Below are 56460 nucleotides of genomic sequence, written 5' to 3'. Positions count from 1 at the left end.
AATCCACGAAAGCCGCTGCCCGATTACATCGTGGAGAAACGCTTTGCTGAGCCGATCGCGACCGACACCATGATCGCGATGACGCTGTCGCGCCTGGCGGACACGTTGATCGCGTCGATGGAGAAGCAGGGCAAGGGCGCGCGCCGGCTTGAGGCCACCTTCTTCCGTACCGACGGCGCAGTGCGTGCGATCATGGTCGAGACCGGACGTCCCGTGACGCGGAGCGCGGTCGTCGACCGGCTGTTCCGCGAGCGTCTCGATGCACTCGCCGATCCGCTCGATCCCGGCTTCGGCTTCGACATGGTGCGGCTGTCGGCAAGCCGCACCGAGATCGTGGTGCAGGAGCAGCGCGATCTCGATGCCCATGTCCACGACAATGACGAGCTTGCTGCGCTGATCGACCGCATCGCCGCGCGCATCGGCGGAAAGCGCGTCGTCGTGCACCTGCCTGAGGATACCCATATCCCCGAATGTGCGGTGCTGGCGGCGCCTGCCCAGCATCATCTCGCCGTGGCCATGCAGGCCGAATGGCCCGCGCGCACTGAAAGTGAGCCGCCGCTGCGTCCGTTGCGGCTGTTCGACAAGCCTGAGCCGATCAATGTGCCGTTCGCGACCGTGCCCGACGGCCCGCCGCATCAATTCACCTGGCGCCGCGCGCAGCATGCGGTGGTGCGGGTGGAAGGCCCCGAGCGCATCGCCATGGAATGGTGGCGGCAGGACGGCAAGCAACTGACGCGGGATTATTTCCGTATCGAGGATGCCGAAGGCCTGCGCTTCTGGATCTTTCGCGATGGTCTTTACGAGGGGGAGTGCTTCGACGGCGACGGCAAGCCCGTTCCTCCCGGTTGGTATGTGCACGGTCTCTTCGCATGACTACGCCAGCTTATGCCGAGATCGGCATCACCACGAATTTTTCCTTCCTGCGCGGCGGCTCGGATCCGCGCGCCTATGTGCATCAGGCCAGCAAACTCGGCATTCCCGTGATCGGCATCGCCGACCACAACACGCTCGCCGGCGTGGTGCGCGCCTACAAGGAGCTCGACAATGACGAGGTGCTGCACAAGCCAAAACTTCTGATCGGCGCGCGCATCGTCTTCATCGATGGTACGCCCGATATCCTGGTCTATCCGCGCGACCGCGCCGCCTACGGCCGGCTGTGCCAGCTCCTCACCAGGGGCAAGCGCGGCGACGACATCACTCGGATCGCGAAGGGCGAATGCCATCTCACCTTCGCTGATCTCCTTGCGTTTTCCGAAGGCCAGCTCCTGATCCTGACGCTGCCGCATCGCTTCGATGCAGCGCAAGCGCAGGACATCCTCGCCAAGCTGAAGGCAAGTCGGGCCGAGGGCGTGTGGCTGGCGGCGAGCCTGGTCTATCGCGGCGACGACCGCCGTCGCCTCGCGCAGCTCGATGATCTCGCCTCAAAAGCAAAAGTGCCGCTGCTTGCGACCAACGAGGTGCTCTATCACCACCCCGCGCGCCGTCCCCTCCAGGACGTGCTGACCTGCATCCGGGAAAAAACCACGATCGAGGCGGTCGGCCGCAAGCTGGAAGGCAATGCCGAGCGGTTTCTGAAGACGCCCAGGGAGATGGCGCGGCTATTCCGCGATTTCCCTGAGGCTGTCGCGGAGACCATTCGCTTTGCGGACAAGATCACCTTCTCGCTCGACCAGCTCAAATATCAGTATCCGGACGAGCCGGTGCCGCGGGGCAAGACCGCGCAAGGGCATCTGGAGGATCTGACCTGGGCCGGTGTCGACAAATATTTTGGCGGCAAGATCGACGACAAGCTGCGCGCCACCCTGAAGAAAGAACTCGCGCTGATCGCCGAACTGAAATACGCACATTACTTTCTCACCGTGCACGACATCGTGCATTACGCGCGCAGCCAGAACATTTTGTGCCAGGGGCGGGGATCGGCGGCGAATTCGGCGGTCTGCTACGTGCTCGGCATCACCTCGGTCGACCCGACCAAGGTCGATCTGCTGTTCGAGCGATTCATCTCCAAGGAACGGCTGGAGCCGCCCGACATCGACGTCGATTTCGAGCATTCGCGGCGCGAGGAGGTGATGCAATATGTCTATCGGCGTTACGGCCGCCATCGCGCCGCGATCATCGCCACCGTCATTCATTATCGCCCGCGCAGCGCCATCCGCGACGTCGGCAAGGCGCTGGGCCTAACCGAGGACGTCACCGCGGCCCTCGCCGATACGGTGTGGGGAAGCTGGGGCAAGGGCCTCAACGACATGCAGGTCAGGCAGGCCGGCCTCGATCCGCAAAATTCCATGATCAACCTCGCGGTCGAGCTCGCGACCGAGTTGATCGAATTCCCGCGTCATCTGTCCCAACATGTCGGCGGCTATGTGCTCACGCAAGACCGGCTCGACACCTATGTGCCGATCGGCAATGCGGCGATGGATGATCGCACCTTCATCGAATGGGACAAGGACGATGTCGACGCGCTCAGCATGATGAAGGTCGACGTGCTCGCGCTGGGCATGCTGACTTGCATCCGCAAGTGCTTTGATCTGATCGAGCAGCACAAGGGCGAACGCTGGATGCTGGCGAGCGTCCCGCAGGATGATTCCAAAGTCTACGACATGCTGTGCGATGGGGAGTCGCTCGGCGTGTTCCAGGTCGAGAGCCGCGCCCAGATGAACATGCTGCCGCGCCTGAAGCCGCGGACCTTCTACGATCTCGTCATTGAGGTCGCGATCGTGCGGCCGGGACCGATCCAGGGCGACATGGTGCATCCGTATTTGCGGCGGCGGAACGGCCTGGAAAAAGTGAGTTATCCGTCGCCGTCACCGGATCATGGCGACAAGGACGAACTTTACAATGTGCTGCACAAAACATTGGGCGTGCCGCTGTTCCAGGAGCAAGCGATGCGCATCGCGATCGAGGCGGCAAAATTCACCTCCGAGGAAGCCAACGGCCTGCGCCGCTCCATGGCGACCTTCCGCAATGTCGGCACCATCGGCCAATACGAGGAGAAGCTGATCGGCAACATGGTCGCGCGCGGCTACGATCCGAACTTCGCCAGGAGCTGCTTCGACCAGATCAAGGGCTTTGGCTCCTACGGTTTTCCGGAGAGCCATGCCGCAAGCTTCGCGCAACTCGTCTACATATCTTCATGGTTGAAATATCATCATCCCGATGCCTTCTGCTGTGGTCTGCTGAACTCGCAGCCGATGGGCTTCTACGCGCCGGCGCAGATCGTCGGCGATGCCCGCAAGAACGGCGTCGAGGTGCGCGAGATCGATGTGTCCTACAGTTTTGCGCAGAGCACGCTGGAGCAGGGAAATGGCGGGTATTGCGCGGTACGTCTCGGCTTCCGCCAGATCGACGGTTTCCACTGGCTGGACGAGGATGAGGAAAGGCTGAAAAGAGCCGCGTCCCGGAATGACCATGTGGAGAGAGCGCCCGACTGGGCCGACCGCATCGTCGTCGCCCGCAACCGCCGGCCCTTCACCTCGCTGGAAGACTTCGCCCGCGACACCGGACTGCCCAAGCGCGCGCTGATCCTGCTCGCCGATGCCGACGCCTTCCGCTCGCTCCGGCTCGACCGCCGCGAGGCGCTGTGGCAGGTGCGGCGCCTGCCCGACGATGTGCCGCTGCCGCTGTTCGAGGTGGCTACCGCGCGCGAGCAGCCGGACGAGCACGCCAGGCCGTTGCCGGTGATGCCGCGCGCCGAACAGGTGGTCGCGGACTACCAAACCATTCGCCTTTCGCTCAAAGGCCATCCGATGGAATTTTTGCGCGAGATGTTTACGCGCGAGCGCATCATCGCCTGCAAGGACATCAATCATGACAACGAGCGGCGCCGCGTTCGCTGTGCCGGCGTCGTTCTGGTACGACAGCGGCCGGGCAGCGCCAGCGGCGTCGTGTTCATGACACTGGAGGACGAAACCGGCATCGCCAATGTCGTGGTGTGGCCGAAGATCATGGAGCAGTACCGGAAAGAGGTGATGGGCGCACGTCTCATCCTGGTCGAAGGCTACATCCAGAGCAGCCCAGAAAAGGTGACGCATCTGATCGCACAGCGCATGATCGATCGCTCGCACGATCTGGTCGGCCTTGCCAACGATGCCTTGACCCGCAAGCATCCGGTGCCGGCAGGCGCCACCGTGGTCGAACCGCTCAATGACGATCCCCGCGCCCACACGGATGCGCCCGCGCAAAAACTTCGCCACCCCCGCAACGTCCGCATCCTGCCGCCGTCGCGGGATTTTCATTAAGAATGTAGCGCTCTCTGCTGCCACGAGATTGTTGCGACGAGTGCGCGTCACACTCTCGGTGTCATACCCCGCGGAGGCGGGGTCCAGTACGCCGCGGCTTCACGATTCAACTTCTGTCGCATCGGAATACTGGATCGCCCGGTCAAGCCGGGCGATCCAGCGTGGCCTCAAAAATTCACCCGGTTCGAGATCGCGCCGTCCACCACCAGATTGGAGCCCGTGGTGAACCCCGACACCGGGCTCGCCAGAAATACCGCCGCGCTCGCGATCTCCTGTGGCGTGGCCATGCGGCCGGTGGGGTTACGCTTCATCGCATCATTGTAACGCTCGGGCATGTTCTGCTCGATGGTATTCCAGACGCCGCCCTTGAAATAGACCGTGCCAGGCGAGACCACGTTGACGCGGATCTTCTTCTTCGCATATTGCCGCGCCAGTCCCTTGGCCATGTGGATCAATGCCGCCTTGATCGGGCCGTAGGAGCTCGCCGTGTCCGCTTGCGCCGCGGAGATCGATGAGATGATCACGAAGGCGGCGTCACCGCTGCTCGCACCGCTGGCCTCGAGGAACGGCCGCGCGGCGTCGAACGCATGCACGGCGCCGAGCAGGTCGAGCCGAAAATTCTGTTCCCACGACGCGGCATCATGGCCTTGCGCCATCGCGCCCGCGTTGGAGAACAGCATGTCGATGCCGCCAAGCTCTTTTGCCGCGCTCTCGATCCAGGATTTCAGCGCCGCGCCGTCGGTGACATCGACCGGGCCGCCGGTCGCGCGGATCCCGCTGGCCTTCAACTCCGTCACGGTGGCGGCAACCTGATCGGCGTTGCGCGCGCACACCGCGACATTGCTGCCTTCGCCGGCCAGCGTCGCCGCAATCGCCCGCCCGATGCCGCGCGTGCCGCCGAGTACGACGGCGTTCTTGCCTTTGAGACCGAGATCCATTGTTTGGTTTTCCTTGTTGTTGGTCGCGCGCTGTCGTTGCGAACAAAGCGGGGTGCCTCTCCAATGTCGTCCTGGCGAAAGCCAGGACCCATTACCACAAACCCTCGTTGCTGTGCGATGTTGTGGCCAACGCGCATTTCAACAACATTCGACCGGGGTAATGGGTCCTGGCTTTCGCCAGGACGACATCCTGCGTGCGTTTGATTGCGTCGTTCAAATCGATCACCCTCACTCCGGTGCCGCGCCCACCGGTGGGCCGCCGGGCGGGCGGTGCAGGAATGTCAGTGAGACGTAGGCGCCGGCCCAGGAGCCGATCGCCGCGAAAGCCACATAGAACGCATTTTCGGTGTAGCTGATCACGGCGTAGGAGGAGAGCATGTACCAGACCGCGCTCCAGTTCGCCGCGGGCACGCGCTTGCGCGCGATCACCGCCGAGGTGAACATGACATAGACCGCGTCGGTGGCTGCCGTTGCGATGAACACGGCGCCTGCGGTGAGGGGATCGATGGCGGCCATTGCATGTCCTTGTGTGCTAATGCGATGATCGCAAACTAAGGGGAGAGAAGGGTCATGCAAAGCCCCACAGAGATTCTCAGTGGCATCTGGACCTCCGCCGGCGGTGACGCCGCCGCGCTCGCGCGCGTGCGGCTGACGGGCGAGGAGCCGCAAATCCCGTCCTCGTTTCGCGTCGCAATTGCCGGCCAAACGACGATCGCAGCCGCCGGCCTTGCTGCCGCCGAAATCTGGAGATTGCGCAGCGGCGAGGCGCAGGACGTTAGCGTCGACCTGCGCCATGCCGTCGCCGAATGCCGCTCCGAGCGCTATTTGCGCGTCGACGACAGGCCGCCGCCGCCGGCCTGGGACGCCATCGCCGGCGTCTACAGAACCGGCGACAACCGCTTCGTCCGCTGCCACACCAATTTTCCGCATCATCGCGACGCCGTCTGCAAGGTCCTCGGCTCCGAGCCCGAGCGCGAGAAGGTGCAGGCCGCATTGATGCAATGGAAAGGCGAAGATTTCGAGACCGCGGCCTACGCTGCGGGCGGCGTCGTTGCCCTGATGCGCTCCTACGACGAATGGTCGGCGCTGCCGCAGGCCCGCGCGCTCGCCGAATTGCCGCTGGTCTCGATCGAGAAGATCGGCGAGGCCCCGCCGAAGCCGTGGCCGCAACGACTGTCAAAAGGCGATCGCCCGCTCTCCGGCCTGCGCGTGCTCGATCTTTCGCGCGTCATCGCGGGCCCCGTTGCCGGCCGCACGCTCGCCGCGCACGGCGCGGATGTGCTGCTCGTGTCAGGCCCCGAACTGCCGGCCATTCCGTGGCTGACCATCGACACCAGCCGCGGCAAGCTCACCACCTTCATCGAGCTGAAGAGCGAGGCCGGACGTGCGCGGTTGCGCGAGCTCTTGAGAGACGCCGACATCTTCTCACAAGGCTATCGCCCGCGCGCGCTTGCTGCTCTCGGCTTTACGCCGGAGGACGCGGCGACAATCAACCCCGGCATCGTCTACGTGACGCTGTCGGCCTATGGCCATGCCGGCCCCTGGGCGGAACGGCGCGGCTTCGATTCGCTGGTGCAGACCACGACCGGCTTCAACCATGCCGAGGGACAGGCTGCCGGCATCGATGGACCGAAGGAATTGCCGGCGCAGATGCTCGACCACGCCACCGGCTACCTGATGGCGTTCGGCGCGATGATGGCCAAGGCCCGCCAGGTCCGCGAAGGCGGCAGCTGGCACGTGCGCGTGTCGCTCGCGCAGACCGGGCGCTGGCTGTGGAATCTCGGACGGCTCGAAAATGGCCTGAACACCCCGGATATTACGGGCGAGGCCGTACATGCTGCATTCATCGAGAGCATGCCATCTGGCTTCGGCACATTGAAGGCGGTGCGCCATTCAGCGCTGCTTTCGAAGACGCCGGCGCAATGGAGCCGTCCGGCGATGCCGCTCGGCAGTCATCCGGCAGAGTGGCCGGTGACAAGCTGACGTGAAGCTGACGTGTCGCAAATTTTTAACGCAAACCGAAAGGCGCCCGGCGTTTTTTAGGTTGTTTGAAATCACAATTCGGCACTATTAGCGCGACCGATGAGGCGGGCATCCGCCGGTATCATCGCAGACATGACCGGGCCCCATGGTAGTTGAAAATACCAAGCGATTGCAGGTGCTTACAAAACAACGGGTGATTACATCCGTAGTTTTACTAGCTCTTGCCGGTGCCGGGGCCTACGGCTTCCTCTATGCGGGAGCCAAGGAGAAGAGCCACTCCGAGATCTCCAGCCAGTCGCGCAGGAGTGCGCAGAACTTCACGCCGACGCCGTCGGAATGGGCGACGCTGACGATCGAGCCGGTCAAGGCCAAGACCTTCCGCGCCGAGTATGTCACCGAGGGCAAGGTCGCAGTCGACGAGGACCGTTCGACGCCGGTGTTCTCGCCTTATGCGGGCCGGGTGACCAAGCTGCTCGCCAAGCCCGGCGAGGTGCTGAAGCAAGGTCAGCCGCTGTTCACAATCGAGGCCGCCGACACCGTGCAGGCCCAGAACGATTTCATTGCGGCGATGAGCTCGCAGAACAAGGCGAAGTCGGCGATCGATCTTGCCGACATCCAGTTCAAGCGCGCCAAGGACCTCTACGAGGGCCATGCCATCCCCCTGAAGGATTATCAGCAGGCGGAAGCGACCCAGGTTCAGGCGCAGAACGACATGCGCTCCTCGGCGACCGCGCTGGAAGCCGCGCGCAACAAGCTGCGGATCCTCGGCTTCACCGATGAGACCATCAAGGCGTTCCAGGACAAGGGCGTCATCAATCCGGAGGTCACGATCTATTCGCCGATCGCGGGCACGGTCGTGCAGCGTAAGATCGGCCCCGGCCAGTACGTTAATTCGGGCGCCAGCGATCCGGTCTTCGTGGTCGGCGACCTCTCCTCGGTCTGGCTCACCGCCTTCGTGCGCGAGAGCGATGCGGCTGCCGTGTGCGTCGGGCAGGACATCAGCGTCAACGTGATGGCGCTGCCGGGCCGCCCCTTGACCGCCAAGGTCAACTACGTCGCCGCCGCGATCGATCCGAGTACCCGCCGCCTGCTGGTCCGCGCCACCATCGACAACAAGGACGGTCTGCTGAAGCCGGAGATGTTCGCCAACGTCACGATCTATTCGTCCGGCGACCGCGCCGCGCCGGCGGTACCGAAGCAGGCCTTGATCTACGAAGCCGACAAGGTCCGCCTTTGGGTCGCACGCGAGGACAAGTCGGTGGAGTTGCGCGAGATCAAGATCGGTCTCATCAATGGCAACCTCGTCGAGGTCACCAGCAATCTCAAGCCCGGCGAGCAGGTGGTCACCAAAGGCAGCCTGTTCATCGACCGCGCCGCGTCCGGCAGCTGATTGACGGGCCGGAAAAAGACAAGCTGAAGACCTGAATGGATCGCCTCGTCGCCCTTGCCGTCAACCGGCGCTTCCTGATGGTCGGGATGTTCGTCGCCGTGCTCATCGGCGGCCTGATCGCGTTCAACCAGCTCAACATCGAGGCTTACCCCGATCCGACCCCGCCGATGGTCGACATCGTGACGCAGAGCCCGGGCCTGTCGGCGGAGGAGATCGAGCGCTACATCACGATTCCGATCGAGACCCAGGTCGCGGGTCTGAAGAACCTGACGACCATTCGCACCATCTCGCTCTACGGCCTCTCCGACGTCAAACTGCAGTTCTCCTTCGCCTACACTTATGACGAGGCGTTGCAGCAGGTCTTGAACCGCCTGGCGCAGCTCGCTCCACTGCCCGGCAACGTGCAGCCGCAGATCTCGCCGCTCAGCCCGATTGGCGAGATCTTCCGCTACCGTCTCGTCGGTCCGCCGAACTACAGCGTGCTCGACCTCAAGACCATCCAGGACTGGATCCTCCAGCGGCGCTTCCGTGCCGTGCCCGGCGTGATCGACGTCACCGGGTGGGGCGGCAAGAGCAAGACCTACGAGCTCCAGGTCGACTTCAACAAGCTGGTCGCTAACGGCCTGACGCTGCCGCAATTGCTCCAGGCGGTCGGTAATTCCAACGTCAATGTCGGCGGCAACACCGTCAATATCGGTCAGCAATCGGCAGTGGTGCGCGGCGTCGGCCTGATCCGCTCGATCGACGACCTCGCCAACACCATGGTCTCGCAGACCAACGGCAATCCGGTGCTGGTCAAGGACGTCGCCACCGTTACCGTCGGCCAGAAGCCACGTCTCGGCATTGCCGGCCTCGACGAGGCCGACGACATCGTGCAGGGCATCGTCCTGATGCGCCGTGGCGAGCAGAGCTCGCCAACCATCAAGCGCGTCCACCAGCTCGTTCAAACCATCAACGAGTCCAGCATCCTGCCGCCCGGCGTGCGCATCGAGCGCATCTACGACCGCGGTGACCTGATTGAGCTCACCACCCACACCGTGCTGCACAACATGGTGGTCGGCATCTTGCTGATCGTGCTGTTGCAGTGGATCTTCCTCGGCGATCTCCGCAGTGCGCTGATCGTCGGCGCCACTATCCCGTTCGCGCTGTTCTTCGCGGTGATCATCCTGGTGCTGCGCGGGGAATCGGCGAACCTGCTGTCGGTCGGCGCGATCGATTTCGGCCTGATCGTCGATGCCACCGTCATCATGGTGGAAGCGATCTTCCGGCGCCTGACGCAGACGACGCCGATGTCGGAATCCGAGCAGATGTCGTCCGAGACGCTGTTCGGCATGAAAAGCCACGCCATCCTCAGCGCAGCGGCCGATGTTTCCCGTTCGATCTTCTTCGCCGCGGCGATCATCATCGCGGCCTTCCTGCCGCTGTTCACGCTCTCCGGCGTCGAGGGCAACATCTTCGGGCCGATGGCGCGCACCTATGCTTATGCGCTGGCCGGCGGCCTGCTTGCGACCTTCACCGTCACTCCGGCGCTGTCCGCGATCATCCTGCCCGCGCATGTCCATGAGACCGAGACCAGGGTGATGCTGATCCTGCATCGGATCTACATGCCGGTGCTGCATTGGGCGGTCGCCAACCGCAGCATCATGCTCGGTGGCGCGTTCGGCCTCGTGCTGATGACGGTTGCGCTCAGCCGGTTGCTTGGCCTCGAATTCCTGCCGAAGCTGGAGGAGGGCAATCTCTGGATCCGCGCCACGCTGCCGCCGACCATCTCGCTCCAGGAAGGCAACTCCTACGTCAACGAGATGCGCAAGGTGATCCGCGCGCGGCCTGAAGTGGAATCCGTGGTGTCGCAGCACGGCCGCCCCGATGACGGCACTGACGCCGCCGGCTTCTTCAACGCCGAGTTCTTCGCGCCGCTCAAGCCCGCGAGCCAATGGCCCGGCACCCGCGACAAGGAAGAGCTGACTGCGCAGCTGCTCAAGCAGCTCGACGATCGCTTCCCCGGCGTCGAGTTCAACTTCTCGCAATATCTCCAGGACAACGTCTCCGAAGCCGTCTCCGGCGTGAAGGGCGAGAACTCGATCAAGCTGTTCGGCAGCGATCTCCAGGCGCTGACCGACACCGCCAACAAGATCAAGTCGGTGCTGGCAACCGTGCAGGGCGTCACCGATCTTGCGGTGTTCACCTCACTCGGGCAGCCGACCATCCAGATCGACATCAACCGTGCCAAGGCCGCGCGCTACGGCCTCGCGCCGGGCGACATCAATGCCACCATCAAGGTCGCGATCGGCGGCGACACCGCCGGCGACATCTACGAGGCGGGAAGCGACCGCCACTTCCCGATCATCGTTCGTCTCGCGCCGGAATTCCGCAGGAGCGCCGAGGCGATCCAGAATTTGCGGATCGGCGCGCCCGGACCGAACGGCACCGTCACGCAGATCCCCCTGAGCGAGGTCGCCACCATCAGCCTCGTCTCGGGTGCGGCCTACATTTATCGCGAGCAGCAGGAACGCTATCTGCCGATCAAGTTCTCGGTGCGTGAACGCGACCTCGGCAGCGCCATCCGCGAGGCGCAGCAGAAGATCGCCGATCAGGTGCAGCTGCCGCCCGGCGCGCACATGGACTGGGTCGGCGAATTCGGCAATCTCCAGGACGCGATCCGGCGATTGTCGATCGTGGTGCCGATCTCGCTGGCGCTGATCGGCGTCCTGCTCTGGTTCAATTTCGGCTCGATGACCGACACGCTGCTCGCCATGAGCGTGATCCCAATGGCGATCTTCGGCGGCGTGCTCGGTCTCTTGATCACCGGCACCGCCTTCAGTGTCTCGGCGGCGATCGGCTTCATCGCGCTGTTCGGCATCGCCGTGATGGACGGCATCATCATCCTGTCGCAGTTCAACCAGCTCATCGAAGAGGGCATGGACCGCATGAGCGCGGTGATACGCACCGGCGAATTGCAGCTTCGGCCGGTGCTGATGACTTGCGTCGTCGCCGGCATCGGCCTGTTGCCCGCTGCGCTGTCGGAAGGCATCGGCTCGCAGGTGCAGAAGCCGCTTGCGGTGGTCGTGGTGACAGGTATGATGCTCGCCCCCATCGTGATCCTGGTGACGCTGCCGGTGTTGATCTCCTTCTTCTCCCGCCGCGCACGCTGACGCCGCCGATCACAGCATTCGCTGCGCGATCCGCACCAGCATCATGGTGCCGAGGCCGAGCAGCATCAGGCTGGCCAACCGGCTGCTCATCGACAGCATGCGCGGCGTCAGCCGTGATCGCGCCGTTGCCACGATCGTGCTGAGCACGGTCCACCAGATCGCGGAACCGACGAAGACACCGGCGATCAACGGGGCTGCCGCGGCTTGCATGGAGAAGGCGTGCAGCGCAGCCAGAAACAGGATGACGGTCAGCGGATTGGTGAACCCAAGCGCGATGGCGCTGAGATAGGCGCGCGCCAGACGTACGTTGTCGACGTCGTCGGTCGTCTGGAGCGCGACCGAGCCGCGGTGGGTCCGGATCGCGAACCACAGCAGCGTGAGCGCCGAGACGATGCCGAAGCCGGCGGCATTGGCCTCGACCCAGGGCTGTGCCAGTGAGCCCAGTCCCAAAACCGCGAGGGCGCTGTAGGTGAGATGCACGGTCGCGGCGCCGAAGCCGGTTGCGAGGCCCGTGGCCATGCCTGATGCCAATGTGCGCTGAATGCACAGCATGCCCATCGGTCCGATCGGGGCGGCGACGGTGAAACCAATTCCAATGCCGGAAAAAAGCGCGGCAAGATAATGCGATAAAGGCATGCACCCGCACGAACAAATGAAATCTGTGCGTGTGCGTAGCCCCGAAAAAGTATCGCCGCCTCAACCAGAAGGGTGAGAAACGAACGAGAGCACAAACACGTTCGTGTGAGTCCAACGGGTTTGTGCCTTCGCGACAACAGTTCCACGCCTCACTGTGGAATCGTGTCGCGATCGTTGAACCGAATTGCGCCTGTCGCGACTCAGAATCCGTAGAGTTGCGCCGGGTTATCGACCAGGATCTTCTTGCGCACATCCGCATCCGGCGCCCACACCGGAAGCTGGTTGAGCAGGCGGCCGTCGTCGATCTGGTAAAGCGGTGCGATGTCGGTGGCTTTGCGTCCCTCGACACGGCTCGAATCCGGATGCGGCCAGTCCGTGCCCCAGACGATGCGGTCCGCATTCGCCGCAATCAGCGCACGCGCATAGGGCGCCATGTCCTGATAGTCGGGCGCGAGCTTCGAGGAGCGATAGGCGCCGGAAATCTTGACATGGGCCTTGCCGGATTTCACCAGCGCGACCAGGTCGGCAAATCCCGGTTGCTCCAGCCCAAGCGAAGCCTCGAGGCCGCCGAAATGGTCGAATACAACGGGTACCGGTGCCGTCTCGACGAGGTCCTTGATCGCCGAGATCATGGGCAGCGTGGTGTAGAGCTGCACGTGCCAGCCGCGCGCCTTCATGCGCTCGACGGCGGCGGTGAAGCGCGGCCGGCCGACATTGGGATCATTGACGCCGCCGGTCGCGAGATTGAGGCGGACACCGCGAAAGCCGTCTGCATGCATCGTGTCAAGCTGGGCCTCGGTCGTTTTGTCGTCGATCACGGCCACCCCGCGCGCGGCCGCGCCACGCGCCTTCATGCCGAACAGCGTCGAGGAATTATCGGTGCCGTAGACACTCGGCGTCACGATCACAACGCGCTCGATATGCAGCGCCTTGTGCAGCGCGGCCATTTCTTCGGGGCTCGCCGGCTCCGGCGTGTAGACGCGGCCCGCGAAGAACGGAAATTTTTCGACATCGCCATGGATGTGGGTGTGGCAGTCGCAGGCATGCGCCGGGACGTCGAAATTAACCGGCGTCGCGGGCTGCGCCGCACGGGCGTGGGCTTTGCTGGTCATGGCTACTCCGGCGGCAAGAGAGGCAAGCAGAACGCTGCGTCGATTGAGCATGGTTTCTCCCCCTATTTTATTATTTGGCAGTGGCCTCGCGACAATATCACATCAACTTGGCAGCCGCTGCGCTTCGCTGCATAGCTGCTTGACGAGGTCTGCAAGCGGGCGTGAGCCGTCGACGCGCACGACCGGGCAGGGCAGCCTCGCGAGCCACGCCTCATCTTTTGCGAGACTGCGGCCCCCGCGATCGCCGGCTTCGTAGTGCGAGGCCCAATCGACGAACGACTCCGCCTCCTCATGACGCCAGCCGCCCGGTGCGACGGCATCCGCTCCGAAATGCATAGCCTCGCGGCCACGCAGGCGCTGCAAGCGGAGCTCGCGCGGCGTCGTCACAAAGACGACGAGATCGAAGAATGGGACGAGCTCGTCGCCCCAACCGGTGACGGTTCCGCTCAGCACCCAATCGAGCCGCGGCAAGAACATCTCGCGCATTAGTCGCAAACGTTCGGCGGCAGGGCGTGTCGTCTGGTAGGGCGGCGCGGTCGGGAGCCAGAAATAATCATCGCTGTCGTGATGTGGCAGTGCAAGCCGGCCGGCGAGCGCGCGGCCGATCGTCGTCACGCCGGAACCTGAAGCTCCCATCAGATGGATGCGGCGGCTTTTCATGTTCACATCCTGAGACTGCCCGAACCGATTGCGCGGGTGCGGCGCGCTCCCTCACGCCGCTCGACGGCGCTTCGACATTCGCCCGCTTGTCGCGGGTTGGGCGGACAATGTCAGGCCTAACGCTCCGACAATGCGCATGACCGTGCCAAACTCAGGATTTCCGGTCTCTCCGAGCGCCTTGTACAGACTCTCGCGGTTCAACCCGGCTTTCTTCGCGATCGCGCTCATCCCGCGCGCGCGAGCGACAAGGCCGAGTGCGTCGCGCACGAAATCAGGATCGCCGGTCTCTAATGCGGCCGCAATATAGGCGGCCTGACGTTCTTCAGTGTTGAGATAGTCGGCAGCGTCGAAACGCGTCGTCCTGGATGCCGCCTTGACCGTCGTTTTCGCTGCTTTTGGCATCACATTGTCTCCGCCAGTTGCTGGGCTAGCTTGATGTCGCGTCGCTGCGTGCGCTTGTCCCCGCCACACAGCAGGATCACAATCTGCGTTCCGCGCTGCACATAGTAGATCCGATAGCCCGGTCCGTAGTCGATGCGCATTTCCCGGACGTTGCGACCGACGCTCTTGCTGTCGGCGAACGCGGGCAGTGATCCGGGCAACCGCGCTGGCGTCCTTGAGGCGGGTCAGCCACTCCGAAAAATGCTCGGTTTGCCTCACCTCGATCATGAGGTGCAAATGTAGCCCATGGGCTACAAAATGTCAAAGGAGGGTGGCGTGCCTGGGCGGTGGAGAGCCCAAAGGCGTTGCGGAAACTACTGCCCGGATGGCGTGCGCAGGCCGTGCCAGGCGTCACGGACCTGCTGGTAGTGCACCTCGGGCAGATAGTCCGGCGTGTTCAGGCTCAAGGTCTTGACGTCGAGATGGCCGACGGCGCTGAGCAGCGTATAGGACGCGATCACGCGGTCGCGGTTGGCGCCGATCAGGCGGGCCTTGGCCTGGATCAGATCGGCCTGCGAGTTCAGCACATCCACCGTCGTGCGCTGTCCGCCGGCGGCCTCGCGCTGCACGCCCTGGAGCGCGACGGTCGCCGCCTTCACTTCGGACTCCGATGCCGAGACCGCGATCTTGGCGCCTTCATGGACAACCCACGCGCTGACCGCCGCCGTGCGCGCCTGGTTGCGCACCTGGTCGAGCACGAGCCGGCTCTGCGCCGTGATCTCCTTGGCCTGCCGGGTGTGTGCGGCGGCCTGGCCACCGTCGTAGATCGGCACGGTGACATTGGCGACGATCGAGGCCTGATCTTCGGCGAAGGTGCCGAGCGTCGGGTCGTTGTTACGGCTCTTGCTGGCGCTGCCCTGGACGCTGGCGCTCGGCAGCAGCGCGCCTTCGGCGACGCGGATGTTGGTGGAGGCGACATCGACGTCGAAGCCGGCGGCCATCACTGCCGGGTGCTGGCGGATCGCCATCGTCAACGCGTCTTCACGGCTCTTCGGCAGATAGCGGTCGACGACTTCGGCAGCGCGAAGCTGCGACGGTGCATTGCCGATCACCTGTGCGTATATCGCCTGGCTCACCGCGAGCGCGACTTCGGCGGCGTTGAGATCGGAGAGCCCGCGGTTGAGCCGCGCCTCGGCCTGGGCGCTGTCGGTCGGCGTGACGTCGCCGGCGTTGAGGCGCCGTTGAGTGACCGAGAGCGTTTCGCGCAGGAAGGCGACGTTGGAGCGCTGCGCCTCGACCAGCGATTGGTTGGCGAGCACGTTGGTGTAGGCGGTGACCGCGTCGAGCAGCACGCCCTGGCCGACGTTGCGCAGCGCCTCGCGGCCCGACTGCACCTGGAGTTCGGCGGCGCGCACGTTGTTGGCGGTGCGGAAGCCGTTGAACAGGGTCTGCGTCACGGTGACGCCGATGATCCACGGCTTCAGATTGGCGGTCTGGATGGTGTTGTCGGGCAGCAGGTTGCGCACGGATTGCAGCCCGGCGCTGAGGCTTGCCACGATCTGTGGCCGGTAGCCCGCGAGCGCCTGCGGCACGTTCTCGTCAGTGGCGCGTTGCCGCGCGCGCTCGGCATTGAGCTGCGGATTGGTCTGGTAGGCCTTGGCGAGCGCCTCCGGCAGCGCTTCCGCCCGTGCGGCGGAGGGCAGGGCGCAACAGAGTGCCAGCGTGGTCCATGTCGCGAGCACAGGAGCCACGCCCGATCGATGCCGCGTCATCACGCGACCAGCTCTGGCGGCACGCCCAATCATGTAATCCGCAAATCCCGGCTGTCCGCCCCCGCCGACGGCGGCTCTCTTAACTGTTTAACCAGCCGAGGTCCCGCAGGCAAACTGCCGCGGGGGAAACCCCCATCTATTCCGTGCTTGTTGCAGGTACATCACAGGGATTCTGCGGGAACGGCATTGCCTTACACCAGCCTGACCGCGCGCCTCCTTACCGGTTCTTGTTCACCGGCTTCCGCTTCTCGATGAACGCCGCCATGCCCTCGGAGCGGTCCTCCAGCGCGAAGGTCGAGTGGAACAGGTTGCGCTCGACGCTCATGCCCTCGGCGAGCGTGGTCTCGAAGGCGCGGTTGACCGCTTCCTTGGCCATCGCGACCGCGGGCCGCGACATCGCGGCAATCTTCTCGGCCGCGCCCATCACCTCGTCCATCAGCTTGTCGGCCGGAACGATGCGGCTGACGAGGCCGCTGCGCTCGGCTTCGGCTGCATCCATCATGCGGCCGGTGAGGCAAAGGTCCATCGCCTTGGACTTGCCGATCGCACGGGTCAGGCGCTGGGTACCGCCGATGCCGGGGATGGTGCCGAGCGTGATTTCGGGTTGACCAAATTTGGCGGTGTCGGCGGCGATGATGAAGTCGCACATCATCGCGAGCTCGCAGCCGCCGCCGAGGGCATAGCCCGCGACCGCGGCGATCGTCGGCTTGCGGCAGCGCGCGACCCGATCGCCGCCGATCGCGGCAAAATCCTCCGAGAACATGTCGATGAAGCCTTTCGGCTGCATCTCCTTGATGTCGGCGCCGGCGGCAAATGCCTTCTCGCTGCCGGTCACGACGATGCAGCCGATGGCGTCATCGGCTTCGAGATCGTCGACGGCCGCGGCGATCTCGCGGAAGACGCCGAAGGAGAGTGCGTTGAGCAGCTTCGGCCGATTCAGCTTGATGATGCCGACCGCACCTTTGTTTTCGACGATGATGTGTTCGAACGTGCTCATGCTCCACCCACGCTTTTGGTTGAGCGGGCAATGTGCCCGCTGACGCGGTGGGCTTCAAGAGGCGCCAAAGCCACCGGAGCAGGAACGGCCGGAACACGCGGCGAGATGCGCGTTCCGGACGAGGTCCCGCGGGTCGGCGATCAGGCCAAAATCAAGCCAAAGTCACGCCATGAACATGCGCGCGGCGGAGGCCAGCGTCAGCAGCGTGCCGACGCCGATGAAGATTTTTCCGATCAGGGAGCTCTGGTCCCAGGCCGAACTCTGTTGGCTGCTTGCCATCACCGGCGCCGGACGCGGCTGCGCGTCGGTTGCGGCGATCACCGCCTTCTGTGCCGGCGCGCTGTCCTGTTGCAGGGCGCGGTCGATGTCGTTGAGCTGATCGGGTGGGACGACCTGGCTCTCGGCGTTCGGGGCGGCGGTATTATCGGCCGCGGCCTGGACGTTGTCGTTGGCCCGGCCCGTCATTGCGGAGGCGGCCGCCGCGGTCGGCGTATCGGCGGCGGCGAGCTGCGCATTGGCGTTGGCGACTTCCGGCGGCATCTGGCTCGAGGCCGGCGCGTCACGGTTGTCGGCCTTCGCCTCGTCGGCCGTTGCCGTAGCGTCCTTCTTGTCGGCCTTGTCGTCGGATTTTTGCGCCGTCTTGGCGCTGTCGCGGTGGCGCGACGTGTGACGCCGCTGCTTGCTCGGCTTGACCTCGTCCGCCTGTTTGCCTGCGCTGTCCGACTTGCTGCTAGCGGCTGAACTCGGCGCCGCCTGTGCAACGCCCCCAAACAGCACGAAAAGCCCGGCCAGGAGAATCAGGGCCGCGCGCCCGCTGGCTTTCATCATGTTGACATCTCCCCAAGTCCGCCCGTCCCGGGAGCGAACAGAGACCCTGGGGCGTGACCACAGCGGGGCAGAAAATGGGAATCTTCGGGCCACACTGGGCAAAAGCGCGGCAAACGATTGCCTTCCCGATCGGCCACGGGGTGCGGACGCGACCGATCGGTGTTATGAGCCGTCCCGGAACTTGATGGCCGTATAGGTCGCGTGGCCGAGTATAGATCACGAATTCGTGATCGTGCAGCTGCCGGCGTAACAAACTGAAAGAGCGGCCGAATTGCTTGGTGAGGGCGCGCGTGCGCGGACGTGAGGACGAGTGGACCGGCCTGATGCGGTCGGCCATGGCAGGCGATGACGCGGCGTATCATCGCCTGTTGAAGGCGGTCACGCCTGTGCTGCGCGCTGCCGCGAGGCGCGGCCTGGCGCGGGCCGGGCAGCCTCCCGACCAGGCCGAGGATATCGTGCAGGAGATTCTGTTGGCGGTGCATCTGAAGCGGCACACTTGGGACAGCGAAGCCCCCTTCGCCCCGTGGCTGTTTGCGATCGGCCGCAACAAGCTGATCGACATGCTGCGGCGACGCGGGAGGCGGATCTTCGTCAACATCGACGATTTCGCTGAGACCCTGCCGGGCGAGGTGCCGCAGGAGACGGCTTCGGCCGGCGAAGTTGCCAGCCAGCTCAATACGCTGCCGCAACGCCAGCGCGACGTGTTGCAGTCGATCGCGGTCGACAGCAGCTCGATCAAGGACACGGCGGCGAAATATTCGATGAGCGAGGGCGCGGTGCGGGTGGCGCTGCATCGCGGACTTGCGGCGCTGACTGCCAAACTGCGGGACCACTAGTCATGGACACCGATCAACTCATTCGCTCGCTCGCGGCCGACAACGCCCATCGTCCGCCGCGCGTCGGCGCGGTGCTGACCATGGCGCTGCTGGTCGCCGCGCCGCTGTCGATCCTGATCTTCGCCACCTTCCTCGGTGTGCGCCACGACGTGATGAGCGCGATGCACAACCCGTTCTTCGACATGAAGTTCGCGGTCACGCTGTCGCTCGCGATACCCGCGATCATCGTCAGCCTGCATCTGTCGCGTCCCGAAGCCTTGCTGCGTGGCTGGGGCTGGCTGCTGCTGCTGCCCGTCGGGTTGCTCGCGGTGGCGATCGGCAGCGAGGCGATGATGGCGCCGGCCATGCCGATGACGATGCGATTGATGGGCAAGAATTCCAGGGTGTGCCTGTTGGCAATCCCTGCGATGTCGCTGCCGCTGCTTGCGGGGGCCCTGTTCGGCCTGCGCCACGGCGCGCCGTCCCACCCCGCGCTCGCCGGCGCGCTCGCCGGCCTGGTGTCGGCGGGCCTCGCCGCGACGCTGTACGCCTCGCACTGCACCGATGACTCGCCGCTGTTCGTCGCGACCTGGTACACGCTCGCGACCGCGTTGGTGACGGCAATTGGCGCGCTGGTGGGGGCGAAGGTCCTGCGCTACTAGCTCGCCGGCTTCACGCCGCCGGCGTCGCGCCCTGCTGCATGCGGTGGAAGCGCAGCACCTGCTGCGCGGTCGAACTGCGCAGCGCCTCGTAAGCGTCGCGCAGCGTCACCATGTCGGTCTGCGAGCCGCCTGCGAGCTTCTCGCGCAGGGCGATGATGGCGCGGACGCTCGACCATTGCATGGCCGCGACCTTGGCGAGGATCATCACGCCCTCGACCCGGCTTTCGATCATCATGGTCTCGGCGGTCTCGACTGCGACGCCCGCAAGCGCGGCAAGCCCTGCGTTGGTTTCGTCGAACTTGCCCTGCTCCGCGAAGGTGGCGACCTGGAGCTCGGTGAGGCGGCCGTCCTCGTGCAGCGACTTCACCAGCGCGCGCGCCCTCTCGGTCTGCCTGGTCATGCTGGCGGCGCGGATCCGCTGCGCCGCTTCCTGGACCACGCTGGACACGTCGTCCGCGAGCTCCGGATGCGCGGCCTCCAGCTTCCTGCGCACGGCCAAGGAGGCCTTCGCGACCAGCTTCAAATAATGATGGCGGGGCAGGTCGGCCCGCAGGCCGATGGAGCTGGCGAGGTCGTCGTCACGTTCGGCGCGGGTCACGAGGTCGGCGAGACTTCCCTCCGACAGTTGCGCGCCCGGATTGTTGACGGTCGATTGCACCACGTCCTCGTCGCCGCGGGTCACCAGCACGTCGCTCAGCGCTTCCGACAGCACCCGCCGCAGCGAGATCGCCTTGAGATGGGCTTGGCCCCTGGTGCGCGCGATCTCGATCAGGGTCGCCTCGTCCAGCCGTTCGGATTTCGACAGCACCGGGCCGGAAACCTCGATCACCTCGTCGAGCGCGAGCGTGCGGATGATCTTCGGCGGCGCAGCCGCGATCGATGCGAGGCGTTCGGCGAGCAGCGCCCTGGCGGACGTCTCGATCTGCTCGATCAGGCATTGGAACACGTCGTCGAACACGCGGACGTGGTCGTCGGAATAGTCCAAGGCGTTGCCCACGAAGAGATCGGTGACGCGGCGCAGCGTCTCGACCCGGTGCGCGACGGTGCCGTGCGAGAGCGCAGTTTGCAATTCCTCGAGCAGACTTTCGGATGATTTTACGGCTTTGGATCTCATTGCCCTGTCCTGGAGCGTTCGGCCCGGCCGCGGCTTCTGTCGCGCCGGGAGAAAATGGATTGGTCAGCTGGTTGCAATGCGGTTGCGCCCCTGTGCCTTGGCGGAATAGAGCGCGCTATCGGCGCGCACGAGAAACGTGTCGGCAGTATCGTTGTCGCGTAGTGTCACGACGCCCGCGGAAATGGTCACGCGCATGCCCGGGGAGAATGCGCTCCAGTCCAGATCGGCGACGATCCCGCGCAGGCGATCGAGCATGCGCGACGCCGCATCGCCGTCCATCCCAGGCAGCAGCAGCAAGAATTCCTCGCCGCCGTAGCGGCCGAAGCAGTCGGCCGGGCGGATATTGGCGAACATTGTGATCGCGAAGGTGCGCAGCACCTCGTCGCCGACGGGATGGCCGTGGGCGTCGTTGATGCGCTTGAACCAGTCGAGGTCGATCAGCGCGATCGCGCAAGGCCTCGATGTCTGCCGCGATTTTTCGATCTCGGCGTCGAGAAGCCGCATGATGCAGCGGCGGTTGTAGGAGCCGGTGAGTTCGTCGAGCTCCGCCAACTCCTCGATGCGCTGATAGGCGGCCTTCAGCTCGATGCTGCGCCGGTACAGGATCTTGCGCAGCGTGGCGCCGAACAGGCCGAGGAAGGCGCACTGGCCAATCACCAGCACGAAGCACAGCATCGAGGCGGCCCGTTGCAGCTGGGTCGTCACCGGCAGTCCGATTGGCAAGTCCGAGGCGAGGAAAACCAAGGCGAGCCCGCACGTCGCAAGGCCCCAGGTGAGCATCGCCTGACTAGAGGTCATACGAAGCGTGCCGAAGGCGAAGATCAGGAACAGCACGGCAAGGAACGCAACTCCGACTGTCGGCACCGCGAGCAGGAACAGCAGCTGCAGCGTCATATGCGCCGAGATCTGGAAGACGGTGAGGTAATGATCCTCGAACCGGTCGCCGAAGCCCGCTTCCGACAGCACGGTGAAGGTCCCGATGATCAGAAGGCCGCCGAGCCAGAACAGTGACGGAACGCCCATGGAGATCACGCCGTCAAAAGCGTAGAGCAGCAGGACGGAGGCGCCGAGCGAGTAGCTCGCCACCTGGCCGACATACATCTGGCGCCGCTGCCGGATCCGGCGCGCGAGGACTTCGGGTGCCGCCGCTTCGGTGGTCAGGGCGAGATCCGCGGCCTCAGCGGCATTCCTCTCGGGAAAGGACGTCGCAGCCGTGCTCATGGTCCCGCCAATCGTGGATGTCAGCCCAAAAATCTACGTGGCAAGCCTTTAGGTTTGGTATCCTTCGAAACCGAATCCACGCTGTACAGCGCGGCAGCGCGGGACGTCGACCGTCCCAGGAATTTGCCGGCGATTAGGCATCGTGTGCGACGCGGTCGAGCCGAAGCAGGGCTTCGGAAGACATATGTCGTGCTAAGCTGCTAAGGTTCCATGCACGTCGGGCCGTCTAAGCTGGGACGGCATTGCTCAGGAAAGTGCTTCATTACTATGTTACCGTTCTTGAGCGAAGCGCCCAGCCGCGGGTGGCAACAGGAAATTTCGCGTCTGTGGGGTAGATCACACAGCTTCCCGTACGACTGCGGTAGGTTGAACAATTTTACCCCTCCCGTCGAACCGTCTGCCGCATCCACCCGACCAACCTTGCGAGACGGTCTTTGAGCGTGACACAAGCGGCTTCGGACGAGATCCTGATCGCCAGGATCGCTCAAGGCGACCGGCTCGCCATGCAGGTGCTGTACGGGCGGCACCATGTCAGGGTGTATCGGTTCGGCCTCCGGCTCGTGCGGGACGAGCAGGCGGCGGAAGACCTCATCAGTGAGGTATTTCTCGATGTCTGGCGTCAAGCCGGCAAGTTCGAGGGCCGATCCGCCGTTTCGACCTGGCTGCTGGCCATTACCCGATTCAAGGCCCTGTCTGCGCTCCGGCGCAGGAAGGATTTTGAGTTGGACGACGACGCCGCGAACGCGATCGAGGATACGTCCGACAATCCGGAAACGGCAGTGCAGAAGAAGGATACCAGTGAAGCGTTGCGGGAGTGTCTGACTGGTCTCTCGCCGGATCATCGGGAAATCGTCGATCTCGTCTACTACCACGAGAAATCCGTGGAAGAGGTGGCCGAAATCGTAGGCATCCCGGAGAACACTGTGAAGACGCGCTTGTTCTATGCGCGCAAGAAATTGGCCGAACTGCTGAAAGCAGCCGGCATTGAGCGAGGCTGGCCATGATGGCTTTGAGCAAGAAGATGCTGGAGCAAGAGCCCGGTGAAATTGAACTGCTGCTGCCGTGGCACGCCGCCGGCACGCTGAACCCGCGCGATGCGCGCCGCGTCGACGAGGCGCTGGCGCGCGATCCCGAGCTCGCGAAGCAATATGCCGCGATCCGCGGCGAGTATGAAGAGACCATCCATCTGAACGAGAGCCTGGGTGCTCCGTCGGCGCGCGCGATGCAGAAGCTGTTCGCCGCGATCGACGCCGAACCTGCGCGGGCGGCCGGTTCGCTGCCGCTGTCGGCGCGCATCGCCACCTTCTTTGCGAGCCTGTCGCCGCGCACGCTGGCCTGGTCGGCGAGCCTTGGCGCCATGGCGCTCGTGCTGCAAGCCGGAATCATCGGCGCGGTGTTGACGAAGACCCAGACTGCGACCTTCCAGACTGCTTCGCTCTCGACCAGCGCTCCGCTTACACGCGACCTCGGCACGACCGTCCCGCCGGCGCGCGCGCTGGTGCGCTTCACGCCCGAGGCGCGCGTCGCCGACATCACCGCATTGCTCGACGGCTACCAGGCTTCGATCATCGGTGATGCCAAGGGCGGCATGTTCCGCCTCCAGTTCGACAAGGCGATGAGCCAGGACGAACTCGCCTCGCTGCTCGGCAAGATGCAGCGCGAGAAGTTCGTCAACCTCGCCGTCGCGGCGCCGTAAGGCGCTTCCAAGCCGATGATGCGCAAGTCCGAAAGTGGAGTGAGAGCCGGGGCCTGCGCTTCGTCGGTCGGAGCCGCGCTTTTGCTCGCCGCCTGTCTCGGAGTCGAGGTTGCGCAGGCGCAGGCGATCATGCGCACGCCGACGATTAGCGTCCCCTCCCGAATGCCCACGATTTCTCCCGGCGTCGCCGCACGCGTCAGTCCCGGTGTTGCCGCCAGAGCGGTGGCCGTCGGCCGCGGTCCGGGTCCGACCGTGACGACCAGGATTTCGGCGCGGATGGGACCGACGCCGGTGCTGCCTTATGCGCGCTACTCCCCGAACCTCTATCCCGCCTGTACCGCGCCCGATCGCGACGCCGCCGGCGAATGCCTGGCGCAGCAGAACGCAGGCGGCAATGGCTCGGGCAAATCGGGCAACAAGACCGCCGGAAAGGGGCGCGGCAACAACACGCCGGTCGCTGCGGATCTGCGCATCTTCGCCGGCGAATTCGTCGCCGAGATCGACGGCGGGCTGTCGTTGACCCAGGCCGACGAGCTTGCGCGCCGCCATGGGCTGACCCGCGTGTCTTCCGAGAACTTTCCGCTGATCGGGTCGACGTTCGGACTGTTCCGCATCACCGACGGCCGGCCCTCCGCGACGGTGCGGCGTGAATTCGCGGCGGACGGTAGCGTGCGCTCGGTCCAGCCGAACTTCCGCTATCTGCTCCAGGATCAGAAATCGTCGGTGCCGACCGAGGGAGATCCCGCGCAATATGCGCTGGCCAAGCTCTGCCTGCCGCAGGCACATACGCTGGCGCATGGTGCCAATGTGACGGTAGCCGTGATCGACTCCGGCATCGACGCCCAGCATCCGGAACTTGCCAATTCCATTGCCGACAATTTCGATGCGCTCGGCAGCGCCGAAGGCCCGCACATTCATGGCACCGGCATTGCCGGCGCTATCGTGGCGCATGGCAAGCTGATGGGCAGCGCGCCCGAGGCGCGCCTCATCGCCATCCGCGCCTTCGGCGGCACCACCGGCGGGGCCGAGAGCTCATCCTACATCATCCTGCGCTCGCTGAACTATGCCGCCGAGCATGGGGCGCAGATCGTCAACATGAGCTTTGCCGGTCCGAAGGATGCGGTGATCGAGCGGGCCATCGCCGCGACCGCCGCGCGCGGCCTGGTGCTGATCGCGGCCGCCGGCAACGCCGGCGCGAAGTCGCCGCCGCTCTATCCGGCCGCCAATCCCAACGTGATCGCGGTCAGCGCGACCGACCAGCAGGACAGGCTGTTCACCGCCTCCAATCGTGGCAACTACATCGCGGTCGCGGCCCCCGGCGTCGATATCTTCCTGCCGGCGCCTGACGGCAAATATCAGATGACGTCGGGCACCTCGTTCTCTGCCGCCTATGTCTCCGGCGTCGCGGCGCTGCTGCTCGAGCGCAACTACGCCTTGAAGCCGGAAGCACTGCGCACGACGCTGGCGAAGACGGCGCGCGACCTCGGTTCACCGGGCCGTGATGATCTGTTCGGCGACGGCGAGGCCGACGCGTTTGCCGCGGTCATGGCCGTTCCCGCCGCCGGCGCGACGCCGGTCGCGGCCGCGTCCGGTACAACAAAACGTGAAGATATCGAGAAGCGTCGCGACGAGCCTGGCATCCGCGCATTAGAGCAACCTTCGTTGTCGAGCACTGAGGATAAAGCCACGGTTTCTCAGGCGGATAAGCCGACGACGCGATAGCGGCTGCGACAACTTTGCGCGCAGCGCGAAGGTCGAAAAATCAAACGCTGCATTGAACGTTCGGCCCGCTGCCACGACCAAATTATGTGGGAGCGGTTATCCCTCCCCATAAGTCATATTAGGCGCGAGCGCCCATCCACCCCAAGCGCCCATATGGCTCGACCCGTCCGGTTGTCCCCCCGGACGGGTCTTTTCTTTTTGGACGTCCCATTCCTCGAAGCCCTGCGCGAGATCAGCTTCCGGTTGGAGATCGTGGTTCACCCATCGCCACCGCTCCGCCGGCACGCCGCAAGCGCGCTATGCTTGTGCGAAGCTTGACTCCAAAACGCCTTGAATCTCCGCACGACTACGGAGTTTCGCGACGAAAACATCGTCGTTGCTGGACAAGTCAAAACTTTTCCACAAAATATTCACGTCGCGTCTAAATTGATTCGTGTGCGTTGCGTCGCGTCCGTATTTTCTCCTGACGGGCTGATTTATGACACATCGCCAAGAGGCTATTCGCGACGTGGCTATTGGCCGCGACGTTGCGGCACGCTGGTGCGCTCTCGCCGAGCAGCGGCTGGTGCATCTCTCCGAGATGTTCGAGACCGGACGCTGGCGCCGCTATCACTCCGAGATCGCATTTCTCGAAAACATCCAGGAAGCCAAGCTCGCCGTCCAGACCTGGCGCGCGCTTGCCACCGGCGCCGACGTCGCCACGGCGGCCGCGAGCGTGTCGCCCGCATTCGGCTGGTCGCCGGCGACAATGCCCCGCATGTTTCCGCGCGAGGCGCAGACCGTGCAACCGAAGGCCGTGCACATCGTCCCGGAGACCGCCGTGCCGGTCAGGCTCGATCCGAAGCCGGGCGTTCTCGCCGAAATCTCCGAAGCCCCGACCGCGCTGGTCGCCGCGCCTGCCCCGATGGCACCGCTCAAGGTGCCGGCTGCCATGGCGCCACCCACCGCGCCCGTGGCAATGACAGGACCCAAGGTGCCGGCCGCGACCGCAGCGCCCAAGGCGCTGGCTGCGATGGCAGCGCTTCTGCCGCAGTTCTCTCCGCCGGCAGCCGAAATTGTCGCAGCCCCCGAGCGCTTGGTTGAGTTCACCTTTAACCTCGACGGCCTCGAAGCCAAGTACCCGCTGCTGCGGAACGCGTTCTAGCTTTCGGAAGCCAGAGGCGAGGAACGGCAGCTACCGCCGCACCGCATTCCCGCCGACCATCAATTGCGCAAAGCGCTGGGCGCCGTCCACCGACAGATCGGACGTCACGGCGCGCGCGTGATCGAGCCCGACCACGGCGCCACGCGGGGTTTCCGAGATCATGTTGTTGTTGACGAGCGCGGTGCCTGCGCCGGGCACGACGGACACCCCGACGCCGGCCAGTGCCTTGCGGATCACGTTGCCCGTGATCGCGACGTCGCGGAGATATTTGCCCCAGCCGGCGACGATGCCGTAGGACGGCGCATTCTCGATGACGTTGCCGATGACCGATGAATCCGCCTCGATGTAGATGCCGATGCCGGCATCGTCATCCGGTGCGGTGCCGATCGGCCGCTTCGGGATCAGATTGCGGATGATGTTGCCCTGGACCACGGCGATGCGGCCGCCTTCGTTGAAATTGCAGACGGAGACGCCGACGGCGGCGCCGTCCACAATATTATTGGCGATCACCGCGGCCTCGAACGCGAACTCCGAATACAGCGCGACCTCGCGCACGTCGCTGACGCTGTTGCCGGTGATGTGGATGTTCGAGGCCGAGTTGCCGCGCACGGCGGAGTAATCGCAGTTCTTGATGCGATTGCCGCGCACGATGACGTTGCCGGCGCGGAACGCGTTGATGGCGTTGCCGTACTGGCCGGAGCCGGCGGGGCCGGCCTTGATGTCCTCGATGCGGTTATCAGTGACCAGCGTGCCGTCATCGCCGATAGCCGTGCGCAGGATCTCGATGCCGTTGTCGTTGGTGCCGGTGATGGTGTTGTGGGAGACGCTGAGTCCCCTGGCGTCGAACGACACCACCGCCGTCACCGCGATGTTGGTAAAGATGTTGCCCGAGATGTCGCCGGAGACCTGCTCGAGCCAGATACCGCTGCCGCCGGACCCCGTGATCTCGCAACCGGTGATGCGGACGTCGCGTCCGCCGAGGATCTGGATCAGCCCGCGCCGCGTCGGCAGCGGAATGCCGCCGCCGTCGAAGGTGATGCCGGAAAGGCCGATTGCATCGGAGCCGTCGCTCTGGATCGCCGAGGCTCCGCCGGTGAAGACGAATTTTGTCGCGCCGCGCACGCCGATCAGTTGCGCGCCATTTGGCAACCGCAACAGTCCGCTGCGATAGATGCCGGGTGGCAGCGCCAGCGGCATCTGCGCGCGCGCGGCCTCGTCGATCGCACGCTGGAGCGCGCGGGTCTGATCCTCGCTGCTACCGGGTCGCACGCCATATTGCGTGGCGTCGCGGCCGAGCAGCGACGTCAGCGGCGCCGCACGCGCGGCGTCGGCCGATATCGCGAGCGCGCCGGCGATGCCTGCGGTCGAAGCTCCGATGAGATTGCGGCGATTGAGGTCCATGGATGCGTCCTCCGGCGGACGCGGGGGTCCGCAGCGGTTAGGTAGCGCAGGGCCGCTGGTTGCGTGAGGATTGTTCGCGGTAGGGTTAAATGTTTACCGGAGAGACGGTCCGTAGGGTGGGCAAAGCGGAAGCGTGCCCACCATTCAGCGGCAGATCGGAACAAGTTGGTGGGCACGGCGCAAGCGCGCCTTTGCCCACCCTACGAAGTCGGTGTGTTGCGCCCCTTCCGTGCCAACTGCACCATCTCCATCAGCATCGCTTCCCCGGCGTCCACCAGTTCCTCGAGCGTGATCCGCGGCGCGCCCTTGCGGCGCACGGCGCCACTGCGCGCGAGCAGGGGAATATGGATGAACGCGGCGAGCTTTGGCCCGCCGGCCCTGACGTTTTCGATCGCGCGCCAGCTCAGGTAATTGCAGAGATAGGCGCCGGCGTCGCGCGAGGGGCGCGCGTCGATGCCGGTGAGGCGGGCGGCGCGCAGCAGCCTTGCGGTGTGCGGGCCGAAAATCATCGCGTCCGCATTGCCGGCGATGCCGCGCTTGCTCGAGCGGGTCTTGGCGGCATCAGGCCAGAGCATGGTGACGGCGTTGCGCGCGCGGCTCTCGATGCGCAGATAGGGCGTGCGTGCGGCGAGGCCGAACATCAGCAGCGCATCGGGCTTCTCTTTCGCAAGCACCTCCGGCAATTGCCGGTCCACCGCGGCATAGGTGACCGGGAAGATGTGGCTGGAGATCGCGGCATCGTCGAGTGCGGGACGGCGCAATTGCGCCAGCCGGGCGACCAGCGGCTGGGTCGGATTGTAGGGCGCGCCGGGAAACGGGCCGAAGCCGGTGAGGAGAATGCGGAGCTTGTCGCTCATTGCAGCAACTCCAGGATCTTTTCGGCGGCGAGCGCCGGCGTGAGATGGCCGTCGGCGACCTCAGTCTCGATCTTCCGGACCTTGGTCCGCACCGACGCCTCGCTGCGCAACCGCGCCAGCATGCGCTGCTCCAGCATCGACCACATCCATTTCACCTGCTGCTCGCGCCGCCGTGCGGCGAAGTCGCCGGATGCAATCATCGCCTTGCGGTGATCGAGGACTTTCTGCCAGATCTTCGCGATACCGTCACCAGTCAGCGCCGAATAGGTCTCGACCGGCGGATGCCAGTGCTCGGAGCGCGGCGTCAGGATATGCAGCGCGCCGCGATAATCGGCGGCAGTGATGTTGGCGCGCTTGAGATTGTCGCCGTCGGCCTTGTTGATCGCGATCATGTCGGCGAGCTCGACCAGGCCCTTCTTGATGCCCTGCAATTCGTCGCCGCCGCCCGGCAGCATCAGGGCCAGGAAGAAATCGGTCATGTCGCAGACCGCGGTTTCGGACTGGCCGATGCCGACGGTCTCGACCAGCACGACGTCGAAGCCGGCCGCCTCGCACAGCAGCATCGCCTCGCGTGTCTTGGCCGCGACGCCGCCGAGCGTGCCGGAGGACGGCGAGGGGCGGATGAAGGCGTCGTCAGAGGCCGCGAGCCGGGCCATCCGCGTCTTGTCGCCGAGGATCGAGCCGCCGCTACGCGCCGAGGACGGATCGACCGCGAGCACCGCGACCTTGTGGCCTTGCTCGATGAGATGCGTTCCGAGCGCGTCGATGGTGGTGGATTTGCCGACGCCGGGCGAGCCGGTGATACCGACGCGCACTGCCCTGCCGGTATCGGGCAAGAGCATCTGCACCAGCTCGCGCGCCAGCGCCTGATGGTCGCTGCGCCGGCTCTCGACCAGCGTGATGGCCCGCGCCAGCGCCGCGCGGCTGCCGGCGCGGAGGTCATGGGCGAGGGATTTGATGTCGATGGATTTGCTACTGGTCATGATTGTCTTCGCGTCCGGCCGCTACCGACCCGACCCGCGAATGTGTCGCTCAGCACAGGATTTTAGCGGTGGAAGATGGATTTGGATAATGTCCCAAACGATCTCGGCTTTCGTCATATGGTAGGCGTGGCGCAGCAGATTTCCGAAATCGATCATTTTGCGCCAGTCGATCCCTGGCTCGGCTCGCTTTACGTCATCTGGAATGGATCTCGAAGCCTCACATACGATCTCGAGAAGACGTTCGATTGCCAGGCGAGCGGTTTTTTCAGAGACGAATTGCTCAAATGTGGAGCCCTTCACGACACTTTCGATGTCGGTGATGGCTTCCAGGATATCTCGCAGTCGGTCTTCCACGGTCGGCGGCATTCAGAAGACCTCGATCAGATCATCTGCGATGCGTTCGGCGATGCGCGGCTTCAGCAGGTCCCGCATCGATATCTGGGCCTGAAGGCCAAGATGGTCTTCGATCAAGTGCAGGACCTTAAAGTAATCGAACCGTGGCGCTTCCTCACGCGAGGTCGTCTCGACCAGGACGTCGAGATCGCTGTCGGGGCGGGCGTCGCCTCGCGCGCGCGATCCAAACAAGTAAAGGTGCGTGATTCCGGCAGCTCTCAGATCGGGAGCGAGCTCCCTGAGCTTCCCTATGAGTGTCTGGACTGGAATATCTGCGACCTCGGTCATGACCAGATGTTAGCACAGAGCAGCCGCCCGTCCCAGTATCGGGCGGGTCGGCTCAGCCCTCGGTGGGGCAGGCGAGGGCCCGCCCGCCCGATATCACCGGGATGTCGCCGCCACCCCGGTCCGCACCGGTTTCACCTTGCGCCACGCCCAGACCAGCACCGGCCACAGCAGCGCCCCGATCGCCATGGCGGCGAGGATCGCGGCCACGGGGCGCTCGAAAAACGGCAGGATGCTGCCGTCCGACTTGATCAACGAGGTCACAAAAGCCTGCTCGACCATGGTGCCCATGACGATGCCGAGCACCATCGCGGCGACGGGATAGCCGTTGGCTTCCATGACATAGCCGATCACGCCGAAGGCGGCGACGGTGACGATGCCGAACATGTTGTTGCCGATCGCGAACGAGCCGACCGCGCAGCACAGCATGATGATCGGCATGATGGCGGAGCGCGGTGCCAGCAGGATGTAGGCGGCAACCCGGATCATGGCGATGCCGAGCGGGATCATCAGGATGTTCGCGATGATGAACATCAGATAGATCGCGTACATGCTCGACGCTTTCTCGGTGAACAGCGTCGGCCCGGGGTTCAGCCCCTTCATGTAGAGCACGCCGATCGCGATCGCGGCGATGGTGTCGCCGGGGATGCCGAACAGCAGCGACGGCACCCAGCCCGAGGCGATGCTGGCATTGTTGCTGGCGCCGGCCTCGACCAGGCCTTCGACATGGCCGGTGCCGAATTTCTCCGGTTCCTTGGAGAAGCGCTTCGACATTGCATAGGAAACCCAGGCGGCCATGTCGGCGCCGGCCCCGGGCAGCACGCCGATGATGATCCCGACGATGTTTCCGCGCGTCATCTGCCAATGGTATTTCTTGGTCAGCTTCCACTGGCCGGCCATGATGCTCCCGAATTTGCGCCGCGGCAGCGGCGGCGGCTCGGGAGTCAGCATCGCGCGCATGACCTGGGCCACTGCGAATACGCCGACCAGCGCGGGGATCGGCTCGATGCCGCCGAACAGATCGGTGATCCCGAAGGTGAAGCGCGGCACGCCGCCGGGATTCTCGATGCCGACGCAGGAGACCAGCAGGCCGAGGAACATGCCGGCGATCGCCTTCACCGGCGAGGAGCGCGCCACCAGCGTCGCGCACAGCAGGCCGAGCAGCGCCAGCCAGAAATACTCGAAGGTCGAGAACGACAGCGCGATCTCGGCCAGCGGCGGCGCCAGGATCATCAGCGACAGCACGCCGGCGATGCCGCCGACGGCCGAGAACCACACGCCGGCCCCGAGCGCCAGCTCGGCCTGTCCCTTGCGGGTCATGGCGTAAGCCTCGTCGGCATAGGCGGCGGACGCTGGCGTGCCGGGGATGCGCAGCAGCGCCCCGGGGATGTCGCCGGAGAAGATCGCCATCGAGGACGCGGCGACGATGGTCGCGATCGCCGCGATCGGCGAGAGATAGAAGGTGACGGGGACGAGCAAGGCGGTTGCCATCGTCGCCGACAAGCCCGGCAGCGAGCCGATCACGAGCCCGTACACCGAGGCTGCGAACATCGCGATGATGACCTCCCAGGTGGAGATCAGTGCGAACGCTTCAATCAGGGTTTTCAGCATGGGATCACCAAGGCGTCGGCAACAGGCCGGCGGGAAGCGGCACGCGCAGCAGCTTGCCGAAGATCAGGTGGATAGCGAACGGCGACAGCGCTGCGAGCGGCAGCGCCAGCTTCCACTTCGCCCCCAACGCGGTCGAGGTGACGTAGACCATGATCGCCGCGGTTATGATGAAGCCGAGCCGGTCGGCCGCCACCACGTAGAACAGCAGCAGCGCCGGCGGCAGCAGCGCGCGCAGGCCGTACAACTTTCCCTGCGGCGGCGGGGCAGCGGCTAGCTGGCCATCCTCGAGCGGGATCAGCTCTTCCGCGTCCTCGAAGGTGTGGCCGATCCCGAACACGATCGCGAGCCCGCACAGCGCCAGCCCAATGCCGATCACGAGCGGAAATACGTTGGGGCCGACCGGCTGCCCGGGCACCGGCGGCAGCAGCCAGCCGCCATAGGCGGCTGCTGTGCCGAGCACGACGAGAAACGATCCCGTGACGGAGTCGGGAAGGCGCATGGGAGAATCCTATGAGATTTCTTCTCCCTCGCCCCGTTCTTACGGGGAGAGGGGTGGGGTGAGGGGCTGCGTCCACGATGGAGGTGAAAGCCGGACTCGCGGAGCCGCGTCCTCACCCGAATTTGCGCTGCGCTCAAATCGACCTCTCCCCCGCAAGCGGGGAGAGGTGACAAATCACGCCTTGCTCAGACCCGCCGCCTTCATCGCTTCGCCCATCTGGGCGTCGCCCTTGTCCATGAAGCTTGCGAACTGGCCGGCATCGCCCCACACGGTGCCGAAGCCCCGATTGCCCATGAAGTCCTTGAACTCGGCGGAGTCATAAACCTTCTGCAGCGCCGCGGTGAGCTTCGTTGCGATCTCCGGCGGCAGGCTCTTCGGCGCGCCGATGCCGCGCCAGGCGCCGGTCGCGTAGTCGATGCCCATCGCCTCCTTCAGCGTCGGCACGTCCTTGAAGATTGGATTGCGCGCCGGCGCCATGATGGCAAGGCTCCTGGCCTTGCCGGCCTCGATGATGGCGCGGGCTTCCGGCACCGAGCAGGTGGTGAGGTCGAGGCCGCCGGCGGCGAGGTCCTGCATCGCGGGTGCGGCGCCGTTCGACGGAACCCAGGCGACCTGGTTGGCGGGCAGGCCCATCGCCTGCATCCAGCCGACCAGCGCGAGATGCCAGATGCCGCCCTGGCCGGTGCCGGAGGCCTTGAACTTGCCGGGAGGGGCCGCCTTGATGGCTTCCGCGAGTTCCTTCACCGTCTTGTAAGGCGAGGAGGAGGAGACCTGGATGCCCGGGGGATCTTCGTTCATCAGCGCGAGCGGGGTGTAGCTCTTCGGCGCCAGCTCGGTCAGCCCTTGCCAGTGCATCATCGAGATTTCGACCGTGAGCATGCCGATGGTGTAGCCGTCGGGCTGCGCGGTCGCGATCGCGGTATGGCCGACGACGCCGGAGCCGCCGGTGCGATTGACCACGTTGAAGGGCTGGCCGAGATCCTTCTCCAGCAGCGCTGCGACAATGCGCGCAGTCGCGTCGGTGCCGCCGCCCGCGCCCCAGGGCACGATCACGGTGACGGGCCGCGCCGGATAGGCTTGTGCAAGTGCGGGTGTGAGGCCGAATGCGGCGGATGCCGCAACCGCAGCGGAAGAGGCCGCAAAGGTGCGGCGCGTAATCTTGGACATCAATGCCTCCCAGCGGCGCCCATGACGTCAGGCGCTCTTGCCAATGGCGACATTCTAGTCGGCTTTGCAGCGCGGCTGCAAGGCAACGCGACCAGCGCTTAGAGAGCTACGCGGCGTTGCTCACGACGGGATCACTGCGGCTCGTCCGCGTCGCCCTTTGGCCGTGCGCCACCGAAGATGCGGGTGCCTTCCGCGCTGAGATAGGGCTTCAGCGTTTCCCACGGCACGAATGCGACATATTCGCCCTCGGCGTAAGGGCCGACTGCGTAGGGCGGGTAGTGGAAAGTGAGGCCGGAACTCTTGCCCGCGTCGGTTGAAGGCGCGAGCGTCACCGCGCCGATCTTGAGCAGGCTCGGCTCCACGCTCTTGAACCATTCGTCGGTCGCGGTCTCGCTGGTATCGCGCTTCTTCTTCTCGATCTTCAACGATGCGATCACCGCCTTCACCATTGCCTTCATGGCCGCGCCGTTGTCGGCGGTCTCGGCGAAGAACGGGCGGATGGAGATGCGCTTGTTCTCCGCCTTGTCCCACAGGACCGTGTTCACATCGGAATTGGGATGGGCACCGTGGGTGTCCATATAGTCGTTGCGCAGGATGCTGACATAGCGGTCGGCAACGACGGAGCGGACCGCATATTTGCGCTCGAAGTCCCAGCCGCCATCCCTGAAGAATTGCGGATCCTCTTTGCGCGAGGCGGCGGCTTCTGCCGCGTTCTTGTCGATCCACTTCTTGCCTTCAATCAGGCAGTCGGCCGCCAGCGCCGCATCGACCTTGACCTTGTCGTCGAGGAAGACGCGGGCTTCGATGCTCTTGGTCTTGATGACCGCGTCGGGCTTGCGATCGGCGGCATGCGCGGTAGCCAACAACGCGCTGCAGGCTGCGACCAAAGTTAGCGCGCGCATCAACGCTGGCGCGGAAAATATCACGCACTGTCCTTTCGAAGGTCGATAGCGACCTACTCCGCCGCCTCGCTATGCCCGAGCCGGGCGTTCAGCTTGCGGATCAGCTCCTCGGCCGCGTCCGCGATCACGGTGCCCGGCGGGAAGATGGCTTCCGCGCCGGCCGCGTAGAGTGCATCGTAATCCTGTGGCGGCACTACGCCGCCGACAATGATCATGATGTCGTCGCGGCCCTGCTTCTTCAGCGCGGCCTTCAATTCCGGCACCGCGGTGAGGTGGGCGGCGGCAAGCGAGGAGACGCCGAGGATGTGGACGTCGTTCTCGACAGCTTGCCGCGCGGCTTCGTCGGCAGTCGCGAACAGCGGCCCGATGTCGACGTCGAAGCCGATATCGGCGAATGCCGACGCGATCACCTTCTGGCCGCGGTCGTGACCGTCCTGGCCGATCTTTGCGACCAGGATGCGCGGGCGGCGGCCTTCCGCCTCCTCGAAGGCGTCGATCAGTGCCTGAACCTTCTCGACCCGGTTACCCATGCTGGACGCCTCCCGCTTGTAGACGCCGGTGATGGATTTGATCTCGGCGCGGTGCCGGCCGAACACCTTCTCCATCGCGTCCGAGATCTCCCCGACGGTTGCCTTCGCGCGCGCGGCGTCGATCGCCAGCGCCAACAGATTGCCGTTGCCTTCGCCGGCCGAGCGCGTCAGCGCGGCGAGCGCGGCCTCGACGTCCTTCTGGTTGCGTTCGGATTTCAGCCGCGTCAGCTTGTCGATCTGGAGCCGGCGGACATTGGTATTGTCGACCTTGAGAATATCGATCGGAGCTTCGTCGGTCGGCTTGTATTTGTTGACCCCGATCACCGCCTGCTTGCCGGCATCGATGCGGGCCTGGGTCTTGGCCGAGGCTTCCTCGATGCGCAGCTTCGGTACGCCGGCCTCGATCGCCTTGGCCATGCCGCCGAGCTCCTCGACCTCCTGGATGTGGCTCCAGGCCTTGGCGGCGAGGTCGCGCGTGAGACGCTCGACGTAATACGAACCGCCCCAGGGATCGATGATGCGGGTGGTGCCGCTCTCCTGCTGCAGGAAGAGCTGGGTGTTGCGGGCGATACGCGCGGAGAAATCGGTCGGCAGCGCCAGCGCCTCGTCGAGCGCGTTGGTGTGCAGCGACTGGGTGTGACCCTGCGTCGCCGCCATCGCTTCCACCGTCGTGCGCATCACGTTGTTGAAGACGTCCTGCGCGGTCAGCGACCAGCCGGATGTCTGGCAATGCGTGCGCAGTGACAGCGAGCGCGGATCCTTCGGATTGAAAGGCTTGAGCAGTTTCGCCCAGAGCAGCCGCGCGGCGCGCATCTTGGCCACTTCCATGAAGAAGTTCATCCCGGTCGCCCAGAAGAACGACAGCCGCGGCGCGAAGCGGTCGACATCGAGGCCCGCGGCAAGGCCGGCACGAAGATATTCGACGCCGTCAGCCAGCGTATAGGCGAGCTCGAGGTCCTGCGTCGCCCCGGCCTCCTGCATGTGATAGCCGGAGATCGAGATCGAATTGTATTTCGGCATTTTTTGCGAGGTGTACGCGAAAATGTCCGAGATGATCCGCATCGAAGGCGCGGGCGGATAGATGTAGGTATTGCGCACCATGAACTCTTTCAGAATGTCGTTCTGAATGGTCCCTGAGAGCTTCTCCGGCGGCACGCCCTGTTCCTCGGCGGCCGCAACGTAGAGCGCGAGGATCGGCAGCACCGCGCCGTTCATGGTCATGGACACGCTCATCTGGTCGAGCGGAATCCCGGCGAACAGCGTGCGCATGTCGTAGATGGAATCGATGGCAACGCCGGCCATGCCGACGTCGCCGCCGACGCGTGGATGGTCGCTGTCATAGCCGCGATGGGTGGCGAGGTCGAAGGCGACCGAAAGGCCCTTTTGTCCGGCCGCGAGGTTGCGGCGGTAGAACGCGTTGGAGTCCTCCGCCGTGGAGAAGCCGGCATATTGCCGCACAGTCCAGGGCTGGTTGACATACATGGTCGGGTAGGGGCCGCGCAGATAAGGCGCGATACCCGGATAGGTCTCGAGGAAATCGAGCCCGGCCAGATCGGCCTCGCTATAAGCGGGCTTCACCAGAATGCCCTCGGGCGTCAGCCACGGCTCGGCGCTGCCGGTCGGGGCGCCGGTGGCGGCTCGCTCGAAGGCGACATCGGCGAAATTGGGAATGCGGCTCATGCTTTCAACCATATCATAGGCGCTTAATCATGATCCGGATGCTGATGGCTGACGATGGTCGCCATCTTCTCCGGTCCGTAATTCTGCTGCGTGGTCTGGCTTGGTAGATTGGCGATCCCGACCACCCAGCCGAGACGGGACTCGGTGCCGAACTGCCGCGTCGGCACCACGTGGTCGGGGCGGTCGAACGCGCCGGTCATGATCTCGATGCGGTCGCCGTCGATGCGGCCAAAGCTCAGCGGCGTGCCGCAGGCGGCGCAAAAGCCGCGCTCGGCGATCGAGGAGGAGCGGAAGAACGAGGGCTGCCCCTTGGTCCAGGCAAAGTCCGTCTTGTTGACGTCGGCAAAAGAGGCGAACGGCGCGCCGCTGGCCTTCTGGCACATCCGGCAGTGGCAGATCGAAACCCTGTTCGGCGCCGTCATGACTCCGAAGCGCACTGCCCCGCATTGGCAGCCGCCGGTGAGAACGGGTTTGCCTGCTTCCGTCATGGCTGCTCCATCCGTCGATACGTGTCTTGCAGCGTCGCAAGCGCATCGCCACCGGCAAAGACGAAGCCGGTGACGCCGGCTGCACGCAGCGCCGCCTCGGCATCAGTCGGGCGGCCTGCCAGATAGATAAGTCGGGCCCCGGCGGTTTGCAGGGCCTTCGCCGCGGCTTCGGCGTGTTCCGCATACACCTTGTCGCTGGAACAAAGACAGGCGAGCCCGGCACCGGAGGCTTTAAAGGCTGCAGCTAACTGGGCCGGATCGGCGAAGCCCTCGCTGTCGACGGCCTGGATGCCGCCGGTCTCGAACAAGCTCTTGGCAAAGGTCGCGCGAGCCGTGAAATCGGCGGGCGTGCCGAGATTGGCCAAGAACACTTTCGGCCGCGCGCCGCGGGCCTTCAAGGCCGCATCGGATTTGTCCCGCAGCGCCTCGAACGGTTCCGCTAGCCGGATCGGCGGCAGCGCGTCGAACTTGTATTTTTGCTCGCCATAAGGCGGCAGCGCGATCGGTGTCGCCTTCAACACCGCAGTCTCGTTCTCGTGCAGGTTCGGAAACTCGCTGGCGCCGGTCAGCACGTCGCGGCGTTTTGCGATGTTGGCGTCGCGGGCTTTTCGCGCGGCTGCGACCTTGCTCTGGAACAGGCCCTGCTGAAGCGCAGCGAAGGCGCCGCCGGCTTTCTCGCTCTCCTGGAACAGCGCCCAGGCCGCATCGCAGAGCTGGCCCGTCAGCGTCTCGATGCCGCCTGCGCCTGCCGCGGGATCGCTGACCTTGGCGAGATTGCTCTCTTCCAGCAGCACGGCTTGCGTATTGCGCGCCACGCGCCGCGCGAACGGATCGGGCAGGCCGAGCGCCAGCGTATGCGGCAGCACGGTGATCGCGTTGGCGCCGGCGAGTCCGGCCGCAAACGTCGCCATGGTCGCGCGCAGCATGTTCACATAGGGATCGCGTTGCGTCAGCATGCGCCAGGCGGTATCGGCGGCGATGAACAGCGGTTTTGGCGTGAGCCCGCACGCCGTCTCGATACGCGCCCACAGCAGCCGCAAGGCGCGGAATTTTGCCATGGTGAGGAACTGATCTGCATCCGCGGCAAGCCGCGCGTAGACCATGCCCTGCGCCTGCTCCAGCGGAACGCCGGCGCCTTCGATCGCGCGCAAATAGGCGATGCCGCAGGCGAGCACGAAGGCGAGCTCCTGCGCCTCCGAGCCGCCGGCATCGTGGATCACGCGTCCGTCGGCCGAAGCGAACGGACCCTTGAAGCCGAGCGCGGCCAGGCCCTTGATGCCGCCGGTGACGGCCGGAACGATCTCATCCCAGGTATAGGGGCTGTGGCCCCACACCGCGGCGGCCGCGAGCGGGTCGAGGCCGAAGCGGATGTCGCAGGCGGCGGGATCGATGCCATTGCTCTTCACATATTCCGCGACGTGGATCGCCGCCATCCGCGATTGCGGACCGATCTCGAGCTCCAGCCCGATGCCGGCATCGAGATGGATATCCTTCAAGATCTTTGCGACTGCGTCCGCGGTCGGTTCCAGCCCGAAACCGTGAGCGGCATTGCCGCCGGCGAACACCAGCGCAAGCCCTGTCGCGCCATTTTCGAGATCGGTCAGTGCCTGCGCATTCGCCGCACTTGCATCGGGATGGTCGATCCGCTGCATGATCTGCCAGGGCGCCGCCGCCGGCCGCCCCACCACGGGCGCAACACCTTTGGCGCGCGGATAGAGCGGCTCGATCTTGAGTCCGTCATAGGTCTTGCCGACCAGCTTCTCGAACGGCGCGCCCTTCAGCACGCCATCGACCAGCTTGCGCCAGTCTTCGACGGTCGCCTTGGGAAAATCCGCCGCCAGCGGCAGGTCGTCAGTCGCGGAGGTCATGCGGCGAGGGGCTCCCGAAAATCTTGTTGTTCGCAGGCGAAATTGCCACGGCCGGCCGTCCCTGCAAACGGTTGTTTTTGGTTAACCGGTATCCGGAAGCCGCTCAATGCCTTGTGTCGAGACGCTGGCGAGACCGTCATGGACACGAATGCCTGCGATCACGCGGTCGGGCGCGATCTCGGCCAGCGGCACCAGCACAAAGGCGCGCTCGAACAGGCGCGGATGCGGCAGGGTCAGATCGGGTTTCTGCATCGAGACGTCGTCATACGCGATCATGTCGAGATCGAGCGTGCGCGGGCCCCAGCGCCGCTCCTTATCGCGCATGCGGCCGAATTTCTGCTCGACCTTCTGCATCACGAACAGCAGCGCATGCGGATCGAGATCGGTCTCGATCTCGACGCAGGCGTTGATGAAGGGAGCCTGGTCCTCGTCGCCCCAGGGCGGCGTCGCATAGTCCGACGAGCGCGCGATCAACGCCGCCTGCGCCATGCCGCAGATATGGGCGATCGCCTTCTGGAAGGTCGCGCGGACATCGCCGACATTGCCGCCGAGCGCGATCAGGACGCTTGCCATGTCAGGGGTGCCGCGAGCGCGTCAGCATGACGCCGACGTCGTCGAAGATCGCGGCGATCGGCGCATGCGGCTTGTGCACGGTGATCTTGACCGCACGGATGCGCGGAAAGTGCGACAGGATGGCGTCGGCGACCGCGCCGGCCGCGCGCTCCAGCAGCTTGTAGTTGGTGTTCTTGAAGGCCGCGGTGGTGGTCGCCACGACGTCGGCGTAGGACACGGTGTCGGCGAGCCGGTCGCTGCGGGAAGGCTCCGACAGGTCGGTATAGAGCTCGAGGTCGATGACGAAGCGCTGGCCGACTTCCGTTTCGTGCTCCATCACGCCGTGGCGGGCATGGATCGACAGGCCGCTCACGAAGATCGTATCGGTCATGGCTTGCTCTCGATTGCGTGCGCCACTCGCAGGGCCTGCAAGGTCTCGGCGACGTCATGGGTGCGGATGATTTTCGCGCCGCGCTGCGCGGCGATCAGATGCGCGGCGATCGAGCCGGCGAGCCGCTCTGTCGGCTCCGACGGCGACACCGAGGCGATGAAGCGTTTTCGCGAGGCACCAACGAGGATCGGCAGGCCGAACATGTCGAATTCACGCAGCCGCGCTAGCGCGGTCATGCTCTGTTCGGCCGTCTTGCCGAAGCCGATGCCGGGATCAAGCACGATCTTGTCGCGGGCGATGCCGGCTTGTGCCGCGATATCCAGCGAACGCTGAAAGAACGCCTTCATGTCCGCAATGATGTCGATGGCGGGATCGACGCTGTCGCGGTTGTGCATGACGATGACGGGGACGCCCTTCGCGGCCACCGTCGGCGCCATGCCGGCATCGCGCTGCAGGCCCCAGACGTCGTTGGCGATCGCCGCACCCTGGGCGAGCGCGAAGGCCACCACCTCCGCCTTCATGCTGTCGATCGAGACCGGCACGCCGAGCGCCACGATGTCCGATAGCACCGGCCTCAGCCGCGCCAGTTCGTCTTCCGCCGTGACCGGCCGCGCGCCCTTGTAGGGCCGGGTGGACTCGGCACCGATATCGATGATGTCGACCCCGGCCTCGATCATCGCCCGTGCCCGCGCGAGCGCCTGCTCGGGCGCGATGAATTCGCCGCCGTCGGAGAATGAATCCGGGGTGACGTTGAGCACGCCCATCACCGCCGGGATCGGCCGCTCCAGCAGCGTCCGCAGCACGTCAGGCCCGACTGAACCGGCCGCCGGGACGGATGGGGAGGGCGAGGCATTCATGCGGCCCGCTTTAGCGGTCGGGGAGGGGGAGTCAAGACGGGAAGGCGTGGGTTGCCAGCGTTGGGCAGGGCGTCGCACACCCTCGCTGTCATTGCCCGCGAAGGCGGGCAATCCAGTATTCCAGCGACAGCACCGCGATACGGAGGAGCCGCGGCGTACTGGATACCCCGCTTTTGCGGGGTATGACGGCGGAGTTGGGGGATGCATTGTTGCCCATCGGGCAAAACGATGCCGAGAGAGTAGCGCCCACTCCGTATGCGGAGAGGGGCAACCCTAATACGAAATCTTAGGCGGCAGCTTCTTCGCTTTGGCGATGATGTCGCCGACCGACTTCTCCGAGGGCAGGATGCGGAGCAGCTTTTTCTTCTCGTTGGCGTCCCGCATGCTCTGGGCGAGCCTTGCCGGATTTCGGTAGGCGAGCTCGCGCACGGTGGTGACGCCGGCGGCGCGGACCAGGCCGACCTTGGCCCTGCCCATGCCGGGAATGCGCATGTAGTCGGAGACGTTGGCCCATTCCAGCAGCAACTGCTCGCTGATGCCGGTCTTGGCGGAGAGCGCCTTGCGGCCCTTTACGGTCGAGGCCGCCTCGAGCAGCGCATCGGTGGTGCGGATACCGTGCGCCTTCAACTTGTTGGCGGCAAAGGCCGACAGGCCCTCAATCTCGGAGATCGGATATGTCATGATACTCGATGTGAAATGCGCAGGCGTCAGGCGAACTGGCTGAGGCCCGGGGTCCCCGCGATGATCTTGCCCATCTGATCCGCTCCGATTTTGTCTCGGCCGAAGCGAAAAAGTTCACGGGCGACGTTCTGAATCTCGGACATGCCGAGTCCCATGCCCATCAGGCGCGTGCCGACCGCCATCAGGCCGCCGCCCATCAGCCGCGACAGTCCTCCGCCGCTGCGGGATGCCTCGATTGCCGCTTCTGCACCTGGAATCTGGTCGATGAGTACCTGGACGCTGTCGGAAGGACCCTCGTTGCGGAGGAAGCCCAGGATAATGCCGACGGTCTTTTCAGCGACAGCACTATCTATGCTGGCGTTTGTCGCCAGCCGCCCGATTAGCTCGTCCATATGGCCGCCCCTCAGCCGGTTCACATGCCGGAGTATTGCTTTCGAAAATGATCTTGAGCCGGTGTGATGTGAAATACAAGCGATGAACGCCACCAACGTTCCGATTCAGTCTCGAACGCGCGAGAAGTGTTGCAGCGATGCAAGAGCGGAGATGAAATCAGCAAAAAAATGCCGCGGTGCGAATGCGTCGTTCCTACTTTCGGCGGATGTCACCCGCATGTTTCCGACGATGTCGCATGCCCGGAGCGCGTTGAATGGTTTCAATCAGCGCGCGATATGCGTTAAACTACGGAACTGGTGCATTCGAGTTTCGATATGCGAAACAGGGCAGAGAGATCAAGGAATAATGACCGCACAGGACAGCAAGCTCGGTGATACCGACGACAAGATCTTCGTCGGTAAAGGAAACGAGCAGGCATGGCTGACGTTGGCATTCGCCAATCGCCATGGCCTCGTCACGGGTGCAACCGGAACCGGCAAGACGGTCTCGCTGCAAGTGATGGCGGAAGGATTTGCGCGCGCCGGTGTTCCGGTCTTCGCGGCCGATATCAAGGGCGACCTCTCGGGCATCTCGGAGGTCGGCGAAGCCAAAGATTTCATCGTCAAGCGCGCCACCGAGATGGGACTGACGTTCGAGCCCGACCAGTTCTCGACGGTGTTCTGGGACGTGTTCGGCGAGCAGGGCCACCCGGTGCGGGCGACCGTCACTGAAATGGGCCCGCTGCTGCTCGCACGTATGCTCGACCTGAACGACGTGCAGGAAGGCGTGCTCAACGTCGCCTTCCGCGTCGCCGACGACAACGGGCTGACGCTGATCGACATGAAGGATCTGCGCGCGCTGCTCGATGCCATCGTGCCCGATGCCGGCAAGAAGGGGGCGGATGCCGAGGAGAGTCCGCTTGCCGAGATCAAGAAGGCGGCGCAGGGTTTTGGCAACGTCACCAAGGCCACGGTCGGCACCATCCAGCGCCAGCTTCTGGTGCTGGAGAACCAGGGCGCCACCAAATTCTTCGGCGAACCGGCGCTGACGCTGAAAGATTTCATGAAGACCGACCGCGACGGCCGCGGCATGGTCAACATCCTCGTCGCCGACAAGCTGCTGCAGAGCCCACGGCTTTACGCGACATTCCTGCTGTGGATGCTGTCGGAATTGTTCGAGGAGCTGCCCGAGGCCGGTGACCTGCCCAAGCCGAAGCTGGTCTTCTTCTTTGACGAGGCGCATCTGTTGTTCAACGACGCGCCCAAGGCGCTGATGGACAAGATCGAGCAGGTGGTGCGCCTGATCCGCTCCAAAGGCGTCGGCGTCTATTTCGTGACGCAAAACCCGGTCGACGTACCCGACCGCGTGCTCGGACAATTGGGCAACCGGGTGCAGCACGCGCTCCGCGCCTTCACTCCGCGCGACCAGAAGGCGGTCGCCGCCGCGGCCCAGACCTTCCGTCCCAACCCGAAGCTCGACACCGCCCAGGTGATCATGGAGCTCGGCAAGGGCGAGGCGCTGGTGTCCTTTCTCGAAGGCAACGGCACGCCGGCGATGGTCGAGCGGGTGATGATCCGGCCGCCATCGGCCCGGATCGGACCGATCACGTCCGAAGAGCGCAAGGCGATCATGGATGCAAGCCCGGTGAAGGGCAAATACGACACCGCCGTCGATGCAGAGTCCGCCTACGAGATGATCCAGAAGCGCATTGCCGGCACGGCTGCGACTGCGGATGCTTCGGCGGGCGGCGGAGGCGGCGGCATCCTCGGCCAGATCGGCTCGATCGTCGGCACCATCTTTGGCACCAACGTCAAGCGCGGCCGCCTGTCGACGGGCCAGGTCATCGCGCGCGACATGACCCGATCGGTCACCAATCAGGTGATCGGGGGGATGGCCGCCAATATCGGCAAGTCGGTCGCCGGCCAGCTTGGTGGCTCGATCGGCCGCACGCTGGTCCGCGGCGCGCTCGGCGGCTTGCTGCGCAGGTAGGCAGAAGGCCTCGTTTGAGGCAATTCCTCCGCAAACCCGCCGCTTGTGCGCGGTGGGTACAAATTCGGGTGATCAGGACTCTCCAAGCGTCCGTCCGTCTGCTAGGTGCTATGGCCCCTGACTGGACCACACCGTGACCTCACCTGAATCTTTCGTTCGACCCGGCACATTCCGAAGACTGTCGCTACGTGCGCCGCTCGACCTGCTCTTCCTGCTCTGCTGCTTCATCCTGGCTGCCGATGTCCTTGGTCCCGAGATCTTCGGGCACGGCAAAACCAAGGACTACGGCCTGTGGTACTGGGCCGGGCAGCAGGTCTTGAAGGGTGGGCCGCTCTATCCCGGCGACATCCACCAGTACTTCGAGTTCATCTACCCACCGCTGCCGGCGATCCTGCTGGCAGTCCCGAGCTGGTTCGGCAAGATCGCGCTCTACAGCGTGCTGTCGGTCCTGAATATTGCGGCGTGGTGGTACACCGGGATGCTCTCCAATGCCATGACCGGTTCGGGCCGCACGCCTGGCCCCTGGCTGGAGGCACTACCAGCTGCCGTGACCGTGACCTTCGTGTTTGACATGTTCGATCTTGGACAGCCGAACCTCGTCCTGCTGGCGATCATGCTCTACGGCTTCTGGAGCTTGCAGCATCAGCGCTCCTGGCTCGCAGGCTTCATGTTCGCGCTCGCCACCGCGATCAAGGTGTTTCCCATTGCGGTGCTGCCCTATCTGGTCTGGCGGCGAAAGTGGGGAGCCGCCGTCGCTACGGTCGCCTTCACCGGCATACTTCTCTACATCGTGCCGGCTCCCATTCGCGGCTTCGAGCGCAACGCCGCCGAGGTCAAGACCTGGTATCAGGGCATGGTCGGGTCGAGCTCGGAAAAAGGATTTGGCCAACGCGACGAGCAGAACTGGTCGTGGGTGAACCAGTCACTCATTGCTGTCACGCACCGGCTGGTCCGGCCAATCAACTACAATCAGGAGGATCCCAACAAGCCGCCGCGCACGATGAATGTCATCGACGTCGATTACAGGACGGCGAACTGGATCGTGCTGGCGCTGTCGGCGTTGCTCGGACTCGGCTTCGTCGCGGTCATGCCAGGGCAAGCGCGGCGTACGGCGCGCTCGGACGCCGAGGAGCTCGGCATCCTGTTCTGCCTGATGACGGTGGCATCGCCGCTGGCGCGACAATACTATTTCATGTGGCTGTTCTTCCCGATGACGGTGCTGATGCATCGTGCCGCCTTCGACGAGCGGGCGAACGTACGCCTGGGAACCTGGCTCGCCCTTGGCGCCGCCGGCATCCTCATGCTGCTGGCGCTGCCGTGGTTTCCCAATGTCTTCCAGGCCTGGGGCAATAACCTCGCCGCCACGGCGATCCTCGCAGCTAGTCTCGCATGGCACATCCGGCATCCGCCGGTTGCGGCTGGCCCCGACGCCGCGGCAGCGCTAAAAGCCGATAGTTCTTGAGAAGACATCTTTGAGTCCCGACGTCTTGGGATTCGAACGCAGGGAATACGACCAATGGCAAATGCGCAGCTTCAATCCGTGCTCGACCACATCGACAAGGAGTTCGACAACAGCCTGGAGCGTCTGTTCTCGCTGTTGCGGATCAAGTCGATCTCCGCCGACCCGGCCTTCGCGGCCGATTGCAAGGCGGCGGCCGAGCATCTTGCCAGGGACATCGCGAGCCTCGGCGTTGCGACTGAAGTGAGGCCGACCGCCGGCCATCCCGCGGTCGTCGGCAAGAGCGTCGCGGGCGGCCGGCCGCATGTGCTGTTCTACGGCCACTATGATGTGCAGCCGGTCGATCCGCTCGAGCTCTGGCACCGTCCGCCATTCGAGCCTGTTGTGACCGACCATGCCGACGGCCGCAAGATCATCGTGGCGCGCGGCGCCGAGGACGACAAGGGCCAGGTCATGACCTTCGTCGAGGCCTGCCGCGCCTGGAAGAAAGTGACGGGGTCACTGCCGATCGACGTCACGTTCCTGATCGAAGGCGAGGAAGAAGTCGGCTCGAAGAACTTCGTGCCCTTCATCGAAGCCAACAAGGACGAGTTTAGGGCGGACTACGTGCTGGTCTGCGACACCGGCATGTGGGACCGCAACACGCCGGCGATCACGACCTCGCTACGCGGTCTGCTCTATGAGGAGCTCAAGATCACCGCCGCCAATCGCGACCTGCATTCCGGCGTGTTCGGCGGCAGCGCGATGAACCCGATCCGGGTGCTGACCAAAATTCTCGGCGGGCTGTTCGACGACGACAATCGCATCACCATTCCGGGCTTCTACGATGGGGTAAAGGACACGCCGCCGGACATTCTCGCGCAGTGGAAGAAGCTCGACTTCACGCCGGACACGTTCCTCAAGCCCGTTGGGCTATCGATACCGGCCGGCGAGAAGGGCAGGCTCCTGGTCGAGCAGGCTTCCACACGTCCGACCTGTGACGTCAACGGCATCTGGGGCGGTTATATCGGTGAGGGCTCGAAGACGGTGATCCCGTCGCACGCGTCGGCCAAGGTCTCGTTCCGGCTGGTCCAAGGGCAGGATCCTGCGAAGATCCGCAAGGCTTTCCGTGAGTACGTGACGGCGCGCATTCCGGGAGACTGCAAGGTCGAGTTCGGCGATCACTCTGCCGGGCCTGCGATTGCGCTCGACTGGAACATGAAGCCGCTCGCCGCGGCCAAAACCGCGCTGACCGAGGAATGGGGCAAGGAGACCGTGCTGATGGGCTCGGGCGCCTCGATCCCGATCGTCGCCGACTTCAAGCGCGCGCTGGGGCTGGATTCGCTGCTCGTCGGTTTTGGCCTCGACGACGACAACATCCACTCGCCGAACGAGAAGTACGACCTCCGCAGCTTCCAGAAAGGCATCCGTTCCTGGGCGCGCATCCTCGCGGCGCTGGCGGAGGTGAAGTAGGGCGCTCTTTATCCTCGTCGTTGCGAGTGCGTAGGGTGGGCAAAGGCGCAAAGCGCCGTGCCCACCATCTGTCCCGGATCGCGATCGGCAATGGTGGGCACGCTTCGCTTTGCCCACCCTACGAGACCTTACAAATAAAAACGCCGCCCGGAATTGGGCGGCGTTTCATTCCAAAAGGCGTAGAGGTTCGTTAAACGCTACCCTACACCAAATCTCGAAAATTTCAAGACCGGTAGCCCGGCAGCTCGCGGTCCAGCTTGCGCAGCAGTGGCGGCCACACCAGGTTAGTGGCGCGCAACTCGGCGCGGTCGCGGTTGGCGAGCAGCTCGGTATTCTTGTCGATCGCGACATCGTCGACCGGATAGACCGGCGTGCCCAGCGCGCGCGTACGTACCTGCATCGAGCAGGCGCGCTCAAGGTGATACATGCGCTCGAAGGCCGAAGCCACCGAACGGCCGACCGTCATCGTGCCGTGGTTGCGCAGCAGCATGTGGTTATGGTCGCCGAGGTCCTTCTGCAGCCGCGGCCGCTCGTCGTGGTCGAGCGCGATGCCTTCGTAGTCGTGATAGGCGAGGTCGTGGGTGACGAGCTGGGCGGTCTGGTTCAGCGGCAGCAGGCCTTCGGCGCTGCTCGAGACCGCGGTGCCGTCGAGGGTGTGGAGATGCAGCACGCAGATGGCGTCCTCGCGCACCTCGTGGATCGCCGAGTGGATGGTGAAGCCGGCGGGGTTGATGCTGTACTCGCTCTCGGAGAGCTGGTTGCCGTGCAGATCGACCTTGACCAGGCTCGACGCCGTGATCTCGTCGAACATCAGCCCGTAGGGGTTGATGAGGAAATGATGGTCAGGGCCGGGCACGCGCGCGGAGATATGGGTGTCGACCAAATCGTCCCAGCCGTAGAGCGAGACGAGACGATAGCATGCGGCGAGATTGACCCGTTGCTGCCACTCGGCCTCCGTCATGTTCGACGGCACTTCCTTCAGGCGCGCTTCCGCTGGCGACATGGTTGATCTCTCCGAACATCGTTGTTGCGGGGAGGGAGCGTAGTCCTGCCGCGAGCTGCCAGCAAGGCACACAAAGCGCGGCAGTCCAGCGTAGCCCGCATGAGCGAAGCGACATGCGGGGCTGCCTGATAGGCCCCGGATGTCGCTGCGCTCATCCGGGCTACGGTCCGGAGGAATTTATTACGGCGCCGGGATCGAGAGCAGGCTCGAAATGCTGCTGCCGCGGATGTCGTAGACGCGGGCGAACACCACGTCGTCGCGCTTGATCTCGACCAGCACGGGCGCGGTGAGGCCCTTGCAGTAGAACTCGCCGAGAGTCATGGCGAAATCGGCGGCATTGGAATCCCAGCCGATGGTGAAGTCGGGCCCGAGCGCGACCTGGGCGGGGCGCTGCGGACCGCACACGGCGACCTTCCATTTGCGGTTTCGCGGCGGCACTTCCTGGCGTTCCACCAGCTGCTCGCGCAATTCGTCCGAGGCCTGCTTCAGCGCCAGACCCCAATAATCCAGCATGAAGCGGTCGTCGGCGCCGCGCACGGTGCCGGCGATGTGGTTGAAGTGGGTGTATTGATAGGGATGCAGCCGGATCATTTCGGCCAGCGAGAGCGCCAAGCCAAAGCAGAAGGTGGCGAGCACGACCGGCTGCCAGGTGCGGTGATTGGCGCGCAGGCGCTCCATGGCCCAGCCAAAGGCAACGCCGCCGAGCACCGCCATCGGCGGGATCACGAAGACGAAATGGCGGATGCCGTTGTACAGCGCCGGCCGCTTCACCATTGCGATCGCCAGCGGCAGCGTCGCGGCGAGCGTGAGCATCAGGAGAATGGCCTTGCGGCGGGCGGGAACCTCGCGGCGCGGCAGCAGTGCGAAGGTGCCGATCACGGCGCCGAACATCAGCACCAGCATCACCTCGGGCAACTGAAGCGCGAACAGCGTCGGCAGATAGGACCAGGGCATGTCGGGCACGGAAACGATCGCGCCGTCGAACATCTCCTTCCAGGGTTTCTCGAAGAAGTGCGAGAAGTAGGTCAGCGCCTCGAAGGGATTGCCGGGCTCCATGATCGACCACGGCCAGATCAGCCCCATCACGATGTAGCCGAGCACGAGGCCGGGCAACAGCACGTAGACGACATAAGCGAAGCGTCGGACCGATTCACGCAGGCCCTCGGTGCGCAGTTCCTCCAGGAACAGCGGCATGAAGCCGATCACGGCATAGACCAGCGCAAGGCCGCCGAGGATGCGGGTGCCGAGCGAGAGGCCGGCGCCAAGGCCGACGATCAGGATCGTGCGCGGCGACGGCTGCGGATATTCCTCGGCAAGGCGGACGAGGCCCAGCATCAGGATGATCATGGCCACCGCGAAGGGCGCATCCTTCGGGTTCATGAACATGTGGCCGTAGAAGATCGGGCAGAGCGCGAGCAGCAAGAGTGAGGCAAGTCCCGCAAGGGGACCACCGACACGGCGGCCAAGCCGCCACGTCACCGCAAGTCCGATCACGCCGACTACGGCGCCGAGCAGCCGGCGCGTCTCGAACAGCTCGAGCGGAATCACCTTGTGCAGGAGGGCCGCGACCATGTCGAAGCCGCCGCCATACATGTAGAGGTTGGCAAAGGAGAGGGCCGCGGTGTCCTTGAAACCGGAACCGAACATGCGCAGCAGCAGATCGGCGTATTCGGCGTGGGTGTAGTCGTCCCAGCCGAGCCCGTAGTCGCGGAAGGTCAAGCCTGCAATGACGGCGACCGCAGCCAGCACCAGCATGGCGAGATCGTCGCAAGTCCGTTCAACCGAGCGCCGCAGGGGCGTGTCGATCGCCGAAGTCGTGATGGATGTCATGGCTATTGGTGACCCGGAATCCCCTCTTGGCCCTGCTGGTGCGCGCGGGCCTGCTCCCCGGAATCCCTATAGCGCAGTTCCATTAGCAAGTAATTGGGCATTATGGCTAATTCCTGATGCGACGCAGCAAATCCGGCCAAACTTGAGAGCGGCCTAAAGTAGCGAGCCGTAGCTGAAGGGAATGTGAATAAGTCCCTGATTTCCTTTCCTTAAGGAACGCAGGTTATAATTCGACGTTGGCGTGGAACACCGGATGACGGTATCGTGGCGTGACGAGGGTCGCGTGTGGCTGCGTGGCCAGGGGTGAGTTCGATGGCGTTGGCATTGTTGATCGCGGGGATTTTCGCCGTTTTGGCGGGCCTCCTTGCGATCCTGTTCGGCTTCACCGTCAGGGAATTCAGTCTCGGCAGTACCCTCATAATCGCCGGTACCATCGGCGTCTGCTCCGGAATGTTACTGGCCGGCCTCTACGTCGTGGTCGCGGAATTGAAAGGCATGGCCCGCCGGCTGGCTGGATCCATCGCACCATCCGACGTTCGGGTCAGGCCCGTGCTGCCGGGTCTCGGGATGGCTGGAACGCCTGGCCCCGCGCCTGAGCCGGGCGCAGAGAAGATCGAGCCGGCGCCGCCATTGCCGGCCGCAGGACCGCCGCCCTGGCAGAACGAAGCAGCCGCGCGCGAGCGTCCGCGCGCCGAGCCTCCGCCACCGCCGGAAGCTCCGAGCCCGCCGGAGGTTCCGGAACCGCCGCGCCGGCGCAACCTGATGTTCGCCTCGACCTCCCGCAAGGAGCGCGAGCGCGCCGAGGCGAAGACCAGCGAGGGCTTGCCGCCGCTGCCGCATGCCGAGCCGTCGGCGGAGCCTGCCGCCCCGGAGACGCCGCCTGCGAGCTTTGACGACGCCTGGCCGAAGCCGGACCGTATGAGGCCTGCCGAGCCGCCGGCCGCCTCGCGGCGCCCGCCCCCGCGCTCGCCGTCGACCTTCGCTGAGACTGCTCCGCCGCCCGCACCGGAGCCGGCGGCCGCGGCCGAACAGGCGCCCGTGACCGTGCTCAAATCCGGCATCGTCGACGGCATGGCCTATTCGCTCTACTCCGATGGCTCGATCGAAGCCCAGATGCCGGAAGGGATGATGCGCTTTGCCTCGATCGACGAGCTGCGCTCCCACCTCGACCAGCGTGGGGCTTGAGAGAGCTGGCGCAGGCAAGTAAAGCGCTGGCGTTCTTGTTGCTTCGTCAGTAAATCAGCCCATATTCCTCAGTCATTCCATTCAGTCGAATGTATTGTTGACACGGAATACTCTGACGTCGTCTCTCCCGTGAGACGCAAGGTGGAGAAAGGCGGGGCCGATGTCGGATGCCGGGGCTAAGAATTTCATTGAGCTGACGGCGGGCATCGTGTCGGCCTATCTCAGCAACAACCCGACGCCTGCAACTGAGATTCCGAACCTGATCAGCCAGGTGCATGGCGCGCTTGTGCGCGTTTCATCGGGTCGCACCGAGACGGTGCCGCTCGAGCCCGCGAAGCCGGCGGTCTCGCTGAAGAAGTCGATCGCGCCTGATTATCTGGTCTGTCTGGAAGACGGCAAGCGCTTCAAGTCGCTGAAGCGCCATCTGCACACCCGGTACAACATGACGCCGGAGCAATATCGCGAGAAATGGGGCCTGCCGGCCGACTATCCCATGGTCGCGCCGAACTATGCAGTGGCCCGCTCACAGCTTGCGAAGCAGATGGGACTGGGACAGCAGCAGCGCAAGCGGAAGTAGGATTTCTACGACGCTTCCGCGAGCGCTTCTTTCGCGTCGGTCTTGATGCGCTCGACCATCGAGCGCAGGCCGTTGGAACGCTGCGGCGTCAGATGGTCGCGAAAACCGAACTCGTCGAATACGGCAATGGCGTCGGTCGCAAGAATCTCCTGAGGCGTGCGGCCGGAGTAAAGCGACAGCACGATCGCGACCAGCCCGCGCACGATGTGGGCGTCACTGTCGCCGCGATATGTCAGGACCGGCGGCCCGCCATCGCGACGATCGATCAGCTTCTGAAGCCAGACCTGGCTGACGCAGCCATTCACCTTGTTCTCGGCCGAATGCTCGGCCTCGGACATCGGTTCCAGGGTGCGGCCGAGCTCGATGACGTACCGATAGCGGTCGTCCCATTCGTCCAGAATCTCGAAATTATCCCTGATTTCGTCGATCGTCGTCATGCTGGCCCAAGTTCCCGTTCAGGCCAATATAGGGACGCAAAGCGCCGAAATCGATAGGGTTTGGGCGCTAATTCGCCGTCGCGGGCGCCGGGCCGCGCCATTCCAGCGCGAGGTCGTCCTGGGACAGGGTGTCGCGCGGCGCCTCGCTGGTTGCGGTATCACCTTCGCCGGCCAGCGCGATCGAGCCGGTGTGGTCGGGGGTCTTCTTGTCGGGCTTCTCGAGCTGCTCTTTCTTGTCGTTGATGATCTGGTAGATCTTCTTCGCGCCGTCCTGCGCGCGCTGGCCGATGATGGTCGCGGCCTGTCCGCCGACCTCGCACGCCGCCGGCTGGCGCTTGCAGAACTGGGTCATGTCGGAAACAGCCGCGGTCGCAGCCTGCACCGCGTCGGCAGCGCCGATCTGCGGCAGCTTGTCCGATTCGGGCGTCTTGTCTCGCGGCAGGAGCACCAGCACCAGCCCGAGCCAGAATGTGATGCGAAGCAGAAAGCGCATCTTGCGACCTGTATGTTAGATCCCGCCGCGGCGATCTCCACGGATGTCGGGCCTAGCAACTCTCGATAAATCGCAAGTGATTGCCTTCCGCTTAATTCGCGGAAAATTGACTCAAGAATCTTTGCAATCGACCGTGTCGTAAATTTTCGATTGACGACCACACCCGTGATTCTGCCGCCACGCCCGTCCACCATTTCGAAACCATGCGGATCACGGTGAAACCCTGTGTTCACCATCCCCGCTGATGACGTCGTCAAATCGTCTAAAAAGCCCTGCGATGACGCGGTGTCTGGCGGCGCGCCGCGCTGCCTTAGTGTTCGTTTAAGGTCGCTCTGACACGGTGGCTCAACGATAAGGAGGCGTTCCGGCGCGTCTTCCCGACGAATGAGCCGAAGCGCGAGACCCGTGACAGTTTTGAGTATCATCCGCGATTGTCTCGATGCGCTGCTGCATCCCTCCGCGCGTTACGACGCGCTGACGCGAGCGCGCCATCGTGCCTTCATGGCCCCGCGGCTGCTCGGCAGCCTGGCCGCCTTTGCCGCATTCCCGGTCTATCTCGCCATGCGCGGCGCGCCGAGCGCGATCGAGGTCGCGGCCTTTGCCTGGCTGATTGCGCCGATCCTGTTGTCCTGGTTCCTGTCGCGCACCGGCCGTTACGAAGGCGCGCATGTGCTGTCGTCGCTGGCGCTGTCGGGCCTGATCATGGCGGTGGCGGTGACGACCGGCGGCATCGAATCGTTCGGCGCGATCTGGCTGGTCGTGGTTCCCCTCGAAGCTGCGCTGTCGGCCTCGCGCCGCGTCGCGGCCTTTGCCTCGCTGCTGGCGCTGTCCTGCGCCGGCATTCTCATCCTCGTCAGCCAGCTCGGCTGGCTGTCGATTGGCGACGCCAGCGCTGCGGAACGCGGCGTGCTGATGGCGTTCGGCGTCGCCTCGGCGACGCTCTATGCGGCAGGTCTGGCCTTCGGTGCGGAATCGCTCGCGCGCACCAGCGTTGCGCTGCTGTCGCGTGAGGAAGAGCGTTACCGTCTCCTGGCGCGGAATATGAGCGACGTCATCTCGCGGCATCAGCGCAACGGCGCGGTGCAGTTCATTTCACCGGCGGTGGAAGCCATGCTCGGTGTGCCCGTCGCGCAACTGCTCGGCCACGGCCTGTTCGATCGCGTCCATGTCGCCGATCGCCCGGCGTATCTGACGGCGCTGTCCGATGCCGCGCGCGGCGAGGTGCGCAGCGTCGAGTTCCGGTTGCGCCGGGAGCGTGCCGGCTCGGAGCGCGGCCAGGTTGATTTCATCTGGGTCGAGATGCGCTGCCGCCCGCTCGATCGGGATATGGGCCGTGATACCACGCGCGAGGCCGATGTTGTCGCCGTGATGCGCGATGTCACCGACCGCAAGCTCGGAGAGCAGGCGTTCGATCAGGCGCGCAGCGCTGCAGAGGCGGCCGACGCCGCCAAGACGCGCTTCCTTGCCACCATGAGCCATGAGCTGCGCACGCCGCTCAACGCCATCATCGGATTCTCCGAGATGATCACGCAGGAGCAGACCTTGATGCTGGGCGCGGCCCAGCGGAGGGAATACGCCCAGCTCATCAACGATTCCGGCAAGCATCTGCTCTCGGTCGTCAACGGCATCCTGGACATGTCCAAGATGGAATCGGGTAATTTCGAGATGGCGTCGGAACCGTTCGCGCCGCGTGCATCATTGATGCACTGCTGCAATCTGCTGGCGCTGAAGGCGCGGGAGAACGGCGTCGATCTCGTCACCGATGCGCCGCAGGATCTGCCTGTGATGACCGGCGATCCGCGCGCTTTCAAGCAGATCGTGCTCAACCTCGTCGCCAACGCCGTCAAGTTCACCGAGCGCGGCGGTCAGGTCACTGTAACAGCGGCGGTCTCGGGCTCGCAGCTTGCGCTGCGCGTCAGCGACACCGGAATCGGCATCGCACCTGACGATCTCAAGCGCATCGGCGCGCCATTCTTCCAGGCCGGCAAAACCTATCAGCGCCGCCACGAAGGCACCGGCCTCGGACTTTCGATCGTGAAGAGCCTGGTGGCGTTGCATCTCGGCGAATTGACGGTACAAAGCAGGCTCGGCGAGGGCACTGCCGTCACCGTCAAGCTGCCGCTCGTCTACACGCCGCAGGCCAAGATTTCTGATGCCAAAACTTCTGATACCAAGATTTCTGAGGCCAAGATGTCCGACAGCAAGGCGAGCGAGAGCAAGATCGCGACCTTGACGCCGGTGCTGCGCCAGGAACTTCAGCACCAGGAACTGCAGGACCATCCTCACGACCAAGTTCAGGACCAACCCGCTCTGGTGAAGAAAAGTGCCTAAGAAGTCTGCCAAGGACCAAGCCGCTCCGCGCCGCCGTGGCGCCAAGGCCGCAGTCATCGATGTCGAGACCGAGCGCAATCTCGTGCTGCGCGTGCTGCTGCATAGCCCCAAGGATACGCTCGCCGGTTTCGTCGCCGTGGCCGCTATCGGCGCGATCGTTGCCAACGCGCTGTTCCTCCAGACCGGGCGGCATCCGGCGCCGATGTTCGGCACCGTGATCAATCTTCCCGCGCCCTCGTCCCTGCCGCTGTCGAACCCCTTGCCCCGTTCGCGTCCGGTCGGGGCCGATACCTCGCCGCTCGAGCCGAGAGCCACGGAGTTTCGTGCCGAGCCCAGACCTGCCGAGCCCAGACCTGCGGACAAGCCGCCGGAGAGGCCTGTCGAGGCGACCGCATCGACGCCGCGCTCAGGCGATCCCATGACCAATCTGGTCAAGCAAACGATTTCGGCGCCGCCCTCCGTTGCGCGTCCGCCGGCGCCGATCCCCGTGCAGCAGAGCGCGGCGGCGCGGCGCATCGCCGGCGTGCAGCGCGCGCTGTCCGAATACGGCTACGGAAATTTGAAGATCACGGGCGCGATGGGTAGCGAGACCCAGTCCGCGATCCAGAAATTCGAGCGCGAGCACAAGATGCAGGTCACCGGCCAGCTGTCCGACCGCCTGCTCCGCGAGCTCGGCGCCGCGATCGGCCACCCCGTCGAATAGTCGTTGCTGTTGTGCGAAGGCTGGTGCTGATTGCAGCGCTGTCCTATCGTGGCCACCATGCGTTTGAAATCGAACATCTGGGTCTCAGCCTATCTGCGCCGGTGCCAGACCGAGGGCGTGTACGGCGCGGTGCGTCGTCGCGGTGCGGAGGAGGCGGGTGCGGTGTTCGTGAAGATCTCGCTGCTTGACGGCAATGCGATGCTCTATGTGCCGGCGCCGCAGACCTCTTACGACGACGGCCGGCCGGTCGATCGCTTCTTCGTGCCGTTTGCGCCGCAGCCGATGCCGGAGCCTGCGGTGGAGGAGCGCCTGACCAAGGAGATCCGCTTCGATTCCGACATCTGGATCGTCGAGACCGAAGACCGCGCCGGGCGGCATTTCCTCGAATTGGCGAAGACCTAACGATCCGATCCGTCAGTCCCCGTCCGCACCGCGGGCGCGGAGCCGGGCTGCACGCCCGGGCGTGTCTGGCTTGCGCCCGCACGCGCGCGCTGGCGCTCGCTGTCATGCAGCGACGGCTGGTACTTGGCGCGGGTGACGGCGAGCGTCGAGCCGCGCCAGGCGGCCAGCATCACCAGCGCCGCCCGGTCGCTGAGGCGATCGTAAAGACGCGACAGCCGGTACACGTCGGTCACGGAGTTGCCGATCTCCGGCTTGAAGAACAGCAGGATGCGCTGAAACACCGGGCTCGGCATGTCGAGCGCGCGCGCGGCGACCGCGAGCGCTTCGCCGCTTGCATCGTCGACGATCTGGGCTGCGACGCGCGAGGGCAGGATCAGGCTGTCGCCGAGCTCGAAGGCGAAATTCTCGACATCGCCCGCGATCGCCGCCATCTCGAGGATCTGGATCGCGCGCTTGGCGCGCACGGTCGGAATCCGCGGCGCGGCCTTCAGCGGGGTCTCCGCCAGATTGTGCAGGATCAGCGCGCGCTCGGCGGTGCCGGCGCGGAAGAACATGTCGTAGATATCGGCCGCGTCCTTTGGCTGCATCGCCATGTTGGAGGGCGGTGTCTTTTTCACATCA

53 protein-coding genes (1 of these 53 only partly in view) are annotated in these 56460 nt (G+C 64.8%); 19 read left to right on the top strand and 34 right to left on the bottom strand.

Translation table 11 applies throughout. The annotated features are described in order from the left end of the window. Together AC0L3K_RS20025 and AC0L3K_RS20020 are read left to right on the top strand one after the other, a co-directional pair. A protein-coding gene (locus AC0L3K_RS20025; RefSeq protein WP_219684893.1) for a Y-family DNA polymerase crosses the window boundary here: on the top strand, positions 1–873 show its 3' portion. The gene continues 711 nt to the left of window position 1, outside the view; 873 of the gene's 1584 nt are visible here — the last part of the coding sequence; its start codon lies off the left edge, out of view; it ends in the stop codon at positions 871–873. Continuing rightward, complete coding sequence (locus AC0L3K_RS20020; protein WP_473366741.1) at positions 870–4238, top strand: error-prone DNA polymerase; 3369 nt, start codon at positions 870–872, stop codon at positions 4236–4238. The genes AC0L3K_RS20025 and AC0L3K_RS20020 overlap by 4 nt, the downstream gene beginning before the upstream one ends. Positions 4239–4405: 167 nt before the next feature. Here the strand turns inward: AC0L3K_RS20020 and AC0L3K_RS20015 are convergent, their stop codons facing one another. After that, a complete protein-coding gene (locus AC0L3K_RS20015; RefSeq protein ID WP_007593601.1) occupies positions 4406–5176 on the bottom strand; it encodes an SDR family NAD(P)-dependent oxidoreductase in 771 nt (256 codons plus the stop codon). Between the two features lie 228 nt (positions 5177–5404). Continuing rightward, on the bottom strand, positions 5405–5692 hold the full coding sequence (locus AC0L3K_RS20010) for a hypothetical protein (protein WP_007593600.1): 288 nt from the start codon (positions 5690–5692) through the stop codon (positions 5405–5407). 54 nt (positions 5693–5746) lie between these two features. Between AC0L3K_RS20010 and AC0L3K_RS20005 the strand changes: the two genes are divergently transcribed. The 3 genes from AC0L3K_RS20005 (at position 5747) to AC0L3K_RS19995 (ending at position 11701) form a co-directional block, all read left to right on the top strand. Further along, positions 5747–7159, top strand: a complete 1413-nt coding sequence (locus AC0L3K_RS20005; RefSeq protein WP_473366740.1) for a CoA transferase — start codon at positions 5747–5749, stop codon at positions 7157–7159. Between the two features lie 145 nt (positions 7160–7304). Continuing rightward, positions 7305–8549 (top strand): efflux RND transporter periplasmic adaptor subunit, encoded by a 1245-nt coding sequence (locus AC0L3K_RS20000; RefSeq protein WP_473366739.1) that lies wholly within the window; start codon positions 7305–7307, stop codon positions 8547–8549. 35 nt (positions 8550–8584) lie between these two features. Beyond that, positions 8585–11701: an efflux RND transporter permease subunit gene (locus AC0L3K_RS19995; protein WP_473366738.1), complete on the top strand. Its 3117-nt coding sequence runs from the start codon at positions 8585–8587 to the stop codon at positions 11699–11701. A gap of 9 nt (positions 11702–11710) precedes the next feature. On the opposite strand, the gene AC0L3K_RS19990 is transcribed toward AC0L3K_RS19995, so the two are convergent. The 8 genes from AC0L3K_RS19990 to AC0L3K_RS19955 all read right to left on the bottom strand — a co-directional run bounded on the left by AC0L3K_RS19990 (position 11711) and on the right by AC0L3K_RS19955 (position 18087). Continuing rightward, a complete protein-coding gene (locus AC0L3K_RS19990) occupies positions 11711–12337 on the bottom strand; it encodes a LysE family translocator (protein ID WP_473366737.1) in 627 nt (208 codons plus the stop codon). Between the two features lie 200 nt (positions 12338–12537). Further along, on the bottom strand, positions 12538–13500 hold the full coding sequence (locus AC0L3K_RS19985) for an amidohydrolase family protein (RefSeq protein ID WP_473366736.1): 963 nt from the start codon (positions 13498–13500) through the stop codon (positions 12538–12540). A gap of 51 nt (positions 13501–13551) precedes the next feature. Further along, positions 13552–14109 carry a P-loop NTPase family protein gene (locus AC0L3K_RS19980; protein WP_473366735.1) on the bottom strand — a complete coding sequence of 186 codons (558 nt, stop codon included), beginning with the start codon at positions 14107–14109 and terminating at the stop codon, positions 13552–13554. A gap of 51 nt (positions 14110–14160) precedes the next feature. Further along, positions 14161–14511 (bottom strand): addiction module antidote protein, encoded by a 351-nt coding sequence (locus tag AC0L3K_RS19975; RefSeq protein WP_007593593.1) that lies wholly within the window; start codon positions 14509–14511, stop codon positions 14161–14163. After that, positions 14511–14711, bottom strand: coding sequence for a type II toxin-antitoxin system RelE/ParE family toxin (locus AC0L3K_RS19970; protein ID WP_311985936.1), 201 nt, complete (start codon positions 14709–14711; stop codon positions 14511–14513). Before AC0L3K_RS19970 ends, AC0L3K_RS19975 begins: the two co-directional genes overlap by 1 nt. 153 nt (positions 14712–14864) lie before the next feature. Next, positions 14865–16262, bottom strand: a complete 1398-nt coding sequence (locus AC0L3K_RS19965; RefSeq protein ID WP_473366734.1) for a TolC family outer membrane protein — start codon at positions 16260–16262, stop codon at positions 14865–14867. A 217-nt stretch (positions 16263–16479) separates the two neighbouring features. Beyond that, positions 16480–17259: an enoyl-CoA hydratase gene (locus AC0L3K_RS19960; protein ID WP_473366733.1), complete on the bottom strand. Its 780-nt coding sequence runs from the start codon at positions 17257–17259 to the stop codon at positions 16480–16482. Positions 17260–17421: 162 nt separating this feature from the next. Next, positions 17422–18087 carry a hypothetical protein gene (locus AC0L3K_RS19955; protein ID WP_219684885.1) on the bottom strand — a complete coding sequence of 222 codons (666 nt, stop codon included), beginning with the start codon at positions 18085–18087 and terminating at the stop codon, positions 17422–17424. A 290-nt stretch (positions 18088–18377) separates the two neighbouring features. Here AC0L3K_RS19955 and AC0L3K_RS19950 point away from each other — a divergent pair, with 290 nt between their 5' ends. Together AC0L3K_RS19950 and AC0L3K_RS19945 are read left to right on the top strand one after the other, a co-directional pair. Next, the gene (locus AC0L3K_RS19950; protein WP_473366732.1) at positions 18378–18923 is read left to right on the top strand and encodes a sigma-70 family RNA polymerase sigma factor; all 546 of its coding nucleotides are present in this window, start codon (positions 18378–18380) and stop codon (positions 18921–18923) included. Between the two features lie 2 nt (positions 18924–18925). Then, positions 18926–19564, top strand: a complete 639-nt coding sequence (locus tag AC0L3K_RS19945; protein WP_354169498.1) for a DUF1109 domain-containing protein — start codon at positions 18926–18928, stop codon at positions 19562–19564. A 10-nt stretch (positions 19565–19574) separates the two neighbouring features. Here AC0L3K_RS19945 and AC0L3K_RS19940 read toward each other — a convergent pair whose 3' ends face one another. Then, positions 19575–20678, bottom strand: coding sequence for a DUF2336 domain-containing protein (locus AC0L3K_RS19940; RefSeq protein WP_007593586.1), 1104 nt, complete (start codon positions 20676–20678; stop codon positions 19575–19577). Positions 20679–20741: 63 nt separating this feature from the next. Continuing rightward, complete coding sequence (locus AC0L3K_RS19935; RefSeq protein WP_007593584.1) at positions 20742–21899, bottom strand: GGDEF domain-containing protein; 1158 nt, start codon at positions 21897–21899, stop codon at positions 20742–20744. A gap of 434 nt (positions 21900–22333) precedes the next feature. Between AC0L3K_RS19935 and AC0L3K_RS19930 the strand changes: the two genes are divergently transcribed. The 4 genes from AC0L3K_RS19930 (at position 22334) to AC0L3K_RS19915 (ending at position 26461) form a co-directional block, all read left to right on the top strand. Beyond that, on the top strand, positions 22334–22903 hold the full coding sequence (locus AC0L3K_RS19930; protein WP_007593582.1) for a sigma-70 family RNA polymerase sigma factor: 570 nt from the start codon (positions 22334–22336) through the stop codon (positions 22901–22903). Then, positions 22900–23595, top strand: coding sequence for a hypothetical protein (locus AC0L3K_RS19925; RefSeq protein WP_007593580.1), 696 nt, complete (start codon positions 22900–22902; stop codon positions 23593–23595). The genes AC0L3K_RS19930 and AC0L3K_RS19925 overlap by 4 nt, the downstream gene beginning before the upstream one ends. Positions 23596–23610: 15 nt before the next feature. Then, on the top strand, positions 23611–25317 hold the full coding sequence (locus tag AC0L3K_RS19920; protein ID WP_473366731.1) for a S8 family serine peptidase: 1707 nt from the start codon (positions 23611–23613) through the stop codon (positions 25315–25317). Between the two features lie 508 nt (positions 25318–25825). Beyond that, a complete protein-coding gene (locus AC0L3K_RS19915) occupies positions 25826–26461 on the top strand; it encodes a TIGR03809 family protein (protein ID WP_007593576.1) in 636 nt (211 codons plus the stop codon). 30 nt (positions 26462–26491) lie between these two features. On the opposite strand, the gene AC0L3K_RS19910 is transcribed toward AC0L3K_RS19915, so the two are convergent. The 17 genes from AC0L3K_RS19910 to AC0L3K_RS19830 form a co-directional block, all read right to left on the bottom strand. After that, on the bottom strand, positions 26492–27862 hold the full coding sequence (locus AC0L3K_RS19910; RefSeq protein ID WP_473366730.1) for a TIGR03808 family TAT-translocated repetitive protein: 1371 nt from the start codon (positions 27860–27862) through the stop codon (positions 26492–26494). Between the two features lie 200 nt (positions 27863–28062). Beyond that, entirely contained in the window at positions 28063–28719 is a 657-nt protein-coding gene (locus tag AC0L3K_RS19905; RefSeq protein WP_007593573.1) for a pyroglutamyl-peptidase I, read from the bottom strand. Beyond that, positions 28716–29702 carry a methylmalonyl Co-A mutase-associated GTPase MeaB gene (meaB, locus tag AC0L3K_RS19900; protein WP_007593571.1) on the bottom strand — a complete coding sequence of 329 codons (987 nt, stop codon included), beginning with the start codon at positions 29700–29702 and terminating at the stop codon, positions 28716–28718. The genes AC0L3K_RS19905 and meaB overlap by 4 nt, the downstream gene beginning before the upstream one ends. A gap of 21 nt (positions 29703–29723) precedes the next feature. Further along, positions 29724–30068, bottom strand: a complete 345-nt coding sequence (locus AC0L3K_RS19895; protein WP_007593569.1) for a HepT-like ribonuclease domain-containing protein — start codon at positions 30066–30068, stop codon at positions 29724–29726. Continuing rightward, entirely contained in the window at positions 30069–30383 is a 315-nt protein-coding gene (locus AC0L3K_RS19890; RefSeq protein ID WP_219684879.1) for a nucleotidyltransferase family protein, read from the bottom strand. 93 nt (positions 30384–30476) lie between these two features. After that, a complete protein-coding gene (locus AC0L3K_RS19885; RefSeq protein WP_473366729.1) occupies positions 30477–31991 on the bottom strand; it encodes a tripartite tricarboxylate transporter permease in 1515 nt (504 codons plus the stop codon). A 4-nt stretch (positions 31992–31995) separates the two neighbouring features. Continuing rightward, positions 31996–32490 (bottom strand): tripartite tricarboxylate transporter TctB family protein, encoded by a 495-nt coding sequence (locus AC0L3K_RS19880; RefSeq protein WP_007593565.1) that lies wholly within the window; start codon positions 32488–32490, stop codon positions 31996–31998. Between the two features lie 174 nt (positions 32491–32664). Beyond that, positions 32665–33657 carry a tripartite tricarboxylate transporter substrate binding protein gene (locus tag AC0L3K_RS19875; RefSeq protein WP_007593564.1) on the bottom strand — a complete coding sequence of 331 codons (993 nt, stop codon included), beginning with the start codon at positions 33655–33657 and terminating at the stop codon, positions 32665–32667. A gap of 131 nt (positions 33658–33788) precedes the next feature. Continuing rightward, entirely contained in the window at positions 33789–34559 is a 771-nt protein-coding gene (locus AC0L3K_RS19870; RefSeq protein ID WP_219684899.1) for an RsiV family protein, read from the bottom strand. Between the two features lie 53 nt (positions 34560–34612). Beyond that, entirely contained in the window at positions 34613–36769 is a 2157-nt protein-coding gene (scpA, locus tag AC0L3K_RS19865) for a methylmalonyl-CoA mutase (RefSeq protein WP_219684877.1), read from the bottom strand. 23 nt (positions 36770–36792) lie between these two features. Continuing rightward, positions 36793–37257, bottom strand: a complete 465-nt coding sequence (locus AC0L3K_RS19860; protein ID WP_007593552.1) for a GFA family protein — start codon at positions 37255–37257, stop codon at positions 36793–36795. Then, the gene (locus AC0L3K_RS19855) at positions 37254–39125 is read right to left on the bottom strand and encodes a methylmalonyl-CoA mutase family protein (protein WP_473366728.1); all 1872 of its coding nucleotides are present in this window, start codon (positions 39123–39125) and stop codon (positions 37254–37256) included. Before AC0L3K_RS19855 ends, AC0L3K_RS19860 begins: the two co-directional genes overlap by 4 nt. Positions 39126–39206: 81 nt before the next feature. Continuing rightward, on the bottom strand, positions 39207–39698 hold the full coding sequence (folK, locus tag AC0L3K_RS19850) for a 2-amino-4-hydroxy-6-hydroxymethyldihydropteridine diphosphokinase (RefSeq protein ID WP_007593548.1): 492 nt from the start codon (positions 39696–39698) through the stop codon (positions 39207–39209). Between the two features lies 1 nt (position 39699). After that, the gene (gene folB, locus AC0L3K_RS19845) at positions 39700–40068 is read right to left on the bottom strand and encodes a dihydroneopterin aldolase (protein ID WP_007593547.1); all 369 of its coding nucleotides are present in this window, start codon (positions 40066–40068) and stop codon (positions 39700–39702) included. Continuing rightward, positions 40065–40925 carry a dihydropteroate synthase gene (folP, locus tag AC0L3K_RS19840; protein WP_473255720.1) on the bottom strand — a complete coding sequence of 287 codons (861 nt, stop codon included), beginning with the start codon at positions 40923–40925 and terminating at the stop codon, positions 40065–40067. The genes folB and folP overlap by 4 nt, the downstream gene beginning before the upstream one ends. A gap of 273 nt (positions 40926–41198) precedes the next feature. Continuing rightward, positions 41199–41606 (bottom strand): DUF4332 domain-containing protein, encoded by a 408-nt coding sequence (locus tag AC0L3K_RS19835; protein ID WP_007593543.1) that lies wholly within the window; start codon positions 41604–41606, stop codon positions 41199–41201. A 26-nt stretch (positions 41607–41632) separates the two neighbouring features. Beyond that, positions 41633–41998: a hypothetical protein gene (locus AC0L3K_RS19830; protein WP_007593542.1), complete on the bottom strand. Its 366-nt coding sequence runs from the start codon at positions 41996–41998 to the stop codon at positions 41633–41635. 346 nt (positions 41999–42344) lie between these two features. Here AC0L3K_RS19830 and AC0L3K_RS19825 point away from each other — a divergent pair, with 346 nt between their 5' ends. From AC0L3K_RS19825 to AC0L3K_RS19815, 3 genes are all read left to right on the top strand, one after another. Beyond that, entirely contained in the window at positions 42345–43967 is a 1623-nt protein-coding gene (locus AC0L3K_RS19825) for a helicase HerA-like domain-containing protein (RefSeq protein ID WP_007593540.1), read from the top strand. Between the two features lie 133 nt (positions 43968–44100). Beyond that, a complete protein-coding gene (locus tag AC0L3K_RS19820; RefSeq protein ID WP_473366727.1) occupies positions 44101–45429 on the top strand; it encodes a glycosyltransferase family 87 protein in 1329 nt (442 codons plus the stop codon). Positions 45430–45483: 54 nt separating this feature from the next. Continuing rightward, positions 45484–46878 (top strand): M20/M25/M40 family metallo-hydrolase, encoded by a 1395-nt coding sequence (locus AC0L3K_RS19815; protein WP_007593536.1) that lies wholly within the window; start codon positions 45484–45486, stop codon positions 46876–46878. A gap of 223 nt (positions 46879–47101) precedes the next feature. Here the strand turns inward: AC0L3K_RS19815 and AC0L3K_RS19810 are convergent, their stop codons facing one another. Next, positions 47102–47881, bottom strand: coding sequence for a class II aldolase/adducin family protein (locus AC0L3K_RS19810; RefSeq protein WP_007593534.1), 780 nt, complete (start codon positions 47879–47881; stop codon positions 47102–47104). 180 nt (positions 47882–48061) lie between these two features. After that, positions 48062–49711, bottom strand: a complete 1650-nt coding sequence (locus tag AC0L3K_RS19805) for a glycosyltransferase family 39 protein (protein WP_354127450.1) — start codon at positions 49709–49711, stop codon at positions 48062–48064. 312 nt (positions 49712–50023) lie between these two features. Between AC0L3K_RS19805 and AC0L3K_RS19800 the strand changes: the two genes are divergently transcribed. Further along, positions 50024–50896 (top strand): hypothetical protein, encoded by an 873-nt coding sequence (locus tag AC0L3K_RS19800; protein ID WP_007593529.1) that lies wholly within the window; start codon positions 50024–50026, stop codon positions 50894–50896. Positions 50897–51056: 160 nt separating this feature from the next. Further along, a complete protein-coding gene (locus AC0L3K_RS19795; protein ID WP_007593528.1) occupies positions 51057–51473 on the top strand; it encodes a Ros/MucR family transcriptional regulator in 417 nt (138 codons plus the stop codon). 5 nt (positions 51474–51478) lie between these two features. Here the strand turns inward: AC0L3K_RS19795 and AC0L3K_RS19790 are convergent, their stop codons facing one another. Both AC0L3K_RS19790 and AC0L3K_RS19785 read right to left on the bottom strand, forming a co-directional pair. Continuing rightward, a complete protein-coding gene (locus tag AC0L3K_RS19790; protein ID WP_007593527.1) occupies positions 51479–51910 on the bottom strand; it encodes a SufE family protein in 432 nt (143 codons plus the stop codon). Between the two features lie 67 nt (positions 51911–51977). After that, on the bottom strand, positions 51978–52403 hold the full coding sequence (locus tag AC0L3K_RS19785; protein ID WP_007593526.1) for a DUF5330 domain-containing protein: 426 nt from the start codon (positions 52401–52403) through the stop codon (positions 51978–51980). A 384-nt stretch (positions 52404–52787) separates the two neighbouring features. Here AC0L3K_RS19785 and AC0L3K_RS19780 point away from each other — a divergent pair, with 384 nt between their 5' ends. The 3 genes from AC0L3K_RS19780 to AC0L3K_RS19770 are packed head-to-tail and all read left to right on the top strand — an operon-like array spanning position 52788 to position 55839. Next, positions 52788–54734 (top strand): PAS domain-containing sensor histidine kinase, encoded by a 1947-nt coding sequence (locus AC0L3K_RS19780; protein WP_473366726.1) that lies wholly within the window; start codon positions 52788–52790, stop codon positions 54732–54734. After that, positions 54727–55437 carry a peptidoglycan-binding domain-containing protein gene (locus AC0L3K_RS19775; RefSeq protein WP_473366725.1) on the top strand — a complete coding sequence of 237 codons (711 nt, stop codon included), beginning with the start codon at positions 54727–54729 and terminating at the stop codon, positions 55435–55437. The genes AC0L3K_RS19780 and AC0L3K_RS19775 overlap by 8 nt, the downstream gene beginning before the upstream one ends. A 57-nt stretch (positions 55438–55494) precedes the next feature. After that, positions 55495–55839 carry a DUF1491 family protein gene (locus tag AC0L3K_RS19770; RefSeq protein WP_007593522.1) on the top strand — a complete coding sequence of 115 codons (345 nt, stop codon included), beginning with the start codon at positions 55495–55497 and terminating at the stop codon, positions 55837–55839. Here the strand turns inward: AC0L3K_RS19770 and AC0L3K_RS19765 are convergent. Beyond that, positions 55836–56460: DUF2336 domain-containing protein (locus tag AC0L3K_RS19765; protein WP_473366724.1), on the bottom strand; the 625-nt coding region annotated here is incomplete at its 5' end. The genes AC0L3K_RS19770 and AC0L3K_RS19765 overlap by 4 nt on opposite strands.

The sequence above is a fragment of the Bradyrhizobium sp. MI1.10 genome, from assembly GCF_055811035.1.
This window is presented reverse-complemented; position numbering and strand designations above follow the sequence as displayed.

Bases quoted from the DNA above. Each gene is read 5' to 3' on its own strand.
- AC0L3K_RS19965 (WP_473366734.1), bottom strand. From the start codon at position 16,262: ATGACGCGGCATCGATCGGGCGTGGCTCCTGTGCTCGCGACATGGACC.
- meaB (WP_007593571.1), bottom strand. From the start codon at position 29,702: ATGACCAGTAGCAAATCCATCGACATCAAATCCCTCGCCCATGACCTC.
- AC0L3K_RS19885 (WP_473366729.1), bottom strand. From the start codon at position 31,991: ATGCTGAAAACCCTGATTGAAGCGTTCGCACTGATCTCCACCTGGGAG.
- AC0L3K_RS19800 (WP_007593529.1), top strand. From the start codon at position 50,024: ATGGCGTTGGCATTGTTGATCGCGGGGATTTTCGCCGTTTTGGCGGGC.
- AC0L3K_RS19925 (WP_007593580.1), top strand. From the start codon at position 22,900: ATGATGGCTTTGAGCAAGAAGATGCTGGAGCAAGAGCCCGGTGAAATT.
- folB (WP_007593547.1), bottom strand. From the start codon at position 40,068: ATGACCGATACGATCTTCGTGAGCGGCCTGTCGATCCATGCCCGCCAC.
- AC0L3K_RS19880 (WP_007593565.1), bottom strand. From the start codon at position 32,490: ATGCGCCTTCCCGACTCCGTCACGGGATCGTTTCTCGTCGTGCTCGGC.
- AC0L3K_RS19830 (WP_007593542.1), bottom strand. From the start codon at position 41,998: ATGGACGAGCTAATCGGGCGGCTGGCGACAAACGCCAGCATAGATAGT.
- AC0L3K_RS19975 (WP_007593593.1), bottom strand. From the start codon at position 14,511: ATGCCAAAAGCAGCGAAAACGACGGTCAAGGCGGCATCCAGGACGACG.
- AC0L3K_RS19855 (WP_473366728.1), bottom strand. From the start codon at position 39,125: ATGACCTCCGCGACTGACGACCTGCCGCTGGCGGCGGATTTTCCCAAG.
- folK (WP_007593548.1), bottom strand. From the start codon at position 39,698: ATGGCAAGCGTCCTGATCGCGCTCGGCGGCAATGTCGGCGATGTCCGC.
- AC0L3K_RS19990 (WP_473366737.1), bottom strand. From the start codon at position 12,337: ATGCCTTTATCGCATTATCTTGCCGCGCTTTTTTCCGGCATTGGAATT.
- AC0L3K_RS19935 (WP_007593584.1), bottom strand. From the start codon at position 21,899: ATGAGCACGGCTGCGACGTCCTTTCCCGAGAGGAATGCCGCTGAGGCC.
- AC0L3K_RS19895 (WP_007593569.1), bottom strand. From the start codon at position 30,068: ATGCCGCCGACCGTGGAAGACCGACTGCGAGATATCCTGGAAGCCATC.
- AC0L3K_RS19825 (WP_007593540.1), top strand. From the start codon at position 42,345: ATGACCGCACAGGACAGCAAGCTCGGTGATACCGACGACAAGATCTTC.
- AC0L3K_RS20020 (WP_473366741.1), top strand. From the start codon at position 870: ATGACTACGCCAGCTTATGCCGAGATCGGCATCACCACGAATTTTTCC.
- AC0L3K_RS19790 (WP_007593527.1), bottom strand. From the start codon at position 51,910: ATGACGACGATCGACGAAATCAGGGATAATTTCGAGATTCTGGACGAA.
- AC0L3K_RS19920 (WP_473366731.1), top strand. From the start codon at position 23,611: ATGATGCGCAAGTCCGAAAGTGGAGTGAGAGCCGGGGCCTGCGCTTCG.
- AC0L3K_RS19785 (WP_007593526.1), bottom strand. From the start codon at position 52,403: ATGCGCTTTCTGCTTCGCATCACATTCTGGCTCGGGCTGGTGCTGGTG.
- AC0L3K_RS19960 (WP_473366733.1), bottom strand. From the start codon at position 17,259: ATGAGCACGTTCGAACACATCATCGTCGAAAACAAAGGTGCGGTCGGC.
- AC0L3K_RS19805 (WP_354127450.1), bottom strand. From the start codon at position 49,711: ATGACATCCATCACGACTTCGGCGATCGACACGCCCCTGCGGCGCTCG.
- scpA (WP_219684877.1), bottom strand. From the start codon at position 36,769: ATGAGCCGCATTCCCAATTTCGCCGATGTCGCCTTCGAGCGAGCCGCC.
- folP (WP_473255720.1), bottom strand. From the start codon at position 40,925: ATGAATGCCTCGCCCTCCCCATCCGTCCCGGCGGCCGGTTCAGTCGGG.
- AC0L3K_RS19815 (WP_007593536.1), top strand. From the start codon at position 45,484: ATGGCAAATGCGCAGCTTCAATCCGTGCTCGACCACATCGACAAGGAG.
- AC0L3K_RS19985 (WP_473366736.1), bottom strand. From the start codon at position 13,500: ATGCTCAATCGACGCAGCGTTCTGCTTGCCTCTCTTGCCGCCGGAGTA.
- AC0L3K_RS19945 (WP_354169498.1), top strand. From the start codon at position 18,926: ATGGACACCGATCAACTCATTCGCTCGCTCGCGGCCGACAACGCCCAT.
- AC0L3K_RS19770 (WP_007593522.1), top strand. From the start codon at position 55,495: ATGCGTTTGAAATCGAACATCTGGGTCTCAGCCTATCTGCGCCGGTGC.
- AC0L3K_RS20005 (WP_473366740.1), top strand. From the start codon at position 5,747: ATGCAAAGCCCCACAGAGATTCTCAGTGGCATCTGGACCTCCGCCGGC.
- AC0L3K_RS20015 (WP_007593601.1), bottom strand. From the start codon at position 5,176: ATGGATCTCGGTCTCAAAGGCAAGAACGCCGTCGTACTCGGCGGCACG.
- AC0L3K_RS19835 (WP_007593543.1), bottom strand. From the start codon at position 41,606: ATGACATATCCGATCTCCGAGATTGAGGGCCTGTCGGCCTTTGCCGCC.
- AC0L3K_RS19980 (WP_473366735.1), bottom strand. From the start codon at position 14,109: ATGAAAAGCCGCCGCATCCATCTGATGGGAGCTTCAGGTTCCGGCGTG.
- AC0L3K_RS19955 (WP_219684885.1), bottom strand. From the start codon at position 18,087: ATGATGAAAGCCAGCGGGCGCGCGGCCCTGATTCTCCTGGCCGGGCTT.
- AC0L3K_RS19890 (WP_219684879.1), bottom strand. From the start codon at position 30,383: ATGACCGAGGTCGCAGATATTCCAGTCCAGACACTCATAGGGAAGCTC.
- AC0L3K_RS19995 (WP_473366738.1), top strand. From the start codon at position 8,585: ATGGATCGCCTCGTCGCCCTTGCCGTCAACCGGCGCTTCCTGATGGTC.
- AC0L3K_RS19810 (WP_007593534.1), bottom strand. From the start codon at position 47,881: ATGTCGCCAGCGGAAGCGCGCCTGAAGGAAGTGCCGTCGAACATGACG.
- AC0L3K_RS19795 (WP_007593528.1), top strand. From the start codon at position 51,057: ATGTCGGATGCCGGGGCTAAGAATTTCATTGAGCTGACGGCGGGCATC.
- AC0L3K_RS19940 (WP_007593586.1), bottom strand. From the start codon at position 20,678: ATGAGATCCAAAGCCGTAAAATCATCCGAAAGTCTGCTCGAGGAATTG.
- AC0L3K_RS20010 (WP_007593600.1), bottom strand. From the start codon at position 5,692: ATGGCCGCCATCGATCCCCTCACCGCAGGCGCCGTGTTCATCGCAACG.
- AC0L3K_RS19860 (WP_007593552.1), bottom strand. From the start codon at position 37,257: ATGACGGAAGCAGGCAAACCCGTTCTCACCGGCGGCTGCCAATGCGGG.
- AC0L3K_RS20000 (WP_473366739.1), top strand. From the start codon at position 7,305: ATGGTAGTTGAAAATACCAAGCGATTGCAGGTGCTTACAAAACAACGG.
- AC0L3K_RS19875 (WP_007593564.1), bottom strand. From the start codon at position 33,657: ATGTCCAAGATTACGCGCCGCACCTTTGCGGCCTCTTCCGCTGCGGTT.
- AC0L3K_RS19870 (WP_219684899.1), bottom strand. From the start codon at position 34,559: ATGCGCGCGCTAACTTTGGTCGCAGCCTGCAGCGCGTTGTTGGCTACC.
- AC0L3K_RS19780 (WP_473366726.1), top strand. From the start codon at position 52,788: ATGAGCCGAAGCGCGAGACCCGTGACAGTTTTGAGTATCATCCGCGAT.
- AC0L3K_RS19905 (WP_007593573.1), bottom strand. From the start codon at position 28,719: ATGAGCGACAAGCTCCGCATTCTCCTCACCGGCTTCGGCCCGTTTCCC.
- AC0L3K_RS19910 (WP_473366730.1), bottom strand. From the start codon at position 27,862: ATGGACCTCAATCGCCGCAATCTCATCGGAGCTTCGACCGCAGGCATC.